This is a genomic window from Providencia sp. PROV119, assembly GCF_028482435.1.
GTDB classification, from domain to species: Bacteria; Pseudomonadota; Gammaproteobacteria; order Enterobacterales; family Enterobacteriaceae; genus Providencia; species Providencia stuartii.
Genome location: NZ_JAMPQL010000010.1, coordinates 1 through 57,671 on the forward strand (window position 1 = coordinate 1; position 57,671 = coordinate 57,671).

Here is a 57,671-nt window from a genome sequence, read left to right on the forward strand (position 1 = left end):
GTACAGCAGAGGGACCGCTTTGTTTAATGCCACCGTAAAACGGAATGGTTTGTGAGCACGTTGGCCTGAAGGTTGACCGGATTGGGGGTCAGTTGGTACGGTCACAATGTGGGAAAACTCTTGCACCAGCATTTGGTCTTCATGACCTTGTACATAGATGTTACCGACGGATTCAGGGGTAAATGCTCCCGCAGTGATGTTGCCCTGCGTTTTACCTTCGATAGAGATATAACATGGAGTTGGCATAATGTGTCCTTTTATTATCCTGAGTTATCATAATAAGTCAGGTGATGAGTAACGATGGTTTATTGCAACAAGAGCAATATATTCCTTGCTCAATATCATTAATATCAGCCAATGCGCACGGTGATTTCGGTTAGGGGGGATGATATATATCGGGGGTAGGGATGTAAATATATCGGAATAATCCGAACGGCCTAGGATAAGTGACTTAGCGTAAAATAATTGTCATGACGATATTTGCTACTTTCGAAATGGCATTTTAGGCGTGAAAACAGAATGAAATATTTTCGCTTTTGTTCGTTATTTTGATGAAAAACGCTTAACTATCGAAAATATTAGCAAAAATCTATGTACATTGAGCGAAAAAACGTTCCAGAAAATTCCTAACGTTTAATTGCTTTAACCTATTGTTTTATCAGTATAAAAAAATATCATCTAAAAACGAGATAAAAGGAACGGAATTTTTTAACGACCGCAATTTTTATCTCTAATAAAGCGAAATAAATTGAGTTATTATTCTGTCATTAAGTATTAAATATTTATAAACAAAGCGTTAGGTTATTGCTATTGCTTGAGGAGAGTGTTTGGGCGGATATTGCCTATCTCTCCCCTTATTTTTTAATTGATTGATATCTATCACTAATTATTGGGGGAGGCGCACAGTTAGGTTAACGGGTTTTTGCTGACGTTATTTTAGTCGTGATAGCGTTGGTGCATGATGGGATATTGGTCATTTTTATTGAATACCAAATCAAGGCACGATAGTAAGGTGCAGCAAGTTAAGTGAGGCTACTTGTCGGGCTGTGGGGGCTGACAATGAGTCGTGTTATCAGTCATTGTATAGAAAAAGGGTACTTTAAAGCTAATTTCAAGCCTTAAAGCACCGCTAAAATAATGGGGGGTTTTACTGATTTAGTTCGGAATAAAATCCATAAACATTTCAGTTTCTATGACCGAATTATTCTCGATACTTGCAATAAAGATAGGGTATGAATCATAATCCACATGTAGCACCCACATTTTATAGCCATACTTTTCAATAAAATCTTGTAAGAGGCTAAACTTTTCTGCGAAGTAATCCGTACTGTTTTCAAACTCTTCATTCTCTAATTCACTGTTATCAACATGCTCTTTAAGCGTTTTGAACAGCTGTTCTTTTTCAAGGGTAGGATCAAATCGGGAGATCCGCTGAGACAAAAAGGTGATTAACTGATCATCATCATCTTCACCACGCCAATCAATAGCGACAACGATATTATGACTGTGACAGAAGATATCAAACAGTAGTTGCAACCTATCGTCGTCATCTTCATCAAACACAGCTTCTAAATCCGAATAGTTTGAATATTTTTCATCTTCTAAAACATCATCGGGATGATGAATAGCTTTTTGCAAAAGTGAATTCCACTCAGCGAGTTCGGAAGGCGGTAATATGGAAGAGGCAAGAGTACTGATTTGTTCCATTTCATCTTCATCAAAAAGAGTCGTATTTTGTTCCATGATCATAAGGCCCATGTTTAATTTTATTTATCTATTAAAGTTAAATTATACAATTTGATGAAAAGGCTGAACAAGATTATTCTTGTTTTTGGTTTTAGTTAAGTCGATGCTTTTTACTGATGATAATGAAAAGTATGAGTTAAATAATTAAGTAATTCGATAGGGGAATTAATTAACTGTAGGAGGAGATCAGATCTTTCAATCTTAGAGTTAGGGTTTAAAGCTATTTGTGAATATTTTTATATTAGCTATCGTTAAATAAGCGTGATTGATAGGGAGTTTTTAACAATAGGCGAGCATGGTTTAAAAACCATTTATGTATTTCCCCCAGACATTAAACAATCATGGCTGAGGGATTTTTTTATTCATCTGATTAACTGAGTGCAACTCGAACCCCGAAAGCAATAAGTACAACGCCAAGCACTTTATCGACATATTTTTGTACTTTAGCTAACCCTTTTCTTACAGGAGCACTCTGGATCAAACACACCAGCAGTGGCCAGTAAATAGCAGCAAGCCCCCAAATGATAAAGGCGATCCATAGCTTTTCACCAAACGTCGAATCAACACTTAAAACTTGAGTAAAAACAGCAAGAAAGAACAATGTTGCTTTAGGGTTTAAAACATTACAAAGGAAGCCTTGCATAAATGCTTTTTTGAAAGTGACGATTTCGTGTTGTGTATTGTTGAGGTCTAGGTTTTGTCCTTTATTTGGCATCAAACTTTTAACACCAATCCAAATCAGATAAGCCGCTCCTGCGTATTTTAATACGTTAAATAACCAAGGTGTGGTGGTGATAAGAACCGCAAGCCCAGCGACACAATAAGTCATATGTAGGGCAACCGCACAAATGACGCCCATTGCAGTCATGAGCGCTGCTGAACGCTGATAGCGCGCTGAGTTTTTAACGATAAGAAAAAAGTCTGGCCCGGGGGAAAGCATGCCTAATGTGGCGATAGTGGCAATTAAAAGGGAGGTCTCGTACATTTGCACTCTCTATATTGATTTTATTTTTAATGTTATTTTTAGTCGGCTTTATCACTAACTGAGTATAAATTAATAATCACTTTTTAAGGAAGATTAAATTTAGTCGACGAAGCATTTCTGTTTACGTATAGTGAGCACAAATTTGTATATTAGCCTCTAAGGTGACTCAATGAATATTAGTTTAATCGCAGCGATGGCGATTGATCAGGTTATCGGCATGGAAAAAGCGATGCCTTGGCATTTACCCGGTGATCTTGCTTGGTTTAAACGTAATACGTTAAATAAGCCAGTCATAATGGGTCGAGTGACTTACGAATCAATTGGTCGTCCGCTTCCACAGCGCGTCAACATTGTATTAAGTAGTAAGCCGGGTTCGGATAAAAATGTTATCTGGGTCTCCTCCGTAGAAGAAGCATTGGCGGCGGCTAAGCAAACCAAGACAGGCTCTGACGATGATGAAGTCATTGTGATTGGAGGCGGAAAAGTTTACCAACAGTTTTTACCTCTGGCGAATAAGCTGTATTTAACTCACGTGGATGCAGAAGTGATTGGCGACACTCATTTCCCAATTTACGAGCCAGATGAGTGGGATTCTATTTTCACCGAGTACCATGAGGCGGATGAGAACAATTCACATGGTTATTGTTTTGAGATTTTAACCAAAAGAATTTAATAGCGTCGTAATTTTAAAAACGGAGCGTATTGCTCCGTTTTTGCTTATTAATATATGAAAGCAGCGAATTAAATCACTATTCAAAAATAAATCTAATGAATTTATTACCACTATTCAGTTTAAATTAAAAAGAATAGCTTTTAAGTTATGTCTATTTAAGGGAAATAAACATAACTTAATGATTAATCTTTACGGCGTTTTTGGTGTGATTTTTGGTGGTAATACTGTTTTGCTTCCCAATGGAACAGCGTCAATTCTCCCCCCCAGCAACAACCAGTATCTAGCCCATACACATTTTCTGGCGTATGTTTCCCTTCCAAAGACGCCCAATGACCAAAAAAGATAGAATAGCCTTCAGGGAGTTTATTGGGCAGTGCAAACCAAGGTTTAAGGGGAGAAGGGGCTTTGGCTGGACTTTCCTTACAAATCATATCCAGTTGACCATGAGGGAAACAGTAGCGCATTCGTGTTAATGCATTTGTACTAAAGCGTAAACGCGGTAGCCCCATTAAATTCTCAGACCAATTATTTGGCATGTCGCCATACATAGAATCAATGAATAGCGGATAAGCATCGCTTGATAAAACCGATTCTACTTCCCGTGCGCACATGCGTGCTGTCGGCAGATCCCACTGTGGTGTGATCCCAGCGTGAGCCATGATGATCTTTTTCTCTTCATCGACCTGTAGCAGCGGTTGGCGGCGTAACCAATTGATTAATTCATCAGCGTCGGGCGCATTGAGTAGCTCATCGAGATGATCTTTCGGTTTATTCCGGCTGATTTTGCAGTAAATACCTAATAAGTGCAGATCGTGGTTACCTAGCACTATGCGTACGGAATCACCGAGGCTTTTGACATAGCGAAGGACCTGTAATGAGTCAGGCCCTCGGGCAACCAGATCGCCAGTGAGCCACAAAGTATCTTTTTGCGGCTCAAAATTCACTTGTTCGAGTAATGCACGCAATTCGCGATAGCAGCCGTGTACATCACCAATAAGATATGTCGACATAATTAATTAATCAAAGTAGGTAAAGCAAGGCGGAATGGAGGAATATCCACATGAATGTGTTCTCCTCGGCTGTTTAACATGACGTAATAACCTTCCATTGTACCCATGGGAGTTTCTAATATTGCTCCACTGGTATAACGGTATACCGCACCGGGCTGGATGATTGGTTGTTCACCGACAACGCCTTCGCCTTGAACTTCAGTTTTATGACCATCACTGTTAGTAATGAGCCAATAGCGGCTCATTAACTGTAGTGGCTCTCGGCCTAAGTTACGGATAGATATGGTATAGGCAAATACATATCGTCCTATTTCAGGTTGAGACTGGCTGACGATATAGACACTCTGTACTTGGATGCTAACATTAGGTTCGTTAAGCATAGTGCCTCCTTTTCGATACTTATTCAGACAAACTTGCTAGGTAGTTCGCCATTTTGCAATAAGCTTCAACGGAAATATTTTCAGCGCGAGTACCGGGATCAATGCCTAGCTCTGTGAGCTGCTCAACATTGAGTAAATCCCCCAAACTATTGCGGATCGTCTTACGACGCTGGTTAAATGCTTGTGTGGTAATACGACTGAGCATTTTAATATCTTTCAGCGGGTAAGGGTTCTCGCGATGAGGTATAAGCCTAACAACCGCAGAATCAACTTTTGGTGGCGGTGCAAAGGCCGTTGGTGGCACTTCTAACACCGGAACAACTTGGCAGTAATATTGCGCCATAACGCTTAAACGGCCGTAGGCTTTACTCCCAGGACCTGCAACTAGGCGGTTTACAACTTCTTTTTGCAGCATAAAGTTCATGTCAGCAATAGAGTTTGTAAAGGTAAATAGGTGGAACATTAGCGGGGTCGAGATATTATAAGGCAGGTTACCAAAAACACGTAAAGGTTGCCCTGCCTGCTTCGCTAATTCACCGAAATCCACTGTCATGGCATCTTGCTGGATAATTGTAAGCTTATCTTTTAACTGTGGGTGAACATGCAAGCGCGCAGCGAGATCACGGTCTAGCTCAACAACCGTCATCTTATCCATTCTACTACCAACAGGTTCAGTCAGTGCGCCAAGACCGGGGCCAATCTCGACGATAGCTTGCCCTGGTTGTGGATGTATTGCATCTACAATACTGTCGATAATAAATTGGTCAGTTAAAAAGTTCTGCCCGAAACGTTTGCGGGCAAGATGCCCCTGATGGACTCGATTATTCATGAATTCTTATATGTCATTTGGATAGCTAACTTCAATGCGGTAATAAAGCTGCCCGCATCGGCACGACCCGTACCTGCTAACTCTAGCGCAGTGCCATGGTCAACAGAAGTACGAATGAAAGGCAGACCCAGCGTAATGTTCACGGCTCTACCAAAACCTTGGTATTTTAACACAGGAAGACCCTGATCGTGATACATTGCGAGTACGGCATCCGCATCTTCTAAATATTTAGGCTGAAATAGGGTATCAGCGGGCAGCGGCCCGATGAGATTCATACCTTCAGCACGAAGACTCTCAAGTGTTGGGATAATGGTTTCTATCTCTTCCATTCCCATATGTCCTCCTTCACCCGCGTGCGGGTTTAGGCCACAGACATAGATATTTGGTGTATCAATCGCAAATTTTGTACGTAAATCGTGATTTAAGATTGTAATCACTTCCCGTAGACTTTGTTGAGTGATTGCCGCTGAAACATCTTTTAAGGGTAAGTGGGTCGTGGCGAGAGCCACACGTAACTCTTCTGTGGCTAACATCATCACCACACGGTGACAATGGCTCCTATCGGCAAAAAATTCAGTATGCCCGCTAAATGGAACCCCCGCATCATTAATCACCCCTTTGTGGACAGGGCCAGTCACAATGGCAGAAAATTCTCCACTTAGGCAACCATCACAGGCTCTTGCTAATGTTTCAGTAACATACTTCCCATTGGCAATGTTTAGCACACCGGCTTGCGCTGGTGCTTTCAAATTGACGGGAAGGATAGACAGAGTTCCCGGTACTTGGGCGTCATGTTCATTACCTGATTGATAGTTTTTTAATGACAGTGGCAGGTTGAGTTGTTTGGCTCGAGCGAGTAGTAATTCAGGATCAGCACACGCAACAAGCTCAACAGGCCAAAACTCTTGGGCAAGTTGAATAAGTAGATCTGGGCCTACCCCGGCAGGCTCGCCGGGGGTTATTACGATTGGTTTATTGAGATTTTTCGTCATTAGATTGGTTATCACGTCCATCGATGACATTAACATATGCCGCCGCGCGTTGCTCCTGTACCCAACTTTGTGCTTCTTCGTTGAATTTACGATTGAACAATAAACGGTAGGCTTGATCTTTTTGTGCCGCATCTGTTTTATCAACATTGCGGGTATCTTCTAGCTGAATAAGGTGCCAGCCAAAGTTTGAGCGAACAGGTTGACTGATTTCGCCTTTATTAAGTCTCATCAAGGCATCACGGAAAGCGGGATCGTATACATCTGGCATATTCCAGCCTAACTCACCGCCTTTAAGCGCACTGCCCGGATCTTCAGAGAACTCTTTTGCCGCATTTTCAAATGTGGTCTTGCCGCTACGAATATCCTGTGTGATCTGAGTGAGCTTTTGTCTCGCTTGGTTATCATCCATAATTGGTGATGACTTAATAAGGATATGGCGAGCTTTCACTTCGGTGACTGAAATGGTTTTATTGGCGCTGTTCATTTCGTTAACGCGCAAAATGTGGTAGCCAACACCAGAACGAATAGGGCCTACAACATCGCCTTTCTTCGCACTTTTCAACTGTTCAGCGAAAACAACTGGTAGCTCTTGTAGGCGAGACCATCCCATATTACCGCCTTTCAGTGCTTGTGGATCTGCGGAGTAAGCAATAGCCAGTTTGCCGAAGTTGGTGCCTTTTTTGATCTCATCCATGATCTTAGCAACAATCGCATCTGCTTTTTGTAATTGCTCTTGAGTTGGGTTTTCAGGTAATGGAATGAGAATATGACTTAGGTTAACGCTCGCTTCATAGTCTGCTTGGCTGCTGATCTGTTTTGCGAGAGACTCAACTTCTTGGGGTAAAATAGTCACGCGACGGCGTACTTCGTTATTACGCACTTCAGCGATCAGCATCTCTTTACGGATCTCACTACGGTATTTTGCCATATCAATACCATCCGCTTTTAGACGTGCTTGCATCTGCTCAAAAGTTAAACCATTTTGGCGAGCAATATCCGCAATTGTGGCATTAACGGCTTCTTCAGGGATATTGATTTGCATCTGATTTGCCATCTGTAACATGATGTTATCAGTGATCAAACGCTCAAGGATCTGGTGACGAAGAGTCTCATCATCTGGAATTTGTTGGCCAGCATTGCGTGCGTTCAGTTTTACTGTGTTTAACATATTCTGGACGTCACTTTCCAGCACAACTCCGTTATTGACTACAGCAGCAACTTTATCCATTTGCTGTGGTGCAGCCAATGCTGTGGAGCTTGCAAACATCAGTCCCAGAATAAGCGTTTTCCAATTCTTCATAATGGTCCTATCTATTGATTTAGGTTCCGCCAGAGGCAGGTTAATCGTTTTATTTATGCGACACTGCTTACTATTTGGCGAGCAGATAACTCGCCTTATTGTGAGTAAGCAGCGGCATCAAATAGCTTGTGTTTATTATCAGAAAGCACGCTGATAAGGGATGATACCTCTATTAAGCATTTCCTGACTACCTAAACTATGATTGTTATTTAGGCCTCTAAGTTCCACATTGAATGACCATTTATTATCATATTCACTGCTGAACTTGTCTTCTTGCCATCCAACAATCTTACGTTCATAACCTACATTGAACGCCCAACAACAAGTATTGTATTGTAAACCAATTAATTGGCTGGCGGATTGTTGCTGCTTAGTATCATAGTAATAAGAGCCAACAAAGCCCCAACGCTCACTTAATGGCCAACTTAATACCGCACCCACTTGGGAAATCCCTTTTTGGTATTCCGGTAGGGTATAAGTGTTGCCACCTGATTCATCACGACGGAAGGTCGCTTGAATATAGTCACGGTCGACAAAACGGTAGTTTAACTGTAACAAACGATCAGCATCAATGCGATACTCGGTCACAGCATTCCCCATGGTGACGTTGCCTAAACGGCGATCGTATTGTAGCCCACCACGGATCCCCCACTTATCGTTGATACGCCAGTAAGAGTCTGTTGCCCACAATAACGAGCCAGTATTACTTTTATCGTCGATTTTCAGGCTGGAGTTACCCGCACGCGGACGTTCAAAATAGTAGATTTGCCCGACAGAGAAGTTAAAGCGTTCGGCCAAGGATTCATCATAAATACGCGTTGTGATACCTGTCGTGATTTGGTTCGCGGAAGCGACTCTATCAAGACCACTATAAATTCGGTCACGGAACAAACCATTATAGTCTGACTGGAGTAAGGCCGAGTCATAGTTGTTAATGTTGTCCTGATCTTTATATGGAATATAGAGATATTGGACACGAGGCTCTAAGGTTTGAACAAAGTCACTGCCTTCAAGTAGATCTCGTTCGAAAACGACTTTGGCATCGCTCTTAAATATAGGAAGAACGCGCGTGACATTTTTCTCTAAGCTGGCGTTGTTATTCGCTTTAGGAATATCTTGATCATAATGGGTTGCCAGCAATTTGAAGCTGTTGTTCATGTTCGCCCAGCCGTTTGACAGCGGAAGGCTTAATTCAGGCTCGATATGCAAACGCGTTGCATCTGGGTTATTTTTGCCAACACTGGTAAAGCGAGCAGCTTGCGCATAGGTGTGTAAGTCAAAGGCACCTAAATTATTTTTGTAGTAGTTAAAGTCCAACTGCGGCTCAGCTTTATAAGCACGGCGATTGGGATCTTCCACAAAAATTTGGAACTGCTTATGCGTTAGGGTTGCATTCCAGTTTTCAGCCGAATAGCCAGTACTGAATTTTTGCGTCGCATAACCGTCTGTTGTATTCCCGTATTGCGAGCTAAAGTCCGTAAAGTATTGGCGATCACTTACTTTGGTGTAATCGGCGTTGAAGTTCCAATGTTGGTTATAAGTTCCTGAATGGCGCCAGTAGAATAACCAGCGGTCATCACTGTCACGTGCATCACGTTTATTACGCTCTTTATCTTTCACATACGCGCGGTCGTGATTAATAAAATCGAAGGCGATAGTTCCCGTTCCCGGCGTGACCAAGTAACGAAACTCGTTATTTAATTTTATGCCACGGTGGGTCATGAATTGTGGGGTAATTGTCGCATCGTAATTAGGCGCGATATTCCAATAGTAAGGCAGTGAAAACTCTAGGCCATCATTATTAGAGTAGCTTCCTGTTGGAATTAAGAAACCGGAGCGACGTTTGTTACCGATAGGTAATTGCATGTATGGGCTATAAAATACCGGGACATCACCCAAGCGAAAACGTGCATGCCAAATTTCAGCCACTTCTTCTTCACGGTCAATAATCACTTCGGAGCCTGCAACGCTCCAGCTATTATTGCCCGGTAAACAGGTGGTGAATGTACCGTCTTCCATAATGGAATAGCGGTTTTCACCACGCATTTTCATTTTTTTCGCTTCACCGCGACCCTGACGACCCACCATCATATAGTTGCCGTCATTCACGTCAGTATTTTTATTATTCAGGTTAGACCAAGCACTAGGGCCTTTGAGAATAATTTGTGGGTCATCATAGTGAACGTTACCTGTTGCAGTAACTTCACGGATTGGATCAGCACTATCAGGGTTAACCTGCGTCAATTTAACGCTATCGGCTGTCAGCGTTTGGTTACCTTGTTGGATATCCACATCGCCGCTGTATTCAATAAAGTTAGGGTATTCGCCCTGAACATCTTCAGCGGTGATACGGATCGGTAAATCTTTGGGATCGCCCTCAACTAGTGGTTTGTCATAAACCGGGACGCCCAGCATACATTGTGCTGCTAGGTCAGCATGCGCTTGCTGACTATAAATTGCCATCCATACCATGGATGCAAGTAGTGTTGGATAACTTTTTTTCATCATTAAATATGCGGTTCCGTCGTAATTGGCATAGCCGACAAACGCTCAAAGACTAACTTAGCCAACTACATTGCGCCAGTATAATGTATAAAACTTTACGCGCTTGTAGTTATGCACCGAGCAGAATGGATAGTATGATAATGCAAAATTGGATTCTGAGCATTGAAGAATTGAGGGATATATGCACTATTGGGGCAAAATTATTGGTGTCGTACTGGCAATAGCCTCTGGTTTTGGCATTTGGGGCACGCTAATTGGTTTAATTTTAGGGCATGGTTTTGATAAAGCCTTGGCACAACGTAAGTTTGCTAGTGCAATGAATAAACGTGATCGTCAGGTTATTTTTTTCGCCAGTACCTTCCAAATATTGGGTCATCTAACTAAGTCAAAAGGCCGTGTAACCGAGACTGACATTCAGTTAGCATCAAATTTGATGGATAGAATGCAAATACATGGGGAAACACGAAAAGCGGCGCAACAAGCGTTTAGGGAAGGTAAATCACCGGACTTTCCACTACGTGATGTACTGAAGCAATTACGTATGGCTTGCTATGGTCGTTTCGACTTAATTCAGATGTTTCTGGAAATTCAGTTACAGGCGGCATTTGCCGATGGCAGCTTGCACCCAAACGAAAGAAAGGTTCTGTTTATTATTGCAGAAGAGTTAGGGATCTCTAAAACACAATTTGAACAGTTTTTAAATATGATCCAAGGTGGCCGACAGTTTGGTCACGGCTATTCTCATCAGCAATCAGGCGGATACTATCAATCATCGAATGGCCCAACTCTTGAAGATGCTTGCAAGGTACTTGGTGTTTCTATTAATGATGAACCAACGAAAATTAAACGGGCGTATCGTAAATTAATGAGTGAACATCACCCTGATAAGTTGATAGCGAAAGGGTTGCCCCCCGAGATGATGGAACTTGCGAAACAGAAGGCTCAGTCAATACAAGCGGCTTATGATTTAATCAAAAAAGAGCGCGGCTTCAAATAAATTTTCTCGCCATATCGCACTCTGCGATGTGGTTTTTATTTAGCCAATAGGCCGTAGCATTGTTGCTATTACGGCCTAATAGTTGATGAATAAATTTAAAAATCGGGTTGGCAGCTAAAATGCATCGGTGTGCCATAGGCAGGGTGCGTGATGTAAAGCTCTTGGGCGTGAAGCTGTAAGCGAGGGGCAAGTGCACGCGCTTGCTCATGGGCATAAAACCTATCTCCAAGAATTGGATGGCCTAGCGCTAACATATGTACGCGGAGTTGATGAGAGCGGCCTGTAATAGGGGATAGCTTTACACGGGTTGCTTGCTCTTCATATTCCAAGACCTGATACTCTGTTTGTGCGGCTTTTCCTGTTTCAAAGCAGACTTTTTGCTTTGGTCGATTTGGCCAGTCGCAAATAAGCGGCAAATCCACTAAACCTTCCTGCTTCTCTAAATGGCCCCAAACTCGGGCAATATAGTGTTTTTTAGGCTCTCGCTCACGGAATTGGCGCTTTAATTCCCGTTCAGCGGCTTTATTTAGTGCGACAACCATGACGCCACTGGTTGCCATGTCTAAGCGATGGACAGACTCAGCGTGTGGGTGGTCGCGCTGTATGCGACTCATAATACTATCATGGTGTTCAGGGGCTTTACCGGGAACAGACAGTAACCCACTTGGCTTATTCACCGTAATGATATGTTCATCTTGATACAGAACATATAGCCAAGGATCAGTAGGGGGATGGTAAGGCTCCATCATAGACAATAAGGCTCCAAGATCTCACTAAATCAATGATCAGCATCGCGCGTGGATAAACGCCAAAAGCCAATTCATTGCGTTATCAGCAAGGTTATTTCTCCCTTAGTGAGAGAAATAACCTTGCGGTGTTAGTTTAATTAAAAACGTGTGACTACTGGTGAGTGACAACCACTAAACGAATAGCATCAAGACGCCATGTTGCTTGCCCAATATTGCTGAGCAGTTGCTGACGCTCTTCCTCGATCACATCCAACTCTTCATCACGGATATTTGGGTTAACCGCTTTCAGTGCTTCAAGACGAGCCAATTCTAGTGAAAGAGCTTTATCCGCGGCCTCTTTCGCATTCGCGATAAGCGTTTCGGCTTCTTTTTCCACCATCGCTTCGGACATTTTCAGGACCGAATGCACTTCATTTTGTACCGCATTAACCAATTTACTTGCCATATGGCGATTAATCGCATTGAGCTGACGGTTAAAACTTTCAAACTCAACTTGTGAAGAGAGGTTGTTCCCTTTTAAGTCAATCAACAAGCGGATCGGGGTTGCAGGCAAGAAACGGCTAATCTGCAAGTGCTTCGGTGCTTGTGCTTCTAGGACATACACCAATTCGGTAAGTAATGTTCCAACAGGAAGCGCTTTATTTTTAAGCAGAGAAACGGCACAGCTCCCTGTGTCACCAGACAAGACTAAATCTAAGCCATTGCGGATGATCGGGTGCTCCCAACTAATAAACTGGGTATCTTCACGAGATAACGCTTGCTCACGGTCAAAAGTGATTGTGCAACCATCTTGGGGTAGCCCTGGAAAATCAGGAACTAACATATGATCGGATGGGGTCAAAATCAGCAAGTTATCACTTTTATCTTCTTGGTTAATGCCAACAATATCAAACAAGTTAAGGGCAAAATTAACCAATTCAGTATCATTGTCTTCCGCACCGATCGTTTCGGCTAATTGAATACCTGATTCCCCCCCGTTGGAGTGCATTTCAAGTAGACGGTCGCGGCCTTGTTCTAACTGTGCTTTTAATGCTTCGTGCTCTTCACGGCAGGTTTTTAAGAACTCTTCAAAACCGTCGGTTACCGTTGGCTCAGCCATATATTGCAGCAGTTGTTGATAATATTTATCGTAAATGGAGCGTCCGGTAGGGCAAGTGTGCTCAAAAGCATCTAAACCTTCATGATACCAACGCAATAACACGGCTTGAGCAGTATTTTCTAAGTAAGGTACGCTTAAAACGATGTCGCGTGTTTGCCCAATACGATCTAATCGACCAATACGTTGCTCTAATAGGTCTGGGTTGAAGGGGAGGTCAAACATCACCAATTGGTTAGCAAACTGGAAGTTGCGTCCTTCAGAGCCAATTTCAGAGCAAAGTAGAACCTGTGCGCCATCCTCTTCTGAAGCAAAGTAAGCTGCCGCACGGTCACGCTCAAGTAGTGACAAACCTTCATGGAATACCGCGGCGCGGATCCCTTCACGTTCACGCAATACTTGCTCTAATTGCAACGCTGTGGCGGCTTTTGCACAGATCACCAAAACTTTTTCGTTACGGTTAGCCATTAGGTAGCCCATGAGCCACTCAACGCGAGGGTCAAAGTTCCACCAAGTTGCATTTTCACCTTCGAACTCTTGGTAAATTTGCTCTGGATAGAGCATCTCTTTAGCGCGTGTTTCAAGATCTTTTTTCGACCCCATAATACCTGCAACCTTGATTGCTGTTTGGTATTGGGTAGGAAGCGGCATTTTCAGCGAATGCAATTCACGACGAGGGAAGCCTTTAACCCCATTACGGGTATTTCTAAATAGAAGACGGCTAGTACCATGGCGATCCATTAACATGCTGACCAACTCTTGGCGAGCCGCGTTGCCATCTTCACTGTCAACATTAGCGGCTTTCAATAAAGGCTCAATATCTTGCTCTTTGATCAGATCATTGAGTAGATTTTGTTGGTCATTGGTGAGTTTCTCACCAGTTAATAGCAGTGCGACCGCATCCGCAACAGGGCGATAGTTGGCTTGCTCATCAATAAACTCTTGATAATCATGGAAACGATTGGGATCGAGCAGGCGAAGACGTGCAAAGTGACTTTCTTGGCCCAGTTGCTCCGGCGTTGCGGTTAGCAGCAGAACAGAAGGGATATTCTCTGCCAAGGTTTCAATCACTTGATATTCACGACTAGGAGCTGCTTCACTCCATTGTAAATGGTGAGCTTCGTCGACAATCATCATATCCCAACCCGCTTCAACGAGCTGGTCGAAGCGCTGTTTGTTGCGACGTACAAAGTCTAATGAGCACAGCACCAACTGTTCTGTTTCAAATGGATTATCGCTGTCATGTTGCGCTTCACTATAACGACCATCATCAAACAGTGAAAAACGGAGGTTGAAACGACGTAACATCTCAACGAGCCATTGATGCTGCAAGCTTTCAGGCACAATGATTAACACACGTTCAACACGGCCTGCCATTAACTGTTGATGGATGATCATCCCAGCTTCAATGGTTTTACCCAGACCCACTTCATCGGCCAGTAATACGCGAGGGTGGTGGCGTTTACCTACCTCATTAGCGATATGTAGCTGATGTGGGATAAGGCTTGCGCGAATACCACGTAAACCTGTCGCTTGGTGCTTAACTTGCTCACTTTGAAATTTACGTGCGCGATAACGTAAAGCAAAGCGATCCATACGGTCAATTTGACCTGCAAATAGGCGATCTTGAGGTTTATTGAAGGTGAGTTTGCTGTCGAGAAAAACTTCTCTTAGGCTAACGCCTTGCTCTTCTGTATCAAGGCGAGTACCAATATAAGTGAGCAGGCCGTCATCTTCTGTGACGCTTTCGACCTTGAGTTGCCAGCCTTCATGGCTGGTAATGATATCACCTTCATTGAACATAACTCGGGTAATAGGTGCATCATTACGTGAATAGAGACGATTCTCACCACTGGCGGGAAAAAGTAAAGTCACCATACGGGCATCAATAGCCACAACGGCGCCTAATCCGAGTTCGCTTTCTGTATCGCTTATCCAGCGCTGACCAAGAGTAAATGGCATAGGTTTAACTCAGTTCCATAAATTTAATAGTTTATTTTTAGATTTTTTAAGACAAATTATATATTTGCCTTCACTCTGTGTTAGTAAACAAGGGCAATGTGAATATGAATTGTAGTCGCCGCCCAAAGGACAATTATTGTTAATTGTCTCGCAAACATAGTGTAGAAACGAAGTGCGAGATACCAAAGGGGCGTTATATTAATTCAAGCAAGGCTTATCGTCACCTGTTAAAAAAACAACAATACCGAAGCAATAGTGTTTCTCACTATTGTGCTATCAGGTATTTTCCCTTTTGATTCTAGCAATGAAGGTTTTCAACCAGAAGTTTGGTTGATGGTTTCCCATTTTAGCAAAAAATTGAGTAAAAATTAACCCCAATCTTAAAAGAGTAAAGTTATCTGGCCCGTTAAAATAGTATCAAAATCATCTTGTAAAAAAGGTAAAATGGCGTCGGCAATAGGCTTTATCTGCTTCAAAATATAGTGCTCATAGTCAGGCTTTGCCGTGATAATTTCTAAAGGCTCAGGCCCCGCGAGAGTGATGATATAGCTTATCCATCCCCCATTTTGATACTGTTGTGGGCGCTGTTGTTGTAAATTGTATTCATCGGCTTTGCGAGCGGCTCTTACATGAGGCGGCACATTACGTTGATAATCAGATAATTTGCGGCGTAGACGCTTACGATAAACAAGGCGTTCATCGTATTCGCCATTACGAATCGCTTGCACATAGTCACGGATAAATTCGCGGTAGGGTTGCCGATGAAAAATACGTGTATACAGTTCTTTTTGAAACAATTGTGCTAGCGGGGTCCAATCGGAGCGGATTGTCTCTAATCCCCTAAACACCATTTTATCCCCACTAAGTCCAGCATAACGCTTTTTACTGCCTGACTCGGAACCTCTAATAGTCGGCATTAAAAAACGTCGATAGTGGGTTTCGTACTCTAATTCAAGCACCCCTTCTAGCTGCCATTCATCCCGCAAATGCTGTTTCCACCAATTATTCACGTAATCACGCAGCTCGAAGCCAATTCTTTGTGCTTGCTCCTGTGTATGGGCTTCTTTCAACCAGACAAAAGTGGAGTCAGTATCCCCATAAATTACTTGATAGCCTTTGGCTTCGATTAATTGCTTGGTTATTTTCATGATCTCATGACCCCGCATGGTAATGGATGCGGTAAGACGGGGATCAAAAAAACGACATCCTTCAGCACCAAGGACGCCAGCAAAGGCATTCATAATAATTTTAAGTGCCTGAGATAATGGCGCATTACCTTCTCGTTTGGCTTTATCACGGCCTTGCCATATATGGCTGACAATATCAGGCAAACAGTGTGTTTTACGTGAAAACCAAGCTTGACGAAAACCGCGAACGGAATGTTGCTGATCAGGGTGAGCTAACCCTTCAATCATACCGGCAGGATCAATCAAAAAAGTACGAATAATCGAAGGGTACAAACTTTTATAGTCGAGTACTAATACCGAGTCATATAAACCGGGCTGTGAATCCATCACAAAGCCCCCGGGATTATGTTGTAGCTTTTGCTCTGTCAGGTTTGGTGCCACAAACCCTAAGCGATGCAGGCGGGGAATGTATAAATGTGAAAATGCCGCCACGGAGCCACCCATACGATCTACCGCCAGCCCAGTGACAGTCGAGCGTTCTTGCAAGAAAGCCATTAAATCGGTTTTTTCAAAAATACGATGGACTAATAGGCAGTCTTGAATATTGTAGTGAGCCAACGCGGGCTTATCATGATGAAAACGGCGATTGATCTCATCCATACGGTCATAAGGGCTGTCAATGGCTTTCCCTTCACCCAGTAAATCTTGCGCAACAAACTCAAGACTGAATGAGGGAAAGTTCCATGTCGCTGCTTTGAGCGCATCTATGCCATCAATAATTAAACGACCTTCTGCCGAAGCGAAAAATACACCTTGTTTGAAGCCATGTTCACGCCACTCCAGCTTTTTCCCTTGGCGACCAAGCTGGAGTGGGATGCCATAACGTTCGGCGTGCTTTTGGAGTACATTTAAATCGAATTGGATGAGATTCCAGCCAATAATGGCATCAGGGTCATACTGTTGTAGCCATTCATTCAGTTTATCAAGCAATTGTGGGCGGCTATTCACATAAACAAGCCGATGGGTATTGTTGAGTGCAGAACCTTGCTCTGGCCCTAACATAAAAACCACATTATCACCGCAGCCGGATAACCCAATTGAATATAATTCACCGTATTGGCTGGTTTCTATGTCTAACGATACAGCTTTAATCAGTGGACGATAGCTATCACAAGGTTTGAGTTGATATTCACCTTGCTGATTTTGTGAAAACCATACAGGCGCAGTGATAAAACGCTCCATAAGATAGCGCTCGCAGGGGCGAATATCCGTTTCAAGCAATTCAATACCGAGTTCTTGGCAGCGTTTATCCAGATTTTGTAATTGGCGATATTGTTGACAATAAATAGCTGCAACTTTTTCACGACGAAAATCGGATAACTCAACGGGGCGATAGGATAAGTTTGCTTGTTCATCAAGCAGAGGTTTGATCGCCGGTAGTGATGAAAGGGGAACAAAAGCGATGGCTTGTTGCAGAGGAACCGTCACTTTACGAGGGCCATTATCAGTGATAAGCCAATAGCTAACCTCAACCCCATGGCGGGTGTCTTTCCAATGACGACTTAAAATAAAGCCTTTTTCAGCAGGAGACATAAATTGAGGCATAGAGAGGCTCGCATCAATAATTAACAAGCCTACTATACGACATGGGTGGGGTTTTATACAGTATTTTTTGTTATGCCTAATAATTCAGAGGCTGAATTACTACCCGATAACAGTGTTTTGGTACAGCCGTCATACGCCACAGCACCTTCATGAATCACTAGCGTTCTTGGGGCGATTTGTAGTGCATCTTCAATATTATGCGATACCATGACCAGCGTGATATCCCGTGATTGGCAGATCTCATCAAGGAGTAATAGCATCTCATTGCGTAAGGCGGGATCGAGAGCTGAAAAAGGTTCATCCAATAAGAGGATTGGCTGCTGGCGGATCAAACAGCGAGCCAGTGCGGCCCGCTGGCGTTGCCCCCCTGATAATTGGGCGGGTAACCTATCAAGAAACTCATCGAGGCTAACTTGCGTAGCAATTAATTCAACCTGTTGTATTTGTTCTCGGCTTAACCGCAGCCCCGGATGTAACCCTAATCCAATGTTTTGTCTGACCGTTAAATGAGCAAATAGGTTATTTTCCTGAAATAACATCGAAACTGGGCGTTTGGCAGGAGGCGTGAAGGTATGATCAGCCCCTGCTAGCTGAATTGAGCCGCTTTTGGCAAATTGAAAGCCACTAATAAGGCTAAGCAGTGTACTTTTGCCCGCACCGCTAGGCCCCATTACAGCAACGCGCTCGCCTACTTTGATGGAGAAATCAAATTGCATATTCAGGTTATCATATTGATAATCAATGTTATTTAACTTTATCATAATCTTTTCCTGATATACGTTCGAGTAGGCTAAATAAAGTAAAACATAATAAAAGGAGTAACATCGCTGTTACGGCACCGTCATTTGTTCGATAAGCCCCTATTTGCTGATAAAGGTAATAAGGGAGAGTACGAAAATCTTCATTACCGAATAACGCCACGACCCCAAAGTCACCAATAGAAATAACGCAAGCAAAAGCGAGAGCTTGAGCGAGGGGCTTTTTTAACGCTTTTAATTCAATGATCCGTAATCGATTGAAGCCACCAATCGCTAGTGATTGGCAAAGAGGGTTGTAGCGTTCAGCCAGATCCCGCATTGGGTTTTCTAAGACTTTTAATGCATAAGGGATGGCAAGTAGGGCATTAGTCAATATGATTAACGCATAGGGCGATTCAGGAATACCAATCGTTTCATTAAAGAGAATAAAAAAACCAGTTGCAAGTACGATGCCAGGCATGGCTAAAATCACAAGCCCACTTAATTCCATCGCTTGCCCTAATTTTATTGCATGGCGTAAGCGTAATTCGCGGCTACTCCATAACAGCATCATGGTGAGCAAGACACACAATAGGCCAGCACATAACGCGATAAATAGCGATGTGGAAGCGGCTTGCCAAAGCGCGGGTTGGTTAAGAACATCCAACAAACGGCCATTAACCCCATCAGCAATAATTGCGAGCAGGGGCGGAAGCAGCAGCAAAATAGCGGCGGTGATCACAAGGGCATCTCGTACTCGGCGAAAAATATTGTCTGCGGGATCATACCAATGATTGTGTTGGCTATGACCAATAGAAAACAAACTGTTTATTTTCTGACTGAGAAACATTAATCCAACACAGAAAAATAACTGGATGAGCGCCAAAATTGCAGCACGCCCCGGATCAAAGTCGTAATTAAGAGCTTGATAAATAGCCAGTTCAATCGTCGTTGCTGCGGGGCCACCACCAAGAGCAAGAACCGTTGCAAAGCTGGCAAAACAGAGCATGAAAATTAACGCTGCGGTAGGTAGCATCTGTCTACGTAAATATGGCCACTCTAAAATACGAAATTGTTGCCACTCATTAAGCCCGAGTTGTGCTGCAATTTGCCGCTGCTCTATTGATATACTTTCGAGCGATTGCAGCAACATACGAGTAGCAAGTGGCATATTAAAGAAAATGTGGGCAAGTAAGATCCCCTTTAGGCCATAAGGGGTGAATTGGTATTCGATACCGACCAACTGAAAGAGTGATGAGAGCCAGCCTGTTTTTCCATAAACAGATAAAATACCAAAAACAGCGACAAGGACGGGTAAAACAAGCGTCATTGCACAGAGGCGTAAAAATAGCGTTCTACCGGGGAAGCGGCGTCGATAGAGCGCTCTGGCAAGGAGAATAGCAGGCAGTACAGAGAACAGCGCTGATAAAAAGGCTTGCCAAAAAGTAAAGCCGATCACATGCCATAAGTAGCGGTCGCTAAAAATCTCACTCCATGAAGTTTCAGGCGAAAAAAGCCACAGTGCACCAAAAGCCAATAGTGCAACAGACACTAATAAACCAGAGGCCAAAGCCCCCGGTATAAGTGATAAATTAATTAACGACTGACGGCGGATTGCCATAAACGGACCCATGACTGACGTTCTTTGGCAACTTCTTGTGCACTAAATTGCAGTGATTTTTTAGGCACAGGAAGGACGTTATAAACTTCAGGGAGTGGTGTATCAATGACAGGATACATCCAATTAGTCGTAGGGAGTGTATTTTGGAATTCAGGCGTTAACATAAATTGTAAAAACTGCTTTGCCAGCTCAGGTTGCGAGCTATTTTTCAATCTTGCTGCAACTTCCACTTGCATATAGTGCCCTTCATCAAATAAGGCAGCCGCATAATTATCTTTATTATCATTGAGTATTTGATAACCCGGCGATGAAGTGTAGCTAAGTACAAAGTCACCTTCGCCCTTGAGGAATAAGCCATAGGACTCACTCCAACCTTTTGTCACTGTTAGGGTTTTATTCGCTATTTTTTGCCACGCATCGGCAGATTTATCGCCATAGAGTTTTTCAATCCACAGCATTAAGCCTAAGCCGGGTGTGCTGGTTCGAGGGTCTTGGTAAATAATTTTCCATGGCTGCTCACTATTGAGTAGCTCATTCATGCTTTTGGGTGGGTTTTTGATTTTATCTGTGTCATAGATAAACGCAAAATAACCATAGTCATATGGGATAAAAGTTGAATTATTCCACTCAATAGGTAATTTCATTGCGTCAGTATTGATCTCTGCTGGCGCAAATAACCCTGTGTTCTCGGCAGAATCTATCAAGTTATTATCTAGCCCTAACACGATGTCCGCTTTACTTTTTTTCCCTTCCATACGTAAACGATTGAGAAGAGCGACACCATCTCCTAACGAAACGAGCTTAAGTTCACAATGACATTGTTTTTCGAAATTTTTTTTAATTTGTGGCCCAGGTCCCCATTCGGCAGCAAATGAGTCATAGGTGTAAACGGTTAAAGTCGGCTTTTCTGCCCATGCTATATGGGTAATACCGAGAGCAGTAAGTGCAAAGAGTGACTGAAGGAGCGATTTTTTAAACATGTTTTTTCCTGCGTTAGAGAGAAAGCACACAGGATTTGAGAGGGCACCATAACAAATTATGTTGATGGTAGCTCAAATCCCTACGCCGGCATTGCCCGGATCAGGTTCTACGGGTTAATTCTCAGCCTAAATAATGTTTGGCACCCCGTTGAGATAGACGCTATTGTAGTGTCTTTACTCATATCTGCAAACTCTATTGATATAGGTTTACCAGTTAGGGTATGTGTGAAACAATTAGTTATCTTTCAAATTTGGTTATTGAGGTAGTCTGGTGATCGATGATGATGGCTACCGCCCGAATGTAGGAATTGTAATTTGTAATCGGCAAGGGCAGGTTTTATGGGCCCGCCGCTATGGTCAACATTCATGGCAATTTCCTCAGGGAGGAATCAACCCAGGGGAATCGCCAGAACAGGCTATGTACCGTGAATTGTTCGAAGAGGTTGGCCTACAACGTAAAGATGTTAGGTTGTTAGCTTCAACTCGCAATTGGTTGCGTTACAAATTACCCAAGCGTTTGGTGCGTTGGGACACAAAACCTGTTTGTATCGGGCAGAAACAGCGTTGGTTTTTACTACAACTTCAATGCAATGAAGCAGATATAAACGTTCAGCGCAGTAAATCGCCAGAATTTGATGGCTGGCGATGGGTCAGTTATTGGTATCCTGTGAGGCAAGTGGTCTCTTTCAAACGGGAAGTGTATCGCCGTGTTATGAAAGAATTTGCACCTGTTGTCATGTCATTACAGGAACAAAAGCCAGTACAAAGACCTGCATTCACTCATCGTAGGCGTGGAGCGAGATAATATCATGTTGACGCGTCTACGTGAGATTGTTGAAAAAGTTGCCATGGCGACAAGTTTAACCGGAGCGCTAGAAGTCTTGGTCAATGAAACTTGTCATGCCATGCAGACTGACGTTTGTTCAATTTATTTGGCAGACCACTCACGTCAATGCTATTACCTAATGGCAACCCGCGGGTTAAAAAAGCCTAGCGGTGTTGCTATTCGCCTTGGTTTTGATGAGGGAGTCGTTGGTGCGGTTGGACGCCAGTCTGAGATGTTGAATCTTGCCGATATCCGTGAACATCCCGAATTTAAATACCTTCCCCAATTAAAAGAAGAGCGATTGAAAGCCTTTTTAGGTGTCCCTATCGTATATCGTCGTCAATTACTTGGGGTGTTAGTCGTTCAACAACGTGAGCGACGTTTCTTTAGCGAAACCGAAGAATCTTTTATGGTGACGCTATCCATGCAATTAGCCGTAATATTGTCGCAAGCGCAAACCAAAGGGGTGTTTGGTCAATATAGGCAAAGCCGTATTAAAGCCATTTCAGTTTCTCAGGGAATTGTCATGGCATATGGCTGGCAAGATAGCTCACAACCATCATTCGACAGTATTTGTGAGGCGTGTGCCTTAGACCAAAATGCGGAAAAACAGCGTTTAATAACTGCGATAGAAAATGCCGCCTCAGAATGCCGCCGTATCAGCAAACGTTTTATTGCAAACTCCCAAAAAGAGAGTGCTGCGATTTTCGACCTCTACAATCATCTACTCCATGACCCTCAACTAAAAAAACGCTTATTTTCCGCAATCGAACAAGGCTCAATGGCGGAGTGGGCGGTTAAAATCGTTATTGAGGACTATGTTGAGCAGTTTTCACGCTTACGTGATCTCTACCTTCGCGAAAGAGGAGCCGATCTACGCGCGTTAGGACAGCGTTTGCTATTCCATCTGGATGACAGCTTGACTTCAATGGATCAGTGGCCTGAACGTTTTATTTTAGTGGCGGACGAATTGAGCGCGAGTTTGTTAGCTGAAATGCCATTAGAGCAACTTGCAGGTGTTATCGTGCGAGATGGCGCGACACACTCTCATTCGGCTATTTTGATACGGGCAATGGGGATCCCCGCGATAATGGGGGCGGATATTGACCCTTCATTGCTTCACAACCGCTTTTTGATCCTTGATGGTTATCGTGGTGAAATTTTCATAGAGCCTGAAAATATTGTTGCTCAGGAATATAAACAAATTATTGCAGAGGAAGATGTACTGAGTCGGCTCGCTGAAGGTGCACTTGAGCAGGAATCAGAGTTAAAAAATGGCGAGCGCGTACATATCCATCTGAATGCAGGTTTAAGCCCCCGTTATGAACAGCAGATCAATGTCGCTGTTGATGGTGTTGGGTTATACCGCACAGAACTCCCTTTTATGCTCCATAATGGCTTCCCGTCAGAGGATGAGCAGAAGCAGTTATACCAAGAGATTTTGCAGTTATTTGCCGATAAGCCTGTGGTATTGAGGACATTAGACATTGGCGCAGATAAGCAATTACCTTATATGCCAATCAATGAAGAAAACCCATGCTTAGGTTGGCGAGGCATTCGCGTGATGCTAGATCAGCCAGAAATTTTCTTAATCCAACTTAGAGCTATGCTACATGCAAATGTTGCAACACAAAACTTGCGCATATTACTGCCGATGATCACGAGTATCAATGAGGTGGATGAAGCGATCACATTGATTAAGCGGGCAAAAGAAGAAGTAAGTTTAGCAACGGGGCAAACCGTTCCTATGCCGGAAATTGGGGTAATGCTTGAAGTTCCGTCTTTACTGTTTCTTCTTCCTGAGTTAAAAAAACGGATAGATTTTATCTCAATTGGAACGAATGATCTGACGCAATATTTACTTGCAGTTGACCGCAACAATACGCATGTTGCCACCATTTATGACAACCTCCATCCTTCAATGATCCGTTTTTTAGCAAAAGTTCATGAAGAGTGTCAACGGGTTGGGATATCAGTCAGTGTTTGCGGTGAAATGGCGGGGCAACCCCTTGGGGTGATGGCGTTAATTGCATTAGGCTATCGTTCCTTAAGTATGAGTGGAAGAAGCGTACCAAGAGTGAAGTATCTTATTCGAGGGCTACAGCCTGAAAAAGTTGAGCAGCTAGTGCCTGAGCTTTTAACTGCGGAAACAAGCGACAGTATTAGGCAAATAATAAGTCTATTTATGGAGAAAAATGGGCTTGGTGGCTTTGCTCGAGGCGGGATCTAATCTGCCTTATTCACCTGCGTATGAGCTATGCTATGATGCGCTATGATTTTAGATTAACAAATAAAGTGGGGAACGATGAGTAACAGCTACTTAGCATTTCCGGAAATTGATCCCGTAATGTTCTCAATTGGGCCAGTATCACTACACTGGTATGGTTTTATGTATCTTGTAGGGTTTGTTTTCGCATTGTGGCTTGCTAGTCGCCGTGCAAGCAAACCAAATAGCGGTTGGACAAAAAATGAGGTTGAGAACTTACTCTATATTGGCTTTGTAGGTGTCTTTGTCGGTGGAAGACTCGGCTATGTTTTCTTCTACAACCTTCCTGTATTTTTAGATGACCCCCTTTATTTATTTAAGGTTTGGGATGGCGGCATGTCGTTCCATGGCGGCTTAATTGGTGTTATTTGTGCAATGATGTGGTTTGCGCATCGTACACGCCGTCGTTTTTTGCAAGTTTCAGATTTTGTCGCTCCACTGATCCCATTTGGTCTTGGCATGGGGCGGATAGGTAACTTTATTAATGGTGAGTTGTGGGGGCGTGTAACACTTGATACCCCATGGGCATTTTTATTCCCTAATTCCCGTAGTGAAGATATTCAACTTGCGGCACAAGACCCTTCATTAATCCCTATTCTAGAGCAGTATGGCGTGCTTCCTCGCCACCCATCTCAACTTTATGAGATGTTTTTAGAAGGCGTTGTGTTATTCCTTATCCTTAACTTATTTGTCCGTAAACCTCGGCCAATGGGCAGTGTTTCAGGTTTATTCTTAATTGGTTATGGTGCATTCCGCATTATCGTTGAGTTCTTTAGGCAGCCTGATGCTCAGCTAGGCTTATTCAGTGGGATCAGTATGGGCCAAATTTTATCAATACCGATGATTATTATTGGTGTGTTGATGATCATTTGGGCATATAAGTATGGTAAAAATGTTCCCGCACATAAGCCTGATAATAAAGAGCAGCAGCCAAGTAAATAAATCAATATAGGGTTGTCATACTCCAAGTAGTTAGGTTGTCGGCTAAGTTTCCTCACATTAGCCACAACCTGAGTGGTTGATTTATTTGCCGCCAAGCGGTACTTCGCGTTAGTTAAAATCTATTAATATTATAAGGTTACAGTTATCGGCAATTTTGTAGCCTATTGAGTAAGAGAGTGATTATGAAGCAGTATCTTGAGTTATGTCAGCGCATCATTGATGAAGGCCAGTGGGTTGAAAATAAACGTACGGGGGTACGTTGTTTAACTGTGATTAATGCTGATCTGGAATATGATGTTGCGAATAACCAGTTTCCATTAATCACGACCCGAAAAAGCTTTTATAAGGCAGCTATTGCCGAGCTATTAGGCTACCTACGTGGCTATGATAGCGCAGCTCAGTTTCGTGAAATTGGCTGTAATACATGGAATGCTAATGCTAATGAAAACCAAGCATGGCTAAATAATCCCCATCGAAAAGGTGAAGATGATATGGGGCGTGTATACGGTGTCCAAGGTCGTTCTTGGCAACGTCCTGATGGTTCACACCTTGATCAGCTTAAAAAGGTAGTTAATAACCTAAAAAATGGTATTGATGACCGCGCTGAAATCATTACTTTTTATAACCCCGGTGAATTTGAAATGGGGTGTCTGCGTCCTTGCATGCACACCCATACATTTTCATTATTAGGTGATACCCTCCATTTGACCTCTTATCAACGTAGTTGTGATGTACCACTAGGTTTAAACTTTAACCAAGTGCAGTGCTTTGTATTATTGGCATTAATGGCACGAATTACGGGTCATAAAGCAGGTAAGGCATACCATAAAATTGTGAATGCGCATATTTATGAAAACCAATTGCCATTGATGCGTGATGTACAGTTGAAGCGTGAACCTTTCCCTTTGCCTTCATTATCGATAAACCCTCAAATTAAAACGTTGGAAGATATTGAAACTTGGGTTAGCACTGATGACTTCACCCTAGAGGGGTATCAGTGCCACGAAGCTATCAAGTATCCATTTACGGTATAACGCAACCTAGAGATACGTTGATAAACCAAGGCGTATGGTCATTTTGAACCGCGCCTTGGTTTTTTTTACCTTTTCCAAATTCAGTTTGTTACCTCTTTTTTTCGCCCTCATCATTTTTTGCGAAGCGCTTCCTAAAATAACGAAACAGCTATTATGAATTTCATAATAGTTTGCGAAAGGCTATGTAGAGTGAACTAATCACGCTGTTTTTATTTGCCATCGTCGACAATATTAAGTGCACATTTTGCGAAGATAATGGCGGCGATATATGGAAATTCGAATAGTGAAAGGAGAGAAAGGCTTCACGCTCATTGAGCTTTTAGTGGTGTTATTTATTTGTTCTTTAGCTTTGTTACCCGCGTTATATAACTGGCAGCAACAACAGCAAAAGCTACGCTTAATTGATGCTGCACGGCAGGTTACCGTATTTATTTACCGTCATTTGATGGAGAGTGTTTATTTAAATCGACATCGCAGTTTATCGATAGCACTCTCTCAAGGAGAATGGACGTTAAGCATCAAAGAGGCCGGAGCTAGAAAATCCATTGCAGCATTAGCATCGACCCAATTTGAAGGCATTGAAATTAAAACGGCTTCTCGTTTATCTGTTGATTTTTATGGGAAGCAAGGGACTAGCCACTCTTTTCGTCTTGAATTGAAAAATGATTTTGGGCAGATCACGGTATTCATGTCAGCGATGGGGCGGATCAGGGTGTGTAGCAATGATAAACTGACTGGAATTCCGCGTTGTTGAGTTTCTCTTATGAAAATCAATGAACAACACGGTTTTTCCTTAGTTGAAACATTGATAGCAATGGCTATCAGTAGCTTAGTTTGTCTTGCTGCCATTGCTGTTCTCCCGAATTTGTTTAAACAGACTCACCAATCTTATATTCAGTATCAGGTAGATAGGGAGGTTAGGCAGGTGCTTATTAATATGGAAAAGGATTTTAGGCGTATTGGCTATTGTAGTAGTTTCTCTTGCCAAGGAGAGCCTATCAAGATCGGTGCTAAATTTTTAGGTCGTCACCCTAATTCCTGCATTATTTTCGCTTACGACCAAAATTTATCAGGTACATGGAGACCTGTCAGAGGCAGAAATAAGGAGTCTGATTTTTTTGGTTACCGGCTCAATGATAGAAAATTAGAGTCAAACCGTAATGTGATGGATTGTGATGGCAATCGGTGGTTATCCTTGTTTGACCCCTTAATGATTAAAGTGAATTCAATGAGATTTACTTGGGATCAATCACAATCAATACTTGAAATGAGCCTTGATATTGAAAGTCCTCATTTGCCTCACAAAGTGCTGCATTATCGTACCGCTGTTTTGCTGAGAAACTTACGATGAGGCGAGTTAGGGAGCAAAGAGGAAACATTGCGTTAGTCATGGTCATTGTGTTGATAACTATGGGGTTATTATTATTAAAAACCTTACATTTTTATCAAGATAATGCCCGTGATGAGTTTTTTCGTGAAAAAAACTATATCGAAGCTTTTAACCAAGCAGAATCAGCGCTAGCGTGGGGGTTAAAGCAATCTTGGCGGTTAACGACGTACAGAGGGGCAAATTGGCAATGCCAACGACCACCAACTCAAACGTGGGTGAGCTGTATTAAACATTATAAGAGTGGGCAGTTTGTTTTATCGGGCAAAGGTCTATATAAAGGGCGGCACTATGTGACGGTTTATCGTTGGGTCGCGCCTATCTCTAAAACTCAAAAAGTCAGGCCACGTATAAAAGGTTGGTTGGATTATTGCCCTGTTAATCAAAAAGGATTTTGTTCATGAGGTCGCCCACCAGTCAACAGGAAGGTTTCGCATTAATAGAATCAATGATCGCCCTCGTTGTTTTTGCTATTTTGTTAATTGCTCTGTTAAACTACAGCCAATATATTACCTTGAATTTCAATTGGATATTTCATAATTCAATAGCATTAAGAGAGTTACAGAGCAATTTGGAACGCACAACGGTGGGTGTGGTGCCCATCCTTGAAAATTCAGGGGGTATGTACCCCGATTGGCAGCTAAGCTCACAGACATTCACCGTATTAGATGGTTGTCGTGATATCAAAGTAACCCTATCAACGACTAGGCAAGCACTTTCTCTAAACCGCTGGTTTTGTAGAACAGGAGATAACAATGTTTCAGGTTTATCATTCTAATCAGTTAGAGCTGTTAAAGGAACTGATAGCTCACTTAATGGAGAATGAGCCTCTTTCTCACCCGTTCGAACAAGAGATAATCTTGGTACAAAGCCCCGGTATGTCTCAATGGTTACAGATAGAATTAGCAAAACGCTTCGGAATAGCAGCGAATATTTATTATCCATTACCGGCAACCTTTATTTGGGATATGTTTCGACGGGTATTACCGGATATACCAAAAGAGAGCGCTTACACTAAGCAGGCGATGACATGGAAGTTGATGAAAATCTTACCTGAAGTGATCGATGAAGATGAATTTGAGCCACTACGCCATTACCTTCATAATGACTTAGATAAACGTAAGCTACATCAACTTGCTGGGCGTGTCGCGGATCTATTTGACCAATATTTAGTATATCGGCCTCAGTGGATTGAAAAATGGCAACAAAATGAGCTTATTGATGGTTTAGGAACCAATCAGCTATGGCAGAAACGGTTATGGCTACGGTTAGTTGCTTATACTGACTCACTTGGGCAATCCCCATGGCACCGAGCGAATCTTTATCAGAGCTTTATCGATAAATTGTCCACCACTCAGGGCGTACGAGATGCTCTACCAAAACGCATTTTTATTTGCGGTATCTCTTCATTACCACCTGTTTACCTGCAAGCATTGAATGCCATTGCAGAACACACAGATATCCATTTAATGTTTACTAACCCTTGCCGCTACTATTGGGGGGATATCCATAGCCACGCTTTTCTCGCAAAACTTCAAAAAAGAAAACTGCATCATTATATTGATAAGCATGAAATATCACGTTTTAAAATAGATGAGCATGCTCAAGGGTTATTTAATGCAGAGGGAGAGCAAGAGTTAGCGAACCCACTGCTGGCATCATGGGGAAAATTGGGGAGAGATAACCTCTATTTTATTTCACAAATCGATGGTGCAAATGAAATTTCAGCATTTGTGGATACCGATCGTAGTTGTTTACTAGAGCATTTGCAGCAAGACATTTTAGATCTCGAAAACCATGCTCAGCTAGGAACCACATTAACGGATTACAATACAAGTCAAAATAAGCGAGTATTAACCTTATCTGATCAATCCGTCACATTTCATTCTTGCCACAGTGCTCAAAGGGAAGTGGAAGTTTTACAAGACAAATTATTGGCGCTGTTTGAACAAGACCCTTCATTGACCCCGAGGGATATCATTGTGATGGTTTCGGATATTGATAGTTATACTCCATTTATCCAAGCCGTCTTTGGTAATACCGCGTCTAAGCGATATATCCCGTTTTCTATTTCAGATAGAAAAGCCTTACAAGCACACCCAATCTTACAGGCATTTATACTGTTACTCGACCTGCCTCAAAGCCGTTTTTCAACGGAGCAAGTACTCACATTACTTGAGGTCTCTGCTTTTGCTGCACGCTTTGATATTGATGAAAGGGAATTAGGCTTGTTACGCAGGTGGGTTAATGAGTCAGGTATCCGCTGGGGATTGGATGATGATAACGTTCGCGCTTTATCGCTTCCAGTGATAGGGCAAAATACCTGGGAGTTTGGTTTAAGTCGCATGCTGTTAGGTTATGCGATGGACAGTCGATATGGCCCTTGGCATGATGTTTTACCGTATGATGAAAGTAGTGGTTTAGCTGCTCAATTAGCAGGTAAACTCGCTTTATTAGTGAATACACTAAAAGAATGGCGAACCTTACTAGACGTTGAAAGAACTCTTGATGAGTGGAAAGAGGTTTGCCAGCAGCTAATTGACAGCTTCTTTCACGTTGACGGAGATGCTGAGTTAGTACTTACTCTTGTTACAGAGCAGTGGCATAAAATTATCCAAAATGCGCAGGGCTCTGGCTATGATGAACAGGTGCCTTTACGCTTAATTCGGGATGAATTGGCAGTCTGTTTTGATGAAGAGAAGATCAGCCAACGCTTTTTAGCGGGAGCTATCAATTTTTGTACACTAATGCCTATGCGTTCAGTGCCCTTTAAGGTGGTCTGCTTGCTAGGCATGAATGATGGTATCTATCCTCGAACAATTCCGCCATTAGGGTTCGATTTAATGGCAGAAAAACCAGCTAGAGGGGATAGGAAGCGTAGGGATGATGACCGTTATCTGTTTTTGGAAGCATTGAATTCAGCTGCACAACAGCTCTATATCAGTTATATCGGCTTATCTATCCAAGATAATCAGGTGTGTAACCCATCGGTATTGGTTACCGAATTGTTAGATTATATTTGCCAGAGTTTCTGTCTGGAAGGCGATGAAGCCCTTAATATTGATGACAGCGCGATAAAATTAAAAGAGCATTTGGTGTTCCAACACAATAGAGTGCCATTTGCGAAAGAAAACTTTATAGCTAATTCACCCTATCAAAGCTTTGCGAGTGAGTGGTTACCAGCGGCCAAAACAACTTTTCAAGGGAACAAATCATTTATCTCTACCTTGGATGAACGAGAGCCAGTGACCGATATTTCGATTGAACAACTGTTACGCTTCTATCGGCACCCAATTAGGGCTTTTTTCCAGCAGCGCTTAAAAATTCATTTTACGATTGAAGAAACAGAGCTACCAGAAGATGAACCTTTTATTCTGGATAGGTTACAGCGCTATAAAGTGAATGAGCGACTTTTAGCCTTACTCATTAAAGATGAGAATCCGGCACCTTTATATCAGGCATTAAGGGCGGCGGGGCAGTTACCCGCAAAACAATTTGGTCAGCTTTTTTGGGAGCAGCAAGTTAAGGATATTGCGCCACTTGCAGAGAAGATTAAAGAGCAGAATGCACAACTATTTGATCACGTTATTGATATTCAAATTAACGGCATCAAAATTAATGGGGTATTAAAGAATATTCATGAAAAAGGGGTGTTGCGCTATCGGCCTGCCTATTTAACCGCAAATGATGGCGTTCAGCTGTGGGTTGAACACTTATTATTTAATTTTGCTATCGCTGAAGGTGAGAGTATCGCGTTTGGTAGAGAGAATAGCATTTGGCACTTTTCTAGTGTAAAACAAGACGATGCGAAAAAATACTTAGAGCAATTAATCACAGGTTACTGTGATGGGCTAAATTCACCACTATTATTATTAAATCAAAGCGGTTGGAACTGGCTGTCCGCTTGCTTTGATAAAAAGAGCAAACAGTATGACTTTGTTTCTGAGGAGATTCAGCAAAAAGCACTGTCCGCATTAATGCAAAGTCTTCAAGGTTCTTCAATGAAAAGAGGTGAAATGGAAGACGATTATGTTTTACGAGTTTGTAGAAACATCGATCAGAACTTAATTCAGGCGCTGTTGGAAAATACTCAGCGTTACCTTCTGCCAATGGCAGAACATTTAAAATAAAAAGGGGAGCATTAAAGGATGCTACGTTTATCCAAAAGTATCGCTCAATTTTTCTTGTTGTTGGCCTTAGTGGCTTGGGGGGGAGCGGTAGCCGCACAACCCCTTTGGCAAGTTTTACCTGAGACTATCAATAAGAGTGAAAATGACCCAAGAACTTATCAAGCCATCAAGTTAAATAATGGCATGGTTGTTCTATTGGTGTCCGATCCTAAAGCGACAAAGTCATTAGCGGCGGTATCCATTCCTGTTGGAAGTCTAGAAAATCCAGATAGTCAATTGGGGTTAGCGCACTATTTAGAACACATGGTGTTGATGGGATCTAAAAAATATCCAGAACCAAGCAGTTTGTCTGAGTTTTTGCAAAAACACGGTGGTAGTCATAATGCAAGTACTGCCGCTCATCGTACTGCTTATTATTTGGAAGTTGAAAATAGTGCACTTCAACAAGCAACCGATCGATTGGCTGATGCATTGGCAGATCCATTGCTCGACCCAACTAATGCAGACAGAGAGCGTAATGCGGTCAATGCTGAACTGACGATGGCGCGCTCCCGTGATGGCATGCGGTTATGGCAGGTTCGTTCGGAAACGTTAAATCCTCAGCATCCGAACTCACGTTTTTCCGGTGGGAACTTAGAGACGCTACAAGATAAACCGAACAGTAAATTACAAGCAGAGCTGGTGGGTTTTTATAAGCAATACTACTCTGCAAATTTGATGAATGGTGTGCTTTATGGCGACCAGTCTATAGAGTCATTGGCAAAAATAGCAGCAGAAACCTTTGGACGCATCCCAGATCGTCAAGTCACTGCACCATCGACAGATGTGCCAGCCGTTACAGATAACGAAAAGGGGATCATCATTCACTATGTTCCCGCTCAGCCACAAAAAGCAATTCAGCTTGAGTTTAGCATAAAAAACAATATGGCTGACTTTCGTAGTAAAAGTGATGAGTATATTGGTTACCTAATTGGGAATCGCAGCCCAGGTACGCTTGCTGATTGGTTAATATCTCAAGGGCTTGCCGAAGGGATCAGTGCGTCATCAACACCAAATGCAGATCGCAATGATGGTGTTTTCTCAATTTATATTACGTTAACCGATAAAGGGTTAGCAGAGCGCGATCAGATTATTGCGGCTGTTTTCTCTTATATCGATTTACTGAAAAAAGACGGTATTAATAAAAATTATTTTGAAGAAATTGCCAATGTACTGAATCTCTCTTTTCGTTATGGCTCCATTGTCAGAGATATGAATTACATTGAGTGGTTATCAGACCAAATGATCAATGTACCAGTGAAGCATGTACTGGACTCAGATTATATTGCTGACAAGTATGATCCTGCTGCCATTAAGGCTCGTCTATCTGAATTAACGGCAAAAGATGCGAGGATTTGGTTTATTAGCCCGGATGAGCCTCATAACAAAAAAGCTTACTTTGTGAATGCACCTTATCAGGTTGATAAAATTACAGAAAAGCAGTTAGCACAATGGGATAAATTGGAATCTAAAATGAAATTTAGATTGCCTGAATTAAACCCATACATTCCTGATAACTTGTCATTAATTAAGGTTGATAAGACATATAAGCACCCAGAGCTTATCTATCAAACAGATAACACTCGAGTGCTCTATATGCCTAGCCAATATTTCGCGGACGAACCGAAGGCAACAATTAATTTATCTCTTAGAACGAAAGAGGGGATGCAGGATGCTAAATCGCAAGTGACAGGCGCGTTACTGCAATATATCGCTTCTTTAAAAATGGATGAATTGCAATACCAAGCATCCGTTGCTGGGATGTCTGTTTCTGTTTCCCAAGGACTTGGCTTACAGTTTAATGCGAGTGGTTATACACAGCATTTACCTGAGTTGTTTTTATCAATGACCAAGCTTTATGTCAGCTTTGAACCTACCGAAAGGGAACTGGCTCAGGCGAAATCTTGGTATCAGGAGCAAATTAAAGTTGCTAATAATGCCAAAGCTTATGAATTAGCGATGCAACCACTGCGTCGTATCGATACCGTACCTTATTTTGAGCAAGAAGAACGGTTATCAGTGCTTGATAGCATTTCGCTAAAAGATATTACAGATTATCGTAGCAAAGTTGTGGATAGTGCAGCGCTACAGGCGATGGTTATTGGTAATTTAACCGATAAACAAAGCGTGAAAGTGATCCAAGATGCCCAAAAGTTACTTAAGAGCAAAGGAACAAATTGGTGGCGTGGTGATATCGTCGTTGTTGATAAACTATATTTAGCGGATTTCCATCACCAAGCTCAAAGTACAGATAACGCTTTGGCAGAGATATTTATCCCTGAAGGTTACAGCCGTATTGAAGGGGCGGTATTGTCTGGCCTTCTGTCTAATATCATTCAGCCTTGGTTTTACGATCAACTAAGAACAAATGAGCAACTTGGGTATGCGGTTTTTGCTTTCAAAGTTGGGTTAGGTGACCAGTGGGGAATTGGTTTCTTATTGCAAAGTAACGCAAAAACACCGGACTACTTGAACTCTCGTTACCAAGAGTTTTATCAAGTTGCACTCGATAAGCTGAACAAACTACCAGCCCAAGAGTTTGAACAGTATAAACAATCGATTATTACTGAAATGAAACAACCTCCACAAACTTTCTATGAAGAGGTTGGACGTTATTCTTCAGACTTTAACCGCAATATTTTTACGTTCGATACCCGAGAGAAAGTACTCGCGTTATTTGAGAAAGTGACTCAGCAGCAAGTGATTGAGTACTACCAAAAAGCGGTGATGAAACGTCAAGGGTTAGCGTTGGCATCTCAAGTTATTGGTCAAGATGTCAATGAAAAAACAGGATATGCACCACTAAAAGGCTGGGTGTTCTATCCGAATGCGTCAGAATTTCAAAAAATCTTGCCAGTTAAGGAAGATGCGAAGTGAGTAAAATGCAGATAAGTTCCCAATTGTTAGATGCTTTTTCGTTACCATTACAAGGCCAACGGTTAATTGAAGCCTCTGCGGGTACAGGCAAAACCTATACGATAGGGATACTCTATCTGCGTTTACTATTAGGGTTAGGGGGGGAGAATGCTTTCCCCCGACCTCTTACAGTTGAAGAAATTCTCGTAGTGACATTTACAGAAGCCGCAACTAATGAATTACGAGGGCGTATACGTGAGCGAATTCATAAAATGCGCCTTGCTTGTATCCGTGATGGGGTCGGTTTCGAAAAAGAGCCGGAATATTTAGAGCTACTCTCGCAAATTCCAACACCAGAGCAACGTGAGTTTGCCATAAATTGGTTACTTACCGCTGAGCGTCAAATGGATGAAGCTGCGATTTATACCATTCATGGCTTTTGTCAGAGAATGTTAGTTCACAATGCTTTTGAATCAGGCGTTTTATTTGAACAGACGATGATCCAAGATGAACTTCCGATTCAAAAGCAAGCTTGTGCTGATTTTTGGCGGCGTCATTTCTATCCACTCGATTATTCAATGGCAAAAGTTGTTTTGTCACAATGGAATAGTCCGGAAGCACTACTGGCGGATATTAAGCCTTTTTTACAAGGTGATATGCCATACATAGTTAATGAAACGCCAAATAAAGAAACCTTTGAAGAGCGTCACCAGCGTTTAATCGAACTCATTACTCAAGTGAAGTCTTTATGGCTAGCAGGGTGCTCTGAGATTGAAAAACGGATTGTTAGCTCGGATGTTGATAAACGTAGTTATAGCTCGCGCTTTTTACCGAGCTGGTTAGATAAAATGGCACGCTGGGCAGAGGAAGAGACACAAGATTACCAACTGCCAAAAGAAATTATTCGGTTTTCGCAAGCTGCCTTACATGATAAATCGAAAAGTGGCTCAGGCCCTGAGCACGAGGTATTCGCGCTCATTGATGAACTTCTTTCGCAATCCCTAACCATTAAAGATCTGATTATTCCCGTTGCCATAACAGAAGTTAGGCAAAACATTGCCCGAGAAAAACACAGTAGAGGCGAGATGGGGTTTGATGATTTGCTCACTCGCTTAGATAACGCATTAAAAAAGCAGGGCGGAGATTACTTAGCTAAAGCCATTAGCCAGCGTTTCCCTGTTGCGATGATTGATGAGTTTCAGGATACCGACCCTCAACAATATCGTATTTTTCAGCGGATTTATCATGAGGTTGAAAATAGTGCATTGTTATTTATTGGTGACCCTAAACAAGCTATTTATGCGTTTCGCGGCGCTGATATTTTTACTTACATTGCAGCGAAAAAGCAGGTTAGTGCTCACTATACACTAGAAACTAACCATCGCTCCTCCGAGCAAATGGTTGAAGCTGTTAACCGTATTTTTAGCCATTGCGAAAAACCTTTTATTTTTGAGCAGATCCCATTTAACCCTGTCAACTTTGCAGCCAAAAATGCGGGCAAGATATTAAAGCATCATGGTCAAGCAGTAAAAGCGCTAACATTTTGGCAAATTGATGCAGAAGCGGTTTCTATTGCTGATTATGAGCAAACAATGGCATCACAATGCGCCGCACAGATCAGTCAATGGTTACAAGGGGGAGCTGAGGGAACAAGCTTATTTCAGCATAGTGATGGAAAACAACATCCGGTTTCTGCGGCTGATATTACAGTCTTGGTGAGAAGCCGACGTGAAGCAACACTGATCCGTGATGCGCTCAATCAGTTGGGTATCCCATCTGTCTTCCTATCGAATAGAGAAAGTGTTTTTGCGACCCAAGAAGCGCGTGACCTTTTATGGATTTTACAAGCGGTACTGTCGCCAGAAAAAGAGCGTATTTTACGTAGTGCACTAGCAACGGGAACTTTAGGGCTAAACGCCAAAGAGATTGATGCGCTAAATTACGATGAAAAGGCATGGGAAGCGCTGGTGGATGAGTTTTCTCAATACGCGCTAATTTGGCGTAAGCGCGGGGTTCTGCCGATGCTTCGGGTTCTGATGGCGGAGCGCCATATTGCAGAATCATTGCTTTCTGCCGTGGAAGGTGAACGTCGTTTAATGGATTTGATGCATATTGGTGAACTGCTTCAAGAGATGTCTCTTCAATTAGAAGGAGAGCACACATTAGTGCGTTGGTTAACACAGCAAATTGCTCATCCTGATCATCAATCGAACGCACAGCAAATGCGTTTAGAAAGTGATAAACACCTAGTTCAAATCAGTACCATCCACAAATCAAAAGGCCTTGAATACAAGATTGTTTGGCTGCCATTTGCGAGTAATTTTTTACCACAATCAAAGGCGCTGTACCATGACAGGGAGAATTACGGCACTCATTTAGACTTAGATGATAGTGAAGAGAACGTTGCGCTTGCGGATGAAGAGCGTTTGGCGGAAGACTTACGGCTACTCTATGTTGCCTTAACACGTGCAATCTATCATTGTAGTGTTGGTATTGCGCCAATAATTAAAGGTAACCGCAAGAAAAGTGGTGAAACCGACCTACACTTATCTGCTTTGGGGTATTTAATTCAAAAGGGAGAAGCAGGGGATTTTAGCTTACTCAATAAAGGATTAGCAGAGCTTGCCGGTACAGCGATTAGTGTGGAGCGCATTGAGTATACAGAATCTATCTCAATGTCTTTTGATCAAGATGATAATGAGTCATTGTCAGCTAGGGATATTACTCGCTTCTTTGACTACCATTGGAGAGTAACCAGTTATTCAGGGTTGAGCTATAGCAGTGGTCATAGTGGCAGTGGTAATGAGCAAGCGATAAGTGCTGAGCAGCTTGCGACCTCACTGGCACCTAAAATAGATGTGGAAGCTAGCTTAGATGCCACTTTACCAGAAATCGATGAATTTACGTTGACACCACATCTGTTTCCCCGCGGAACTGCACCGGGAACTTTTCTTCATGAACTTATGGAAGAAATGGACTTTTCACAAGAGATCCCCCTTGAATGGTTAGTTGAGAAATTGCAAGGAGCAGGGTTTGATACCAAATGGGCTGACATGTTACAGGCATGGCTGGCGGCTATTGTGGATGCGCCACTGGCAGATGATGGTTTATGCTTGTCTGCATTAGCGCCTCAAGATATGTTAGATGAACTACAGTTTTATCTTCCTATTGATAACTTGCTTCAAGCTGAAGATGTTGATCGCATTACTCATCGATATGATCCGCTATCTGCGGCTTGCCCTCCGCTTAATTTTGAAAAAGTACAAGGTATTTTAAAAGGGTTTATCGATTTAACGTTTTTATGGAAGGGGAAATTTTATCTCCTTGATTATAAATCAAATTACCTCGGTGATGATGCGGCTAGCTATACGCAATCTGCGATGGCTGAAGCGATGATTGACCACCGTTATGATCTTCAATATCAATTATATTCATTAGCGCTGCATCGTTACCTTAAACAGCGGTTACCTAACTATCAGTATGATGTTCATTTTGGTGGCGTCTATTACCTCTTTCTTCGTGGCATTGATCGGGCAGAGTCAAAAAATGGTATTTTTTATTATCGGCCAGAAAAGGCATTTATCGACGAACTGGACCAACTATTTCGTAACGCACAAGAGGGAAGTGAGCCATGATGAAAGCGCTGTTTAATAAAGCGCTCGAAGCGCGATTATTCACTCCCCTTGATATCCAGTTTGCTTATAACATTACACAAGAGCAAAACCCAACATTATTACTGCTTACCGCATTATTGAGTGCTGAGACGATGGCGGGGCATGTCTGCTTGTCATTATCTGATTTCAGTCAGGAAAAACTGTTTGCAGGGCGCCATCCTGAACTTGCAGACGAATTTTGGCACGCAATAGGTACACCTGATCCAGAAACCATTTATCACCTAGTTAAAAATGCCCCTTTTGTCTGCCTAGCGGGGGAAAGTGAATTATCCCCCTTGGTGTTATCGGGGGAGTTTTTATATTTTCAGCGGCTATGGCAATATGAGCAAAGTGTTTCAGACTACTTTTCACACACCGGACTACCTCAATATGATGCTCTGCGCATTAAAGGAATATTAGACGCTCTTTTCCCGCAAAGTGATGAAATTGACTGGCAAAAAATAGCTGCCGCAGTGGCTGTCACTAGCCGAGTTTCCGTGATTTCAGGGGGGCCTGGCACGGGGAAAACAACCACAGTTGCTCGAATTTTAGCGGCATTGGTTAAATTGGCTGTAGAGAATAAACAACGTATTCAAATTGAATTAGCAGCGCCGACAGGTAAAGCTGCGGCACGTTTAACAGAGTCGTTGGGGGCAGCACTCGATGGCTTGTCATTGACCGATGAAGAGCGACATATGTTGCCTAATCAGGCAAAAACACTGCATAGGCTATTAGGGGCACAACCTGAAAGCCAGCAATTCCGCTATCACCGTGATAATTTATTAACACTGGATATTTTGATTGTTGACGAGGCTTCCATGGTGGATTTACCCATGATGGGTAAATTAATCGAAGCCTTGCCAGTAAATGCCAAATTGATCTTTTTAGGGGATAAAGATCAATTAGCATCCGTCGAAGCGGGGGCTGTACTTGGAGATATTTGCCAATTTGCGGATCAAGGATATAGCCCTCAACGTGCCCAAGAATTGGCTCAACTGACAGGATACGCACTCGATCACTTTACATCAAATACAGGCCCTTTGATCAGAGATAGCCTCTGCCTACTGCGTAAAAGTTACCGTTTTTCGGCTTCTTCGGGTATCGGGCAGCTTGCTTTTGCGGTTAATGATGGAGATACCAAGCGTGCTGAAAAGTTATTAAACAGCACATTAAATGACGTGCATACTTATTTACAAGAAAGTGAGGATGATTATGCACAGATGTTGATAGCAGCATCTAATTTCTATCAAGATTATCTTCTATCAGTAAAAGCTAGACAGGATCCGGCTGAGATTTTATTTAAATTTAATCAATTTCGTTTGTTGACAGCTTTGAGAGATGGCCCCTATGGTGTAACAGGGATAAACGAAAAATTAGAAAAACTGCTTCATCGGCAGGGGCTTATTCATCGGCCATTAAACCAAATAAATAAACATTATGCAGGTAGGCCAATTATGATCAGCCGAAATGATAGTCCATTAGGGCTATTTAATGGCGATATAGGGATAATCCTGCCTGATGAAGAAGGGGCACTTAGAGCTTATTTTCAGTATCCCGATGGCTCAATTAAGGGGATCCAACCTAATCGGTTGCCTTTACATGAAACAGCATATGCAATGACTGTACATAAATCACAAGGTTCAGAGTTTGCTCATACCGCCTTAGTACTACCGAAGGTATATTCACCAGTCGTCACTCGAGAGCTTGTGTATACTGCAATAACTCGCGCCAAAAAAGAACTTTCTTTGTATTGCACGATTAAGATTTTACGCCGTGCCATTGAGACACCGACGAAACGACGTAGTGGCTTAGCAATACAGCTCATGAATGTAAAATAAACGTAGTAGCCTTGGCTACATAATTAGACTTAAATGCAAAAGGTAATAATATGGATACCCAGCCAACAACGACGGCAATAACAGTCACGCTTAAAGCGAGAATTCAGCCAGAAAGACGTGCAGACTTAGAAGATGCCTTTATGCATGTTATGCAAAGTATGGAAAAAGATATTCATGTGACAGGTGGTGGCACGTTACTTTCAGACAATGGTGAAATTGATGAGTGTGATATTGAGTTATCTGTTGCAGAGGCGAATGATGAAAATATCAGCTTAATTATTCAATTGTTTTCATCCATGTTGGCGCCGAAAGGATCACGTTTAGTTATTCATGGTGAAGACACTGTGATTGAATTTGGTGATGAAGAAGGGTTAGCCCTTTATTTAAATGGTACTGATTTGCCCGACGAAGTTTATGAAAATAGCGATATTAACGATATTTTCGATAAATTAGATGAGGCTGTAGAAGATATTGGTGCGATCCATGGTGTGTGGGAAGGCCCTACAGAAACAGCATTCTATTTCTATGGCGCATCATTTGCCGAAATGTCATCACTGCTACAACCTTTAATCGATAGCATACCGCTATGCCAAAAATCAAGAGTGGTACAAATCGCTTAGGTTGATTGACTAACCTGACAGTAAGTAAATTGTCAGGTTAGTCGAGCAAAAGCCTATTTATCGGCTTTTGCATGTAAATCTAGCATCAAAATTTTAGAACGGCGTTGGTAGTTATATAGCGCCTGTTTTTTCAATGGCAACATCTCAATCTCTGCGGGAATAAAGCCCCTTTCTTGGAACCAATGAATACTACGTGTGGTTAAAACAAATAGCTTTGCTAACCCTAATTGCTTAGCCTGTAGGGAAACTCGATGTAAAAGTTCTTCTCCCCGCGAAGAGCTACGGTAGTCAGGATGCACGGCGACACAAGCCATTTCCCCCAGTTTTTCTTCGGGGTAAGGGTAGAGAGCCGCACAAGCAATCACTAAGTTATCTCGTTCAATGATCGTAAATTTATCGATTTCCATCTCAAGTTGCTCCCGTGAACGTCTTACAAGGATGCCTTGCTGCTCAAGAGGGCGAATTAACTCAAGAATACCGCCGATATCATTAATATTAGCACGACGGATTTGTTCGGCGCTTTCCATGACAATTTGCGTACCAATGCCATCGCGCGAAAAGAGCTCTTGGATTAGCGAGCCATCTTCTTGATAACTTAATAAATGGCTGCGACGAACACCGCGGCGGCAAGCTTTCGCCGCACCACGTAAAAAGCGCACAGTACCTGAATAATAATCCCCTTCGGATTCCAGCTCTTGGATCCTATCTTCGGCTTCATCGGGGAATAATTCTGATAAAATATTGCCATCTTTATCAGCGACTCCTTGTGAAGAACAAAAGCCGATTAACTTTTCAGCCTTCATTTTCACTGCGAGTTGAGTGGCTATTTCCTCAGAAGTGAGATTAAAACTTTCACCAGTAACAGACACGGCAACCGGACCAATAAGTACGATAGAGCCATTATCCAGTTGTTTATTGATAGCATCTTCATCAATGCGGCGGATACGCCCGCTATGGCAGTAATCAACGCCATCATCCACACCGAGTGGTTGCGCGATCACAAAGTTACCGCTGACAACGCTAATATGAGCGCCTTGTAAAGGTGTGTTACTCAGACTCATCGATAAACGAGCCGTAATATCAAGTAATAAGGCACCAGAGGCTTGCTTAACGTATTCAAGTGTATTCGCATCCGTTACGCGGGTATGTTTATGATAAACAGCCTCATAATTATGCTCGGCTAAAATATCTTCGATTTGAGGGCGAGCGCCGTAAACTACGATAATGCGGATACCAAGACTATGTAATAATCCTATATCATTGACAATACTCGGAAAATTCTCATGCGCAATTGCTTCTCCACCAAGCATAATAATAAATGTTTTGCCGCGGTGGGCATTGATATAAGGAACCGAATGGCGAAACTCATCTACCAATTCGGTGCTGCGCTCTTTCATAACCACCCTCTTAACTGAATTTTTATTCGCTATTAATGTATTTTTATTCTTTTTAGCGATAAATATCAAGCAAAATATAGGATAAGACTTGTAACATTTTTATTATTTGGGTTTACATATCTCTATATTTAAATGTGTATTCTTGATGACAGTATGCGAATGATTCGCTAGAGTTTATGTTTCTGGCCTCTATTTGGCTTTTGTTCTAAAATCACCTGATATTCAGTTTTAGGTTCGGAATTATTGATGAGTCACCCAGATCACTGTCCATCTAAACGCCGCCTTTTACAAGGAGCGGCAGCGGTTATGTTGCTTAGTGTCAGCCCATTTGGCTTTGCTGCGAATACAAATGTGATCGCAGTACGTATCTGGCCTGCATCAAGTTATACGCGCGTGACGCTAGAATCGAGTGCTCCATTAAAATATCGCCAGTTGGTACTGCATAACCCTGAACGCATCGTTATCGATTTGGAAGGGGTACAGCTGAACAACATTCTGAAGCAGATGGGAACTCAAATCCAATCTCGCGACCCGCATTTAAAATTAGTACGGGTCGGGCAGTTTGATCCAAAAACAGTGCGTCTTGTTTTTGAAGTCAAAAATAAAGTCAGCCCACAGATTTTTACTATCGCGCCCGTTGCTGAATTTAAAAACCGTTTGGTGTTAGATTTCTATCCGGGTAAAGGGGTAGAAACATCGGACGATCCATTGCTTGCCTTATTGGAAGATTATAATAAAGGCGATTTAGAAGAGAAAATGCCTGCTCAGGCGAAGAAACCGGGTAAAGCAGGTCGAGATCGCCCCATTATTATTATGATTGACCCAGGGCATGGGGGGGAAGATCCCGGCGCAATGGGGAAATACAAAACGCGAGAAAAAGATGTGGTTTTACAAATCGCTCGCCGTTTGAAAGCGTTAATCGATAAAGATCCCAAAATGCGTGCCTATATGACTCGTAACGAGGATGTATTTATTCCATTGAAGGTTAGGGTCGCTAAGGCTCGAAAAATGCAGGCAGACTTGTTTGTTTCGATTCACGCTGATGCCTTTACCAATCGCTCAGCTCACGGTTCATCTGTGTTTGCCTTATCGACTAAAGGTGCCACCAGTAATACCGCTCGTTACCTCGCTCAGACACAGAACGAGGCTGACTTAATTGGTGGGGTGAGCAAAAGTGGTGATGTTTACCTTGACCATACCATGCTTGATTTAGTGCAAACAGCAACCATTAATGACAGCCTCAAATTTGGTGATGAGGTTTTAAAGCGCATGGGCAAAGTCAATCGGCTACATAAAAATAAAGTTGATCAGGCAGGCTTTGCGGTATTGAAGGCGCCGGAGATCCCTTCAATCTTGGTTGAAACAGCCTTTATCAGTAACTTAGAAGAAGAGCGTAAATTGAAAACCGCGAAGTTCCAGCAGCAGATGGCGGAATCTATCTTCCAAGGGATTAAAGCCTATTTTCGTAATGGCGGCGAATTAGCGATTAGAAATTAGCCGCTAGAATAAAATCGATAAATTAGAAAAGGTGACTGGCTGAAAAGTGAGTTGCCTTTTTTATTATTGCATTGATTTAATAGGAAAAATAAGAATTGGTTGCGGGGGCCGGATTTGAACCAACGACCTTCGGGTTATGAGCCCGACGAGCTACCAAGCTGCTCCACCCCGCGACTGAAGAGGTAAATATAACAGGGGATATTGGTTGCGGGAGCCGGATTTGAACCGACGACCTTCGGGTTATGAGCCCGACGAGCTACCAGGCTGCTCCATCCCGCGCCTGAAATATTTTTGATACTAATTTGAAGATTGGTTGCGGGGGCCGGATTTGAACCGACGACCTTCGGGTTATGAGCCCGACGAGCTACCAAGCTGCTCCACCCCGCGTCCGATAGCGGGCACTATACTCGGGATGAGATCTGATGCAAGTTTTTTTGTGTATTTTTTTCAAATTTCCGCATAGATAGAACAAAATATACACTTAGTGGTTAAATATTAATCATTTTAATGGGGCGGTGAGATTGATTAACAGGCAATAGGCTAAATCCTTTTTTTAGAGTCGATGATAAAAAATAAATGTGAATTATCCATTGCGGGGAAAAATAATAACCAGTAATAAGTCCACAATTTGTACGGCGATAGGAGAGTAAGTATTTTTAGCCGTTTCATTCTTTATGTGGGTTTGCTATTGTGCGCTTCATATTGGATTGGAGTGGGCGATATAACATGAAATTATGGCAAAAATGGTGTGTAGCAGGTGCGTTTGTATCTTTACTTGTTGGCTGTCAATCTCACCCGACAGATCAAGGGCAGCAGTATAAAGATGGACGTTTAAAGCAAGATCTTCAGCAAGTAAGCCAAGTAAATGTTCAAGGGCGCCCAATCAATTCACAAGATTTTTATCGGCAAGTTAATGAAATCAAGAATGCGTCACCGCGTTTGTTTCAAGGTAACAATGATACCTATCATGCGATTGAAAACTGGCTAGTTGCAGGGGGAGATCCTAAAAAACTGGCGAGTTTCAACTTAACCGCCTTTCAAATGGAAGGGGTGGATAATTATGGTAACGTACAATTTACTGGGTATTACACGCCGGTTATCCAAGCTCGCCGTACCAAACAGGGGGAATTTCAGCACCCACTTTATGCAATGCCACCTAAAGGGAAAAAACGCCTCCCCAGCCGAGCCGCGATATACAATGGTGCTTTAAGCGATAAACTCATTCTAGCCTACAGTAACTCCGCCATGGATAACTTTATGATGGAAGTTCAAGGTAGCGGCTATGTGGATTTTGGTGATGGTAGCCCGCTGAATTTCTTTGGTTATGCGGGGAAAAATGGGCATGCTTATAAGAGCATAGGTAAAGTGCTTGTCGATCGTGGTGAAGTGCCGTTAGAGAAAATGTCACTGCAAGCGATCCACGATTGGGCGAATAGCCATAGCGAACAAGAAGTGCGCGAATTACTCGAACAAAATGCTTCCTTTGTTTTCTTCAAACCACAATCATTTGTTCCTGTCAGAGGCGCTAGTGCAGTACCGTTAATTGCTAAAGCATCAGTCGCATCGGATAAAACACTTATTCCGCCAGGCACAGCGCTATTAGCAGAAATACCTGTACTTGATAATGCAGGGAAATTTACGGGACGCTATGAAATGCGTATGATGATTGCCCTAGATGTTGGTGGTGCAATTAAAGGACATCATTTCGATATCTATCATGGAACAGGTCATGAAGCAGGTAGAATGGCCGGTTTTTATAATCATTACGGAAGAGTGTGGGTGTTGAAAAAGAGCCAGCCACTTTTCGGTCATATGTAGTTATTAAGGTTACTATTTACTATGCAAACTAAGCTTTCAGATGCTTGGATGCAGCGTTTTGCTGGGATCGGACGTCTTTATGGACAGCAAGCGCTATCACTTTTTGCTCGTTCTCATATTTGTGTTATTGGGATTGGGGGTGTCGGCGTTTGGGCTGCGGAAGCACTCGCACGGACGGGAATAGGGCAGATTACCCTGATTGATATGGATGATATCTGTATCACTAATACCAATCGTCAGTTACATGCACTTAAATCCACAGTGGGTCAGCCAAAAGTTGAAGTCATGAAAGCACGGATTTTAGAAATAAATCCTGAATGCGTTGTGAATATCGTGGATGATTTTGTGAGCGTAGATAATGTGGCTGAGCTGCTCTCTACGGGGTTTGATTATGTTATTGATGCCATCGATAGTGTCAGGCCGAAGGCGGCTCTGTTGGCTTACTGTCGGCGTTATAAAGTCCCCGTTGTAACGACAGGGGGCGCAGGAGGGCAAATCGACCCAACTCAGATCCAAGTAACAGACTTAGCGAAAACGATCCAAGATCCCCTTGCCGCAAAATTACGTGAGCGCCTGAAATCCGATTTTAATGTTGTTAAAAATAGCAAAGGTAAATTAGGCATAGACTGCGTATTTTCAACAGAGCAATTAGTTTATCCGCAAAGTGATGGCTCCGTCTGTGCGGCTAAAAGTACCGCTGACGGCTCTAAAAGAATGGATTGCGCTTCAGGCTTTGGGGCGGCAACGATGGTGACAGCAAGTTTTGGTTTTATTGCAGTATCACATGCTCTGAAGAAGATGGTCGCAAAATTAGAGCGGGAAAATTCGCTCAAAAGCTGAGGCTATTTTCATAGCCTCTAGTACATTATTCGGCAGGTGTCATTTCGCTGGCAAAGTTGCGAATAGTCGTTATTAATGCGGCTATTCCATTTTGTCGTGATTCACTGAGTTGGCCAGATAACCCAGTTCTATTCAAAATATCCTCAAAATCGACAGCGAGGATCGCTTGGCTATTTTTTTGTTCCACTGCGGCTAATAAAATCGCAAATAACCCTTTAACAACGCGTCCTTCACTATCGCCATAAAAATGAAATGTTTGGTCATCGTTGAGTCTTGCACCAATCCACACTCTGTTTTCGCAACCTTTCACTTCCTGAGTCTGCTGCTTTTGCTCATCAGTCAGAGTCGGTAGTTGACGAGCGAGTTGGATAAGCAAGCGATATTTATCTTCCCACGCTTTTTGTGCTGAAAATTGTTCAATAATCTCTTCAATTTTCAGCGTCGTACCGAAAGGGTGTGGAACAAATGTCGATATTATTGAAGTCATTCGGCTTCCTTATTCATCATTCAGTATTGAGAGTGCAAATTTTACTGCGTTAATAAATTTATCAATATCTTGCTGATCATTGTAAGGCATGACAGAGATGCGTAAGCAGCCTGTAATAGCAATTGCATCCATTAATGGTTGCGTACAATGTTGCCCATAGCGTAATGCAATTTTTTGTTCAGTCAACAATAGGCCCAAATCGCTATGATGTATGCCAGCGAAATTAAAGGAAAGTAGCGGAGTATTAGGCTGGCTATAGCAGATAAACCCCTCTAATTTGCTGAGTTCTTCGTATGCGTAGTGGATGAGTGAACAACAATAGGCCTCAGATTGGTGTAAATCGATGTGAGATAACCAGTCAAGAGTGGCCGAAAAGGCAATGACGCCAGCGATATTTGGTGTGCCAGCTTCAAAACAATAAGGAACAGGAGCGGGAGTAAAGCCCTCAAAATTAACTTCTGATAACATTTTACCGCCACCATGCCATGGTGACATCGCAGCCAACAATTGTGGTTTGCCATAGCAAACGCCAAGCCCAGTTGGGCCATATAATTTATGGGCGGAGAAAGCATAAAAATCGATATTCAAAGCGGTGACATCAATTGGGGCATGTACCACACCTTGTGCGCCATCAACGACAACGAGCGCCCCAGCCGCATGAGCTAGTGACGTTACTGCTGCTAAATTTGTTTGATAGCCTGTTACGTTTGACATCTGGGTGATAGCGATCACTTTGCTACGTGGATTAAGTAGCGGCTTAAGGCTTTCAATATCGAGGGTGTAGTGTTGAGTGACAGGCCATTTGACAATTTTTGCACCAGTTTGCTGTGCAAGAATCAGCCAAGGTAATAAATTAGAGTGGTGTTCTAATTCGCTAACAATAATTTCATCATTTGCTGTTAAATGATTTCTAAAATAACTTTGGGCAATAAGGTTAATGGACTCGGTGGTTCCTCGGGTCCAAATAATGGTATTTTCACTCTCTGCATTAATCAATTTCGCGACACGTTTCCTGCCTTGTTCATAATTTTCAGTAATTCGTAACGACTCTGGAGATTGACCTCGATAAACTGAACTGCCAGAGTGACGGTAATAGTTATCTGCGGCTTCAATCATTGAGTTTGGTTTTAAGGCTGTTGCTGCACTATCAAGATGAATCGTTTGAGAATTGATAGCTGGAAATTGTTTTCGAAATTGTGTTGCAGAAAAATGGTACATTATATGTGTTCTTTATCTAAATATTTGGCGTTTGGTTTGTAATCATAATTATTGATGATATTCTCGATTTATTCATCGAAATCTTTTGTTACATTTAATTTTACCGCTGGTTTTTATTAGAGCTTTAGAAAAAATTAGGGAAATGATTATGCCTTTTACTGCATATTGCAATCATTTTTCTTTTGTCTTTTCGGTGATCTCATCTTTGGATGGGGAAAATTCAAGAATTATCTTAAATATTTAACTGATAATATTTTTTGTAAACTGGTTAAAACCTGTCTTGAAAATGTTATTTGCAATTGTTAGGCAAAAAAAAGCACCGCAATTAAAGCGGTGCATCATAAAATCACTATGGACAGACAGGGTAAATGTACAGGAAGTGAAAAAAAACAGTAGCTAAAGCTACAAAGTCTGGCATTCCCAGACAACTTGCAAACACAACATCACAACCACAAAGCCAAAAGTTTCAAAGTAACTAAACTCTGTAACTTTTCGTTCCGGCTTAGGAAGTGTGCATACTATAGGTATTTACTGGCGTATCCTCAATGGACAATTTATAATGCTTCGGATGAGAAAAACTAATGCGTATAACCCTATCAAGTAGAAGTGATTATGTCTAAAAGATTACCGCCACTTAATGCGTTAAGAGTGTTTGATGCTGCCGCTCGTCATTTAAGTTTTACTAAAGCGGCGGAAGAGTTGTTTGTGACCCAAGCCGCTGTGAGTCACCAAATGAAAAGTTTGGAAGATTTCCTCGGGTTAAAGTTATTTCGTCGGCGCAATCGTTCTTTGCTGTTAACAGAAGAAGGTCAAAGTTATTATCTTGATATTAAAGAGATATTTTCTTCTATTAATGAGGCGACAAGGAAATTACAGGCGCGAAGTGCTAAGGGAGCATTAACGGTTAGTTTATCCCCTAGTTTTGCAATACAGTGGCTTGTCCCGCGTCTTTCTAGCTTTAACCAAGCTTATCCGGGGATTGATGTTCGTATTCAGGCCGTTGATAGGGAAGAAGATAAATTAGCGGATGATGTTGATGTGGCTATTTTCTATGGGCGAGGAAATTGGTCTGGTCTAAGGACGGATAGGCTGTATGCTGAATATTTAATGCCAGTTTGTTCTCCGTTATTATTAACGGGGGCGCATCAATTAAAGCAGCCTGAAGACTTAGTCAATCATACGTTATTACATGATTCTTCTCGTCGGGATTGGCAAGCTTATATTCGCCAATTAGAATTGCACAATATTATCAATGTACAACAAGGCCCTATTTTTAGTCATAGTGCTATGGTCATTCAAGCCGCAGTACATGGTCAGGGTGTCGCTTTAACAAATAATGTTATGGCAAAAAATGAAATTGATGCAGGTCGTTTGGTTTGCCCATTCAACGAGGTATTGGTGAGTAAAAACGCGTTTTACCTTGTTTGTCAGGAAAACCAAGCTGATTTGGGAAAAATAGCTGCATTTCGTCAATGGATCTTGACTCAAGCAGCAAGCGAGCAAGAAAAACTGGGGTTTATTACGGGTGACCAAGATATGGCGCTTATTCAGTAATCATATATACCCGTTATTTTTCAAGTTGCAGTTGGTTGCATAGATAGGTAAAACGGCACTCAGTTTATCGTGTTTATCGGGATTTTAAATTAACCCCTTGATGCAACTGGGATTATTTAGGGTATGGTTAATAAAAGGTGTTACTGTGAATAGTCGTTTGATGTTAATTTTTGCTGGGATTAGTGGCTTTTTTACTGTGGCTTTTGGTGCCATTGGCTCTCATGCGCTTTCGTCGATTATGAGTGCTCATCAGATGGAATGGATTGAAATCGGTTTGCGGTATCAGATGCTACATACAGTAGCTTTAATGGTGCTAGGGGCGATTTTATTGCGTAAAGTGGTTCTATGGTTTTACTGGTGTGGCGTTTTTTTCGCCGTAGGCATACTTCTTTTCAGTGGTAGCCTTTATTGTATGGCCTTGTTACAGGTAAAATACTTTTCCTATTTTACGCCAATAGGGGGAGTTTGTTTTCTTATTGGCTGGCTGTTGGTCGTTATCGGCGCTATGCGTCTAAGGAAACCGGCGTTACGCCATGAGTAATAAAATTGCATTATATTGCCGTCCAGGCTTTGAAAAAGAGTGTGCGGCCGAAATTACAGATAAAGCTGGGCAAAAAGAGGTTTATGGTTTTGCGCGCGTCAAAGAAAATAGCGGTTATGTTATTTTTGAATGCTATCAAGCTGAAGATGCCGATAAACTTGCCCGCGAGCTACCTTTTCGTGAGCTGATTTTTGCTCGTCAAATGTTTGTGGTTGGGGAACTGCTTAAAGATTTACCTCCAGAAGATCGTGTTACCCCCATTGTGAATGCGCTGAGCCAGCAGGTTGAACGGGCAGGCGATCTTCGCGTTGAAGTTGCTGATACTAATGAAAGCAAAGAGTTGATGAAATTTTGCCGTAAATTTACGGTGCCTTTGCGTAATGCTTTACGACAAGAAAAAGTTTTACTGGCTAAAGAGAATTTCAAACGTCCGGTTATCCATGTTTTCTTTATTGCTTCAGGCTGTTGTTATACCGGATATTCTTACAGTTCGAATAGCTCGCCATTTTATATGGGGATCCCTCGGCTTAAGTTTCCATCGGATGCACCTAGTCGCTCAACATTGAAATTAGAAGAGGCATTTCACATATTTATCCCTTACGATGAATGGGATGAGCGGCTAGCAAGCGGTATGAATGCGGTGGATCTTGGTGCATGTCCGGGGGGATGGACCTACCAATTAGTTAAGCGCAGTATGATGGTTCATGCCGTGGATAATGGTCCGATGGCGCAAAGCTTGATGGACACGGGGCAAGTTAGGCACCATCAAGTCGATGGTTTTAAATTCGAGCCAAATACGAAAAATATTACTTGGTTAGTGTGTGATATGGTTGAAAAACCGGCGAAAGTCGCTGCGTTAATCACGGAGTGGCTATTGCATGGGTGGTGCCGTGAAACCATTTTCAACTTAAAGCTACCGATGAAAAAGCGCTATGAGGAAGTGTCTCATATCCTTGAAAAGATGCGTACACAATTGGCAGAAAATGGCATCAATGTGCGGATCCAAGCGAAACAGCTGTACCATGACCGCGAAGAAATTACCGTTCATGTACAACGTATTTGGTCTGCTTATGCACCAATACGTGACTAAATCTGATATTTAGTAAGAACATATCATATAGCAAAAACTGCTTCCTAAACGCTGGTTAACAGTGAATGAAGAGGCAGTTTTTTATTGCTTATGGTTTGGGGTGATAGCGCAATTGGTTCAGGTTCCCTTGCAACTGAATATCTGTTCTTAAGGTTGCAATATCGCGGCAAACTTTTGCTATATCAAACTGACCAATAAGCTTTTTTCTCCATTTTTCATCAACGCTATCTAAATGAGCAAATAAGTTCTCAATGGAGTGGTATTGTTGTAGCAGTTGTGTGGCACTTTTAGCACCAATTCCCGCGACACCAGGCACTTTACTGCTGCTGATCCCCGCTAACCCCCAGTAATCAGGTAATTGGCAAGGTTTTACGCCAAATTCTTTTTCGATAAAAGGCACATCTAACCAGCGTTTTTGAAAATAGTCGCGAATACGAATTGAAGGCGACAGTAGTTGGCAATAGCCTTTATCAGTAGAAACGATAGTGACAGTTTGCCCTGCATCGGCGATTTTCTTGGCTAAAGTTGCCGCTAAATCATCCGCTTCGTCACCACTTGATTGCCAGCAGTGGACGCCTTTTGCTTCGAATTGTTTGACTAATGAAGGTAGCTCAGCATATAAATTTTCAGGCATGGGCTGACGGCCTGCTTTATAGTCAGGCAGTTTTTCATGCCGCCAGCTATTGTGCCTACCTTCCTCATCGAATACTGCAACAATATGGGTCGGTGAGGTGTGAGAGATAAGCTGTGCTACCGCAGATAAGCAGGCATCGCCGCAAGGACTGCCTTGTACGGCATGTATGCGGCGAATTAAATTAAGTGCATCAATTATCAGTAAGTGGATCATAAAATTTACGCCATCCTTGGCCTCATTATATTATTTCACTATTTCGTAGCAAGGCTCATAGGCTGTTCCACCCGGCAGTTTCATTCGATGTTGGTCGACAAAACCGCGCAGTAGAATATCCATGCGTTGCATAATTTCTTTATCACCATGAATTTTAAACGGGCCATACTGTTCAATAGCCTTCATACCGACTTCTTTCACGTTACCCGCAACGATACCAGAGAAGGCTCTTCTAAGATCAGAGGCCAGTTTTTCTGGTGATTGACCTGGATACAGATTCAGTGACGCCATATTTTCATGAGTCGGCTCGAAAGGATGCTGTAATTCAGGGTTGATCTTAATTGACCAGTTAAAGCTATAAGCATCGCCTGTGCTACGACGGTTGTCTTTCACCAATGGCATGTGTTTTTTCATTACACGAGCGACTTCTTGGGGATCATCAATGATGATTTGATAGTGTTTGCTGGCTTCTTCACCAAGTGTATGACGAATAAAATCATCTAACACAGAGAAGTACTCGGCACTTTCTTTTGGCCCCGTTAAAACCAATGGCAATACTTGTTCGCTATTTTCAGGATCCATCAAAATGCCTAGCAAATAGAGAAGCTCTTCTGCTGTACCGACGCCCCCAGGGAAAATAATGATCCCATGCGCTAAGCGAACGAACGCTTCAAGGCGCTTTTCGATATCAGGCATGATGATAAGCTCATTGACTAAAGGGTTAGGTGGCTCAGCAGCAATGATAGATGGCTCTGTTAGGCCGATAAAACGGCTATTTTTATAGCGTTGTTGAGCATGGCCAACAGCCGCCCCTTTCATTGGGGCTTCCATGGCTCCGGGGCCACAACCTGTGCAGATATTTAGCTCTCTTAAACCAAGCTCATTACCGACTTTACGGCCATATAGGTACTCGGTTTCGTTGATAGAGTGACCACCCCAGCAAACAATCATGCTTGGATCTTCATCAAGATGCAGTGTACGTGCGTTACGTAATATAGAGAAAATGACGTTAGTTAGGTGAGTGCCATTTCCCAGATCTAAATGCATTTTTTGCTCTGCATTGATGATTTGAGCATGAACAAAGAGGATATCACGCAGTACCGCAAACAGGTTTGCTTGTATAGAACGGATGATTTTACCATCGACAAAAGCATCTTGAGGTGGGTTAATTAGCTCAAGTTTGACACCGCGCTCACGTCGTAATACGTTGATATCGAAGTCAGTATGCTTATCCAATAAATCTTTACTGTTGTCTGTTAAGCTCCCTGAATTTAAAACCGCTAATGAGCAGTTTCTGAACAAGCGATACAAATGACTGCTTGCGGTACGCTTTAACATATCAACTTCAAGTTGAGATAAGAGATCCATGGATCCTAATGGACTGATATGAGTAATCATTTTTTTCCCTTTTAAATCATTTTATTACGGACTGCTCTCCGAAATAATTCGAAATAAATCCAATATCAAATTTCGATTTTTTTCCAACTAAGACCCCTATCATCCTGATACATTCTGGTCATATCCATTGATTTGTGTCCTAAAAGCTGGTTAGCGAACTCATTTGATTTTTCATTCCCATACACTCTGGATGCTAGGCTTCGGATTTCGTGGAACGTCGGCGGAGAACCCTCCCATGACAAACCACTTTTGCTTCTGGCTAGTGAAAAAGCCTTACCAATGGTTTTATCTGCTAGCATATCACCCTTCTGTGAAACCAGCACGAATTCCTTTCCGTTCAATTCATGCTTGCATCTATCTAGCACTGATTGCAAAGTTTTATTAGCTATATTATTTGAAATGGTAAGCGGTATTGCTATTTTAGTTCCTGTTTTCTCTTGCTCTATCCATAAGTAACCATCATAAATGTCATTCCATTTTAATTTTCTAATATCACCAGAGCGCTGTCCTGTTAATATAGCCAAATCCATGCTCATACTAACCCAAGGCTGACAGTGCTCTACTGCTGTGTTGTATATTTGAATGTAATCACTTTCTGACATCCTAGTTCTAGCTATTTTATTCCTTGGAACTCTGGTTGCTATTACGGGATTAAAATCAACAACACCATCCGACATCGCTTCGTTAAACATATCTTTGAGAATACTACGCATCAATCTTGCGGTAGTTATATTCCCATCCGAAACAATATTATTTATATAATCAGCAATATCTTTAGTTTTTATTTCACTTAAAGGAACATTGTTGAAGCTATTTTTTATCCTTTTTAACCGTCCTTGGTAGTCATCTAGGGTCTTTTTCTTTAAATCACGGAGGAGTATAATCTCACCAAATCTGTCTATCCAATCATGAAATTTTATTGCATCGTTACTTGCCATTCTGTTTATTAATGATTCTTTTTTTCCATAAATAAACAAGTTAGCCGAGATGGCTTCATTTACCGCCTCGGCTTTATTTCTTCCTATGCCGTATTCAATGCCGGTTTCGGGGTTTCTGTAACTATAATAACCTTTCCGGCAATATAAGTTAGGTGGTAGGTGTGCGTTTTTGGGGCTTCTGTTTCTTGCCATCTGTCTCAATCCTTTTTAACAGTTTGCAGTTTTTATTTAATAGAATGCTTGGGTTAAGATTTTCGTAGTTTGTTATTTTTTGTGCGGATGGGTGTATTAAATATTGATATCCGTCAAATATTGGAGCTGGGTATATTTTCCCAGCGCTTATCCACCGCCTTATCGTTTCATCACTTCTTCTGTGCTTTTTTGCGAATTCTCTGACTGTTTGCATGTTATTACCTCGCAATTAAGCCTGTCCTGTATCAATCAAGTAAATTAATATGCAAAGAGCTATTAGCCCTGCAAATTGAGTAAATGTCATAATTCACCTATGCTATTTTCGATATATTATTAAATTGTAGGTCATACTTTTTCATTCTCCGTATCCTTCATCATTAAGAACACTTCCATAGCGGCGCGATATAGGTTTTTATTTACTGAGTAAATATCATGATAAAAAAGAGATTCAGAAATCCACTCGTCGCTATCGTATCTTGGTGACAAAGTTAATTTATTCTCAACAATAATCGGCATTGCATCGGCTGGGTTGTTGCAGGGATTGAAATTACCTCTATTTCCTTCTGTTTTATATCCATCATCAACAACAGTTAGAGATAGTGCAAACCCGCCAACATGTAGTGCAACCTTTTTATTAATCTCGAAATCAGAGAGTTCGGTGTATTTATTCATTGATTAATCCTTCACAGTTATCTTGTAATTACCTGCGTGTGATTTCTTACCGTACGCTGTTTTTCCATCACCAGTAGCCACAGCTAGCGCATTAACATCTGGTTTATTACTGATAATTGTTTTTGCCGCTTCTAGAGCAAATAAATATTCATTATCTTTACATTCGATTGTTATTTTCATTATCTAATCACCTCCCCACAAACTACCTCAACATCCCGCACCTGCATTATCTGCATAGCACGGCTCTCGCATTCTTGCTGTGTGTACAATGTATCGGTTACAGGCACAGCAGAACCCTGTATCACAAGCGGCAATACATATCCGATTATTTGCATTGTTGTTTAATATTGAATGTATACTGGAATGTTTCGTTTATCGTCTGATTCTTCATGCACAGTAGAGCTACCGCAATCATGAATATTTTCAACACCAGTTACTGACATATAACCAATTGGTTTTAGGTTGTTAATTCGTTCCACCTCATCGCATAGTTGAATTAATTTTTTGGGGTGTATTAATTTATCCCAATCGCTTAACCTGAAATTAAATTCGTTATTTTCAAGTTCGGCTTTAATTAATGATTCACTACGTTTCTTTAATTCTTTCGCGTATTCTAACAATTCTTTATTCATTTTTTATTTTCACCCCGTTGCTGATTAATGCCTGATTAACTAAATCTTCGTCATAGCACCAAGTTTCATTTGCAATAAATGGCTCTGGCAATTCAACCTCCAAACTCTCGCGTGATGCTTGCCATGCAATCCACATTAAATCTACATATTGGTCAGCGTAATTTAATCCATTATTTGCACGTTTAAGTTTTAATTCAAATTCTGACGGGTCGCTAAGTGACTTTATTGTCTCTTCAAATTGCTGCCTTGATTTATCCATCACTTCACCTTATTTAATTCATCAATGCCAAGCTGTGTTAATTTCCATCCGTCTTTAGGGTGAAGCTTAATAAGCCCTTTATTCTCCAGTGAGAAAATTGATAACTTATTGCTTAGCTGCCCATATCCATTATTTATGTTTTTTAACGTGCTAACTTGACGATCTGTTAATTTCATTACTTCACCTTTTTAAATTCAATTACCCATACCCACGGATTGCTTTCAAAATTACAGTCAGGCTTACTAGCTGAATCCCATAAGTGACGAAACCAACAAAATGCATCGGTACTGCCACCAGTTAACTCTCTCTCCAGCGGATAACCTTCGGCCTTAAAATCATCGTCGCTAGCTTCTTGTAGGCGCTCCACTCGAACATCAGTAATTTCTAGTGTGATACGTGAGTGGCAACGTTTCATTCTAACTGGGGACTGCCATTTAACAGGAACATCTGTCCCACAGGCAGTTCTATACCTAACAGCATTTGGCTTATCTGCTTTATAAACAAAAAACTCACCAGTACCACCAAGGCAGTCGCGTCGCACTTGTAATCCAGCAGTTTCGCGAACCCAAAGGCGATCACCAACTCCACCGTGTGGACAGGCTATACCAGCAATGCCAGCCCATATCCCTTCGTTATCCTGCATCATATCTTCGATATTAATCATGGACTGGCATATATTACTAGGCCACCAAGTACCACCGTTTTCATTTGGTCTTGGCTGTGGTTTCATGATTATACGAGTTTGAGTTTTACGGCCATCAAGGATGGCGCGTACCATTTCTGAGTTAAAAATAATTCCGCGCTCTTTCATATTCATTCCTCTTCATTGCATCCCTGCGACTGTATCCATATAAGCTTTTATGAACTCTTCCGCGACTGGTGCGACGATCGCATTACCGTAGGCGCGCAATCTTCCCACTCTGCCGGCAACCCCATTAACCAACGGGAATGTTCCGGATTCAACAGGCCGCCACTTGTCATCTGTGCAGTAGAGCCAGTCTGCATCTCTCCAGTAACCGTTAGTCTTTTTGGTGTTGTGATTGCCACCTGACCCGGCAACTTCAAGCAAAGCGTTTTCCCTGTTCCGCTTGATTTCGAACCTCGGGCATCGTTCGCTATCGGCGATACCCAGCCTGCTAGCTTTGCCGCCGTTTGAATATTCATCCCACCTTGCCGGCCTTGTGTTCCCGCTCCGCTTCCGCTGTTCGCTGTTGGAGTCGGCCACCCAATAGAGGCGCTGCCTGATATGCGGGGAACCGAAGCCCGCAGCGCATAAATCAACCGCTGTTGTTGCGTAGTCCTTTGCTTCCAAGTCAGCTTGTACAAGGTCGAGCCAAGCAAGGCCGCCTTTACTTGCAACTTGTTCACCAAAGATAATGTCAGGTCTGCATTCACTGATAAGGTGG

General features: G+C 42.2%; 50 protein-coding genes, 3 tRNA genes and 1 riboswitch (1 of these 54 running past the window's edge). Of the genes, 21 read left to right on the top strand and 32 right to left on the bottom strand.

What is annotated here, in order from left to right; translation table 11 throughout:
- From tssD to PSF11_RS10425, 3 genes are all read right to left on the bottom strand, one after another.
- Positions 1-246, bottom strand: a 246-nt coding sequence (tssD, locus tag PSF11_RS10415) for a type VI secretion system tube protein TssD (RefSeq protein ID WP_196712849.1), incomplete at its 3' end; no start/stop codon positions are given.
- Between the two features lie 909 nt (positions 247-1,155).
- Positions 1,156-1,743 carry a DUF6630 family protein gene (locus tag PSF11_RS10420; protein ID WP_225829596.1) on the bottom strand — a complete coding sequence of 196 codons (588 nt, stop codon included), beginning with the start codon at positions 1,741-1,743 and terminating at the stop codon, positions 1,156-1,158.
- Between the two features lie 373 nt (positions 1,744-2,116).
- Positions 2,117-2,731: a LysE family translocator gene (locus PSF11_RS10425; RefSeq protein WP_004925011.1), complete on the bottom strand. Its 615-nt coding sequence runs from the start codon at positions 2,729-2,731 to the stop codon at positions 2,117-2,119.
- Between the two features lie 169 nt (positions 2,732-2,900).
- On the opposite strand from PSF11_RS10425, the gene folA reads away from it, so the two are divergent.
- Positions 2,901-3,404, top strand: a complete 504-nt coding sequence (folA, locus tag PSF11_RS10430) for a type 3 dihydrofolate reductase (protein ID WP_004925009.1) — start codon at positions 2,901-2,903, stop codon at positions 3,402-3,404.
- 182 nt (positions 3,405-3,586) lie between these two features.
- Here folA and apaH read toward each other — a convergent pair whose 3' ends face one another.
- From apaH to lptD, 6 genes are all read right to left on the bottom strand, one after another.
- Positions 3,587-4,414, bottom strand: coding sequence for a bis(5'-nucleosyl)-tetraphosphatase (symmetrical) ApaH (gene apaH, locus PSF11_RS10435; protein WP_004925002.1), 828 nt, complete (start codon positions 4,412-4,414; stop codon positions 3,587-3,589).
- A 2-nt stretch (positions 4,415-4,416) separates the two neighbouring features.
- Positions 4,417-4,794 carry a Co2+/Mg2+ efflux protein ApaG gene (apaG, locus tag PSF11_RS10440; RefSeq protein ID WP_004924999.1) on the bottom strand — a complete coding sequence of 126 codons (378 nt, stop codon included), beginning with the start codon at positions 4,792-4,794 and terminating at the stop codon, positions 4,417-4,419.
- 19 nt (positions 4,795-4,813) lie between these two features.
- A complete protein-coding gene (gene rsmA, locus PSF11_RS10445) occupies positions 4,814-5,623 on the bottom strand; it encodes a 16S rRNA (adenine(1518)-N(6)/adenine(1519)-N(6))-dimethyltransferase RsmA (protein ID WP_014657655.1) in 810 nt (269 codons plus the stop codon).
- Positions 5,620-6,615, bottom strand: a complete 996-nt coding sequence (pdxA, locus tag PSF11_RS10450) for a 4-hydroxythreonine-4-phosphate dehydrogenase PdxA (RefSeq protein ID WP_036944132.1) — start codon at positions 6,613-6,615, stop codon at positions 5,620-5,622. The genes rsmA and pdxA overlap by 4 nt, the downstream gene beginning before the upstream one ends.
- Entirely contained in the window at positions 6,596-7,915 is a 1,320-nt protein-coding gene (surA, locus tag PSF11_RS10455) for a peptidylprolyl isomerase SurA (protein ID WP_004924993.1), read from the bottom strand. The genes pdxA and surA overlap by 20 nt, the downstream gene beginning before the upstream one ends.
- A 138-nt stretch (positions 7,916-8,053) precedes the next feature.
- Positions 8,054-10,420, bottom strand: a complete 2,367-nt coding sequence (gene lptD, locus PSF11_RS10460; RefSeq protein WP_014657657.1) for an LPS assembly protein LptD — start codon at positions 10,418-10,420, stop codon at positions 8,054-8,056.
- 181 nt (positions 10,421-10,601) lie between these two features.
- Here lptD and djlA point away from each other — a divergent pair, with 181 nt between their 5' ends.
- Positions 10,602-11,417 carry a co-chaperone DjlA gene (gene djlA / locus PSF11_RS10465; RefSeq protein ID WP_004924988.1) on the top strand — a complete coding sequence of 272 codons (816 nt, stop codon included), beginning with the start codon at positions 10,602-10,604 and terminating at the stop codon, positions 11,415-11,417.
- A 95-nt stretch (positions 11,418-11,512) separates the two neighbouring features.
- Here djlA and rluA read toward each other — a convergent pair whose 3' ends face one another.
- The 6 genes from rluA to thiB form a co-directional block, all read right to left on the bottom strand.
- A complete protein-coding gene (gene rluA, locus PSF11_RS10470) occupies positions 11,513-12,166 on the bottom strand; it encodes a bifunctional tRNA pseudouridine(32) synthase/23S rRNA pseudouridine(746) synthase RluA (RefSeq protein ID WP_004924987.1) in 654 nt (217 codons plus the stop codon).
- A 151-nt stretch (positions 12,167-12,317) separates the two neighbouring features.
- Complete coding sequence (gene rapA / locus PSF11_RS10475; protein WP_072502832.1) at positions 12,318-15,224, bottom strand: RNA polymerase-associated protein RapA; 2,907 nt, start codon at positions 15,222-15,224, stop codon at positions 12,318-12,320.
- Positions 15,225-15,604: 380 nt separating this feature from the next.
- Positions 15,605-17,956: a DNA polymerase II gene (locus PSF11_RS10480; protein WP_004924981.1), complete on the bottom strand. Its 2,352-nt coding sequence runs from the start codon at positions 17,954-17,956 to the stop codon at positions 15,605-15,607.
- Positions 17,957-18,009: 53 nt separating this feature from the next.
- Positions 18,010-18,717 (bottom strand): thiamine ABC transporter ATP-binding protein ThiQ, encoded by a 708-nt coding sequence (thiQ, locus tag PSF11_RS10485; RefSeq protein WP_004924979.1) that lies wholly within the window; start codon positions 18,715-18,717, stop codon positions 18,010-18,012.
- On the bottom strand, positions 18,701-20,314 hold the full coding sequence (gene thiP, locus PSF11_RS10490; protein WP_072502833.1) for a thiamine/thiamine pyrophosphate ABC transporter permease ThiP: 1,614 nt from the start codon (positions 20,312-20,314) through the stop codon (positions 18,701-18,703). The genes thiQ and thiP overlap by 17 nt, the downstream gene beginning before the upstream one ends.
- Positions 20,290-21,294, bottom strand: a complete 1,005-nt coding sequence (gene thiB, locus PSF11_RS10495; RefSeq protein ID WP_004924974.1) for a thiamine ABC transporter substrate binding subunit — start codon at positions 21,292-21,294, stop codon at positions 20,290-20,292. The genes thiP and thiB overlap by 25 nt, the downstream gene beginning before the upstream one ends.
- A 59-nt stretch (positions 21,295-21,353) precedes the next feature.
- A riboswitch (TPP riboswitch) is annotated at positions 21,354-21,452 on the bottom strand.
- Between the two features lie 113 nt (positions 21,453-21,565).
- Here thiB and rppH point away from each other — a divergent pair.
- From rppH to PSF11_RS10560, 13 genes are all read left to right on the top strand, one after another.
- On the top strand, positions 21,566-22,099 hold the full coding sequence (gene rppH / locus PSF11_RS10500; RefSeq protein ID WP_004924973.1) for an RNA pyrophosphohydrolase: 534 nt from the start codon (positions 21,566-21,568) through the stop codon (positions 22,097-22,099).
- A 4-nt stretch (positions 22,100-22,103) separates the two neighbouring features.
- A complete protein-coding gene (gene ptsP / locus PSF11_RS10505) occupies positions 22,104-24,350 on the top strand; it encodes a phosphoenolpyruvate--protein phosphotransferase (protein ID WP_053110619.1) in 2,247 nt (748 codons plus the stop codon).
- A 75-nt stretch (positions 24,351-24,425) separates the two neighbouring features.
- Positions 24,426-25,328, top strand: a complete 903-nt coding sequence (gene lgt / locus PSF11_RS10510; protein WP_004924969.1) for a prolipoprotein diacylglyceryl transferase — start codon at positions 24,426-24,428, stop codon at positions 25,326-25,328.
- Positions 25,329-25,510: 182 nt separating this feature from the next.
- Positions 25,511-26,362, top strand: coding sequence for a thymidylate synthase (locus PSF11_RS10515; RefSeq protein ID WP_004924967.1), 852 nt, complete (start codon positions 25,511-25,513; stop codon positions 26,360-26,362).
- A gap of 268 nt (positions 26,363-26,630) precedes the next feature.
- Positions 26,631-27,116: a prepilin-type N-terminal cleavage/methylation domain-containing protein gene (locus PSF11_RS10520; protein ID WP_072502834.1), complete on the top strand. Its 486-nt coding sequence runs from the start codon at positions 26,631-26,633 to the stop codon at positions 27,114-27,116.
- Positions 27,117-27,125: 9 nt separating this feature from the next.
- Positions 27,126-27,713 carry a prepilin peptidase-dependent protein gene (locus PSF11_RS10525; protein ID WP_004924958.1) on the top strand — a complete coding sequence of 196 codons (588 nt, stop codon included), beginning with the start codon at positions 27,126-27,128 and terminating at the stop codon, positions 27,711-27,713.
- Positions 27,710-28,153 carry a YgdB family protein gene (locus PSF11_RS10530; RefSeq protein WP_072502835.1) on the top strand — a complete coding sequence of 148 codons (444 nt, stop codon included), beginning with the start codon at positions 27,710-27,712 and terminating at the stop codon, positions 28,151-28,153. The genes PSF11_RS10525 and PSF11_RS10530 overlap by 4 nt, the downstream gene beginning before the upstream one ends.
- On the top strand, positions 28,150-28,527 hold the full coding sequence (locus tag PSF11_RS10535; protein ID WP_072502836.1) for a prepilin-type N-terminal cleavage/methylation domain-containing protein: 378 nt from the start codon (positions 28,150-28,152) through the stop codon (positions 28,525-28,527). Before PSF11_RS10530 ends, PSF11_RS10535 begins: the two co-directional genes overlap by 4 nt.
- Entirely contained in the window at positions 28,505-31,879 is a 3,375-nt protein-coding gene (gene recC, locus PSF11_RS10540) for an exodeoxyribonuclease V subunit gamma (protein ID WP_040132412.1), read from the top strand. The genes PSF11_RS10535 and recC overlap by 23 nt, the downstream gene beginning before the upstream one ends.
- An 18-nt stretch (positions 31,880-31,897) precedes the next feature.
- Positions 31,898-34,795 carry a pitrilysin gene (gene ptrA, locus PSF11_RS10545; RefSeq protein ID WP_272682790.1) on the top strand — a complete coding sequence of 966 codons (2,898 nt, stop codon included), beginning with the start codon at positions 31,898-31,900 and terminating at the stop codon, positions 34,793-34,795.
- 5 nt (positions 34,796-34,800) lie between these two features.
- Positions 34,801-38,409: an exodeoxyribonuclease V subunit beta gene (gene recB / locus PSF11_RS10550; protein WP_154610304.1), complete on the top strand. Its 3,609-nt coding sequence runs from the start codon at positions 34,801-34,803 to the stop codon at positions 38,407-38,409.
- A complete protein-coding gene (recD, locus tag PSF11_RS10555; protein ID WP_181795791.1) occupies positions 38,409-40,265 on the top strand; it encodes an exodeoxyribonuclease V subunit alpha in 1,857 nt (618 codons plus the stop codon). Before recB ends, recD begins: the two co-directional genes overlap by 1 nt.
- Before the next feature lie 50 nt (positions 40,266-40,315).
- Positions 40,316-40,885 (top strand): hypothetical protein, encoded by a 570-nt coding sequence (locus PSF11_RS10560; RefSeq protein ID WP_053110613.1) that lies wholly within the window; start codon positions 40,316-40,318, stop codon positions 40,883-40,885.
- Between the two features lie 53 nt (positions 40,886-40,938).
- Here PSF11_RS10560 and argA read toward each other — a convergent pair whose 3' ends face one another.
- Complete coding sequence (gene argA, locus PSF11_RS10565) at positions 40,939-42,282, bottom strand: amino-acid N-acetyltransferase (protein ID WP_014657668.1); 1,344 nt, start codon at positions 42,280-42,282, stop codon at positions 40,939-40,941.
- Positions 42,283-42,528: 246 nt separating this feature from the next.
- On the opposite strand from argA, the gene amiC reads away from it, so the two are divergent.
- The gene (gene amiC, locus PSF11_RS10570) at positions 42,529-43,779 is read left to right on the top strand and encodes an N-acetylmuramoyl-L-alanine amidase AmiC (RefSeq protein WP_014657669.1); all 1,251 of its coding nucleotides are present in this window, start codon (positions 42,529-42,531) and stop codon (positions 43,777-43,779) included.
- Between the two features lie 96 nt (positions 43,780-43,875).
- On the opposite strand, the gene PSF11_RS10575 is transcribed toward amiC, so the two are convergent.
- From PSF11_RS10575 to PSF11_RS10585, 3 genes are all read right to left on the bottom strand, one after another.
- A tRNA-Met gene (locus PSF11_RS10575) sits at positions 43,876-43,952 on the bottom strand.
- A gap of 29 nt (positions 43,953-43,981) precedes the next feature.
- A tRNA-Met gene (locus PSF11_RS10580) sits at positions 43,982-44,058 on the bottom strand.
- A gap of 31 nt (positions 44,059-44,089) precedes the next feature.
- Positions 44,090-44,166 (bottom strand) — tRNA-Met (locus PSF11_RS10585).
- 339 nt (positions 44,167-44,505) lie between these two features.
- Here PSF11_RS10585 and mltA point away from each other — a divergent pair.
- Complete coding sequence (gene mltA / locus PSF11_RS10590; protein ID WP_004924922.1) at positions 44,506-45,597, top strand: murein transglycosylase A; 1,092 nt, start codon at positions 44,506-44,508, stop codon at positions 45,595-45,597.
- 21 nt (positions 45,598-45,618) lie between these two features.
- Positions 45,619-46,437 (top strand): tRNA cyclic N6-threonylcarbamoyladenosine(37) synthase TcdA, encoded by an 819-nt coding sequence (gene tcdA, locus PSF11_RS10595; protein ID WP_004924919.1) that lies wholly within the window; start codon positions 45,619-45,621, stop codon positions 46,435-46,437.
- A 25-nt stretch (positions 46,438-46,462) separates the two neighbouring features.
- Here tcdA and csdE read toward each other — a convergent pair whose 3' ends face one another.
- Positions 46,463-46,924 carry a cysteine desulfurase sulfur acceptor subunit CsdE gene (gene csdE, locus PSF11_RS10600; RefSeq protein ID WP_004924917.1) on the bottom strand — a complete coding sequence of 154 codons (462 nt, stop codon included), beginning with the start codon at positions 46,922-46,924 and terminating at the stop codon, positions 46,463-46,465.
- 9 nt (positions 46,925-46,933) lie between these two features.
- Positions 46,934-48,142, bottom strand: coding sequence for a cysteine desulfurase CsdA (gene csdA / locus PSF11_RS10605; RefSeq protein WP_072502839.1), 1,209 nt, complete (start codon positions 48,140-48,142; stop codon positions 46,934-46,936).
- A 612-nt stretch (positions 48,143-48,754) separates the two neighbouring features.
- On the opposite strand from csdA, the gene PSF11_RS10610 reads away from it, so the two are divergent.
- From PSF11_RS10610 to rlmM, 3 genes are all read left to right on the top strand, one after another.
- Positions 48,755-49,696, top strand: coding sequence for a transcriptional regulator GcvA (locus PSF11_RS10610; RefSeq protein WP_004916582.1), 942 nt, complete (start codon positions 48,755-48,757; stop codon positions 49,694-49,696).
- 145 nt (positions 49,697-49,841) lie between these two features.
- Positions 49,842-50,237 carry a DUF423 domain-containing protein gene (locus tag PSF11_RS10615; RefSeq protein ID WP_014657673.1) on the top strand — a complete coding sequence of 132 codons (396 nt, stop codon included), beginning with the start codon at positions 49,842-49,844 and terminating at the stop codon, positions 50,235-50,237.
- The gene (rlmM, locus tag PSF11_RS10620) at positions 50,230-51,327 is read left to right on the top strand and encodes a 23S rRNA (cytidine(2498)-2'-O)-methyltransferase RlmM (protein ID WP_004916579.1); all 1,098 of its coding nucleotides are present in this window, start codon (positions 50,230-50,232) and stop codon (positions 51,325-51,327) included. The genes PSF11_RS10615 and rlmM overlap by 8 nt, the downstream gene beginning before the upstream one ends.
- 88 nt (positions 51,328-51,415) lie before the next feature.
- Here rlmM and xni read toward each other — a convergent pair whose 3' ends face one another.
- The 11 genes from xni to PSF11_RS10675 form a co-directional block, all read right to left on the bottom strand.
- Entirely contained in the window at positions 51,416-52,174 is a 759-nt protein-coding gene (xni, locus tag PSF11_RS10625) for a flap endonuclease Xni (RefSeq protein ID WP_036943252.1), read from the bottom strand.
- A gap of 30 nt (positions 52,175-52,204) precedes the next feature.
- Positions 52,205-53,572 carry a nucleotide 5'-monophosphate nucleosidase PpnN gene (ppnN, locus tag PSF11_RS10630; protein ID WP_014657675.1) on the bottom strand — a complete coding sequence of 456 codons (1,368 nt, stop codon included), beginning with the start codon at positions 53,570-53,572 and terminating at the stop codon, positions 52,205-52,207.
- 65 nt (positions 53,573-53,637) lie between these two features.
- A complete protein-coding gene (locus PSF11_RS10635; protein ID WP_072502840.1) occupies positions 53,638-54,702 on the bottom strand; it encodes a site-specific integrase in 1,065 nt (354 codons plus the stop codon).
- Entirely contained in the window at positions 54,659-54,916 is a 258-nt protein-coding gene (locus PSF11_RS10640; RefSeq protein ID WP_272682791.1) for an excisionase, read from the bottom strand. Before PSF11_RS10640 ends, PSF11_RS10635 begins: the two co-directional genes overlap by 44 nt.
- 131 nt (positions 54,917-55,047) lie before the next feature.
- On the bottom strand, positions 55,048-55,374 hold the full coding sequence (locus PSF11_RS10645) for a phage protein NinX family protein (protein WP_272682792.1): 327 nt from the start codon (positions 55,372-55,374) through the stop codon (positions 55,048-55,050).
- 3 nt (positions 55,375-55,377) lie between these two features.
- Positions 55,378-55,554 carry a hypothetical protein gene (locus PSF11_RS10650; protein WP_004916560.1) on the bottom strand — a complete coding sequence of 59 codons (177 nt, stop codon included), beginning with the start codon at positions 55,552-55,554 and terminating at the stop codon, positions 55,378-55,380.
- 161 nt (positions 55,555-55,715) lie between these two features.
- Positions 55,716-56,006, bottom strand: a complete 291-nt coding sequence (locus PSF11_RS10655; RefSeq protein WP_267721995.1) for a hypothetical protein — start codon at positions 56,004-56,006, stop codon at positions 55,716-55,718.
- Entirely contained in the window at positions 55,999-56,265 is a 267-nt protein-coding gene (locus tag PSF11_RS10660; RefSeq protein WP_272682793.1) for a hypothetical protein, read from the bottom strand. Before PSF11_RS10660 ends, PSF11_RS10655 begins: the two co-directional genes overlap by 8 nt.
- Complete coding sequence (locus PSF11_RS10665; RefSeq protein WP_272682794.1) at positions 56,265-56,441, bottom strand: hypothetical protein; 177 nt, start codon at positions 56,439-56,441, stop codon at positions 56,265-56,267. The genes PSF11_RS10660 and PSF11_RS10665 overlap by 1 nt, the downstream gene beginning before the upstream one ends.
- Positions 56,441-57,076, bottom strand: coding sequence for a hypothetical protein (locus PSF11_RS10670; protein ID WP_272682795.1), 636 nt, complete (start codon positions 57,074-57,076; stop codon positions 56,441-56,443). Before PSF11_RS10670 ends, PSF11_RS10665 begins: the two co-directional genes overlap by 1 nt.
- A gap of 12 nt (positions 57,077-57,088) precedes the next feature.
- On the bottom strand, positions 57,089-57,671 hold the 3' portion of the coding sequence (locus tag PSF11_RS10675; protein ID WP_272682796.1) for a DNA cytosine methyltransferase. The gene runs 308 nt beyond the window's last position; only the last 583 of its 891 coding nucleotides appear in the window; its start codon lies beyond the right edge, outside the window — the gene reads right to left on this strand; the stop codon is at positions 57,089-57,091.

Bases quoted from the DNA above. Each gene is read 5' to 3' on its own strand.
- apaH (WP_004925002.1), bottom strand. From the start codon at position 4,414: ATGTCGACATATCTTATTGGTGATGTACACGGCTGCTATCGCGAATTG.
- PSF11_RS10525 (WP_004924958.1), top strand. From the start codon at position 27,126: ATGAAAATCAATGAACAACACGGTTTTTCCTTAGTTGAAACATTGATA.
- PSF11_RS10535 (WP_072502836.1), top strand. From the start codon at position 28,150: ATGAGGTCGCCCACCAGTCAACAGGAAGGTTTCGCATTAATAGAATCA.
- pdxA (WP_036944132.1), bottom strand. From the start codon at position 6,615: ATGACGAAAAATCTCAATAAACCAATCGTAATAACCCCCGGCGAGCCT.
- ptsP (WP_053110619.1), top strand. From the start codon at position 22,104: ATGTTGACGCGTCTACGTGAGATTGTTGAAAAAGTTGCCATGGCGACA.
- tcdA (WP_004924919.1), top strand. From the start codon at position 45,619: ATGCAAACTAAGCTTTCAGATGCTTGGATGCAGCGTTTTGCTGGGATC.
- thiB (WP_004924974.1), bottom strand. From the start codon at position 21,294: ATGTTTAAAAAATCGCTCCTTCAGTCACTCTTTGCACTTACTGCTCTC.
- PSF11_RS10650 (WP_004916560.1), bottom strand. From the start codon at position 55,554: ATGAAAATAACAATCGAATGTAAAGATAATGAATATTTATTTGCTCTA.
- lgt (WP_004924969.1), top strand. From the start codon at position 24,426: ATGAGTAACAGCTACTTAGCATTTCCGGAAATTGATCCCGTAATGTTC.
- rsmA (WP_014657655.1), bottom strand. From the start codon at position 5,623: ATGAATAATCGAGTCCATCAGGGGCATCTTGCCCGCAAACGTTTCGGG.
- PSF11_RS10610 (WP_004916582.1), top strand. From the start codon at position 48,755: ATGTCTAAAAGATTACCGCCACTTAATGCGTTAAGAGTGTTTGATGCT.
- PSF11_RS10665 (WP_272682794.1), bottom strand. From the start codon at position 56,441: ATGAAATTAACAGATCGTCAAGTTAGCACGTTAAAAAACATAAATAAT.
- csdE (WP_004924917.1), bottom strand. From the start codon at position 46,924: ATGACTTCAATAATATCGACATTTGTTCCACACCCTTTCGGTACGACG.
- lptD (WP_014657657.1), bottom strand. From the start codon at position 10,420: ATGAAAAAAAGTTATCCAACACTACTTGCATCCATGGTATGGATGGCA.
- thiP (WP_072502833.1), bottom strand. From the start codon at position 20,314: ATGGCAATCCGCCGTCAGTCGTTAATTAATTTATCACTTATACCGGGG.
- PSF11_RS10640 (WP_272682791.1), bottom strand. From the start codon at position 54,916: ATGCAAACAGTCAGAGAATTCGCAAAAAAGCACAGAAGAAGTGATGAA.
- recC (WP_040132412.1), top strand. From the start codon at position 28,505: ATGTTTCAGGTTTATCATTCTAATCAGTTAGAGCTGTTAAAGGAACTG.
- PSF11_RS10670 (WP_272682795.1), bottom strand. From the start codon at position 57,076: ATGAAAGAGCGCGGAATTATTTTTAACTCAGAAATGGTACGCGCCATC.
- PSF11_RS10425 (WP_004925011.1), bottom strand. From the start codon at position 2,731: ATGTACGAGACCTCCCTTTTAATTGCCACTATCGCCACATTAGGCATG.
- thiQ (WP_004924979.1), bottom strand. From the start codon at position 18,717: ATGATAAAGTTAAATAACATTGATTATCAATATGATAACCTGAATATG.
- argA (WP_014657668.1), bottom strand. From the start codon at position 42,282: ATGAAAGAGCGCAGCACCGAATTGGTAGATGAGTTTCGCCATTCGGTT.
- PSF11_RS10530 (WP_072502835.1), top strand. From the start codon at position 27,710: ATGAGGCGAGTTAGGGAGCAAAGAGGAAACATTGCGTTAGTCATGGTC.
- amiC (WP_014657669.1), top strand. From the start codon at position 42,529: ATGAGTCACCCAGATCACTGTCCATCTAAACGCCGCCTTTTACAAGGA.
- PSF11_RS10560 (WP_053110613.1), top strand. From the start codon at position 40,316: ATGGATACCCAGCCAACAACGACGGCAATAACAGTCACGCTTAAAGCG.
- PSF11_RS10660 (WP_272682793.1), bottom strand. From the start codon at position 56,265: ATGGATAAATCAAGGCAGCAATTTGAAGAGACAATAAAGTCACTTAGC.
- mltA (WP_004924922.1), top strand. From the start codon at position 44,506: ATGAAATTATGGCAAAAATGGTGTGTAGCAGGTGCGTTTGTATCTTTA.
- djlA (WP_004924988.1), top strand. From the start codon at position 10,602: ATGCACTATTGGGGCAAAATTATTGGTGTCGTACTGGCAATAGCCTCT.
- PSF11_RS10645 (WP_272682792.1), bottom strand. From the start codon at position 55,374: ATGAATAAATACACCGAACTCTCTGATTTCGAGATTAATAAAAAGGTT.
- rluA (WP_004924987.1), bottom strand. From the start codon at position 12,166: ATGATGGAGCCTTACCATCCCCCTACTGATCCTTGGCTATATGTTCTG.
- PSF11_RS10420 (WP_225829596.1), bottom strand. From the start codon at position 1,743: ATGGAACAAAATACGACTCTTTTTGATGAAGATGAAATGGAACAAATC.
- PSF11_RS10520 (WP_072502834.1), top strand. From the start codon at position 26,631: ATGGAAATTCGAATAGTGAAAGGAGAGAAAGGCTTCACGCTCATTGAG.
- rlmM (WP_004916579.1), top strand. From the start codon at position 50,230: ATGAGTAATAAAATTGCATTATATTGCCGTCCAGGCTTTGAAAAAGAG.
- PSF11_RS10480 (WP_004924981.1), bottom strand. From the start codon at position 17,956: ATGCCTCAATTTATGTCTCCTGCTGAAAAAGGCTTTATTTTAAGTCGT.
- PSF11_RS10655 (WP_267721995.1), bottom strand. From the start codon at position 56,006: ATGAATAAAGAATTGTTAGAATACGCGAAAGAATTAAAGAAACGTAGT.
- recD (WP_181795791.1), top strand. From the start codon at position 38,409: ATGAAAGCGCTGTTTAATAAAGCGCTCGAAGCGCGATTATTCACTCCC.
- apaG (WP_004924999.1), bottom strand. From the start codon at position 4,794: ATGCTTAACGAACCTAATGTTAGCATCCAAGTACAGAGTGTCTATATC.
- rapA (WP_072502832.1), bottom strand. From the start codon at position 15,224: ATGCCATTTACTCTTGGTCAGCGCTGGATAAGCGATACAGAAAGCGAA.
- recB (WP_154610304.1), top strand. From the start codon at position 34,801: ATGCAGATAAGTTCCCAATTGTTAGATGCTTTTTCGTTACCATTACAA.
- xni (WP_036943252.1), bottom strand. From the start codon at position 52,174: ATGATCCACTTACTGATAATTGATGCACTTAATTTAATTCGCCGCATA.
- surA (WP_004924993.1), bottom strand. From the start codon at position 7,915: ATGAAGAATTGGAAAACGCTTATTCTGGGACTGATGTTTGCAAGCTCC.
- PSF11_RS10515 (WP_004924967.1), top strand. From the start codon at position 25,511: ATGAAGCAGTATCTTGAGTTATGTCAGCGCATCATTGATGAAGGCCAG.
- csdA (WP_072502839.1), bottom strand. From the start codon at position 48,142: ATGTACCATTTTTCTGCAACACAATTTCGAAAACAATTTCCAGCTATC.
- folA (WP_004925009.1), top strand. From the start codon at position 2,901: ATGAATATTAGTTTAATCGCAGCGATGGCGATTGATCAGGTTATCGGC.
- ppnN (WP_014657675.1), bottom strand. From the start codon at position 53,572: ATGATTACTCATATCAGTCCATTAGGATCCATGGATCTCTTATCTCAA.
- ptrA (WP_272682790.1), top strand. From the start codon at position 31,898: ATGCTACGTTTATCCAAAAGTATCGCTCAATTTTTCTTGTTGTTGGCC.
- PSF11_RS10635 (WP_072502840.1), bottom strand. From the start codon at position 54,702: ATGGCAAGAAACAGAAGCCCCAAAAACGCACACCTACCACCTAACTTA.